This window comes from Pseudarthrobacter sp. MDT1-40-2, assembly GCF_059383595.1.
The window spans coordinates 287073-343893 of record NZ_JBWZCL010000001.1 but is presented as its reverse complement, the minus strand read 5'-3'; the positions used below and the strand labels follow the sequence as shown (position 1 = coordinate 343893).

Here is a 56821-nt window from a genome sequence, read left to right as displayed (position 1 = left end):
CACCGCTGGGCCCGTGGATCGAAACGGAACTGGACACCGAGGACCTGCAGATCCAGTCCCGGCTCAATGGGGAGTTGCGGCAGGATGGCAACACCAGCCAGATGATCCGCGGCGTCCGCGAACTGGTGTCCATCGTCTCGCACGCCTTTACCCTGCTGCCCGGCGATGTCATCATGACCGGCACTCCGGCGGGTGTGGGTGTCGTGGAGGCCGGCGACCGCATTGAGGTTGAAGTCGAAGGCATCGGCAGGCTGTCCAACCCCATCGTGCGCCGTTAGCATCCGGCAGAGGGGGAAATTTCAGGCGGTAAAGTTGGAGTCACTATGACTACTGCTTCCGTGCCTGCTCCTGCTTTGATTCCCGCCGTCACCGCCGACACCCCGGTGCGCGTCCGGTTTTGCCCTTCGCCTACCGGAACGCCGCACGTTGGCTTGATCCGCACTGCCCTGTTCAACTGGGCGTACGCCAAGCACACCAAGGGCACCTTTGTGTTCCGCATCGAGGACACCGACGCGGCCCGGGACTCGGAGGAGAGCTACCAGCAGCTTCTCGAAGCGCTGAAGTGGCTGGGCATTACGTGGGAAGAGGGCGTTGAGGCCGGCGGCCCGCACCAGCCGTACCGGCAGTCACAGCGGCTGGAGATCTACAAGGATGTTGTCGCCAGGCTGCTGGAGGCCGGCTACGCCTACGAGTGCTACTCGTCGCCGGAAGAAGTGGAAGCCAGGCACCGGGCTGCCGGCCGCGACCCCAAGCTGGGCTATGACAATTTCGACCGCGAGCTCAGCGCCGAGCAGCTGGCCGCCTTCAAGGCTGAAGGCCGCAAGCCGGTCCTGCGGGTGCGGATGCCGGATGAGGACGTCACCTTCACCGACGTGGTCCGCGGCGAAATCACCTTCAAGGCCGGAAGCATTCCGGACTACGTTATTGTCCGCGCCGATGGTTCGCCCTTGTACACGCTGGTCAATCCGGTGGACGACGCCCTGATGGGCATCACGCACGTGCTCCGCGGCGAGGACCTGCTCTCCTCCACACCACGTCAGGTTGTGTTGATCCGGGCACTCATGGAGCTTGGGGTGGCCGCCTATATGCCGGTTTTCGGCCATCTTCCGTATGTGATGGGTGAGGGAAACAAGAAGCTCTCCAAGCGCGACCCGCAGTCCAACCTCTTCCTGCTCCGCGACCGTGGCTTTATTCCGGAAGGACTGCTGAACTATCTCTCGCTGCTCGGCTGGAGCCTGTCCGCAGACGAGGACATCTTCACGGTGGACCAGCTGATTGAAAACTTCGATGTCCAGGACGTGCTGGCCAACCCGGCCCGCTTCGACATCAAAAAGGCCGAGGCCATCAACGGCACCCACATCCGGATGCTGGATCCTGAGGATTTCCGGGGCCGCCTTGTGCCGTACCTGCGCTCCGCAGAACTGGTGGGGGAGGAACTCACAGCCCGCCAGGAGGAGATCCTCGCCGAGGCTGCGCCGCTGATCCAGGAACGCATTTCGCTGCTCGGCGAAGCTCCTGAGATGCTGGCCTTCCTCTTCAAGGACGACGACGCCATCGACATCGCCGACGATGCACGCAAGGGCCTGCCGGAAAATCTGTCAGAGGTCCTGGATGCCGCGTTGGCCGCGCTGGAACCAATCGGGGAATGGACGCCGGAGAGCATCCAGCTGGCCCTGAAGCAGGCCCTGGTGGAGGACCTGGGCATCAAGCCGCGGCTGGCTTTCGGACCTGTCCGCACTGCCCTGTCCGGGCGCCGGATTTCGCCGCCGCTGTTCGAATCCATGGTCATCCTGGGCAAGGATTCCTCGCTGCGCCGGCTCCGCAATTTCCGAGGCTGATCCGTCCTGATGGAAGTACGCGCAGCGCGGAGTGTCCTGCATAGCCGTTTTGGCCTGATCAGCGGCGTCCTCTTCGATATCGACGACACCCTGGTGGACCTTGAATTTGCCATGACCACCGCGCTGCGTGAAGCCAGCGAGCACCTGCTCCCGGGTTTGGACCAGACCGGCTGGACCCGCTTCGGCAGAATCTTCACGCACGAGACCACCCACTTCTATGACCGCTACCTCGCCGGCGAGCTGACATTCAACGACCAGCGGCTCCTCCGCGGCAGGGCTGCGCTTGGCCACTTCGGTGTGGAGCTCGATGACGGCGTGCCGGAGCAGCAATGGCTGTCCACCTATGCCACCGCCCAGCAAGGCTACGTCCGGGCGTTCGAGGATGTTGGACCCGTCCTGGACGCACTCGATGCCGCGGCGATTCCGTACGGGGCCGTCAGCAACAACGTCCACGACTACCAGCGGGCAAAGCTGGACAGCGCAGGTCTGCAGCGCATCCGCCACCTTGTGGGCACCGATACCGTGGGCGCCGTCAAACCGGACCCTGCGGTGTTCCTTGAGGGGGTCCGATTGCTGGGCAGCCGGCCGGAACAAACGCTCTATGTGGGCGACAACAGGCTCGTTGACGCGGAAGGGGCGACGGCGGCGGGCCTGGTGGGCGTCTGGCTGAACCGGACTGCGGAGCAGGTGCCGGAGTACAACGGCCTGGAGGTTGCCGGCCTCGGTGAACTGCTGGAATAAAGCGCCGTGCTGACCGGTCGTGCGGTGCTGTGGCAGGGACGGCCGATTTGTGCCGGGCCAAAGTCTCAGGTAAAGTAATTTCTCGTGCTGAGGCGCTCAGAGCGCGGGTTTAGACCCGCGAACGGCGCCCGGAAATGCCATTGGGATATGGTGTAATTGGCAACACTACGGTTTCTGGTACCGTCATTCTAGGTTCGAGTCCTGGTATCCCAGCTCTGCATTTACCGCCTGTTTCAGGTGGAAGATGCAGCCGTTTCAAGCGGTTCACCGATTTGGAACAAGGGCCTTGATTGTGAAACAATCACTGAGCCTGATTGGCGGAAGCCAGTCAAAATGCAGTGCCAGCAACAAAAAGTGCAAGGCCCCATCGTATAGCGGCCTAGTACGCTGCCCTCTCACGGCGGTAACGCGGGTTCGAATCCCGCTGGGGTCACCATGGAAAAGGTCCCGGACATTTGTCCGGGGCCTTTTCTGCTTCTCCGCTGTACTGATAATCCCCGTGGCATGATGAAGATGTGACCCCGCAGACCTTCCCCGAAGCCCAATCACCGGCCGCCGCCGGCCAATCAGGGCGGGCCGTCCAGGTCCTGGAATCCGCACGGGCGGATCTGGCAGGGACCGTCCTTCCGCTCGAACTGCCCGGAGTGGAACAGGCCCGGACGGAGCTCCGGCAGGCCGTTGCACAGCTGGACGACTACATCCTGCCGCGCTACCGCAGCCTGGACGCACCGCTGCTGGCCGTCGTCGGTGGTTCCACGGGTGCCGGAAAGTCCACGCTGGTCAACGCGCTGGTGGGGCATCCGGTGACCCGCGCGGGCGCCATCAGGCCCACCACCCGGCAACCCATCCTGTTGCATTATCCAGCCGACCTGCCCTGGTTCGAGGGTGGCCGTGTACTGCCCGGACTCAGCCGGATTACCGGCGTCCTCACCAGCGGAACTGTCCCGGCCAACAAAGCAGGCAGCGCTCCGGACGCGGCCGCCATGTCCTCCCTGGTGCTTCTGGCCGATGGTGCGGTGCCCGAAGGCGTTGCCATCCTTGACGCACCCGACGTTGACTCGATTTCCGACGACAACAGGCAGCTGGCCGGCCAGCTCCTGGCTGCGGCCGATCTCTGGATTTTTGTCACCACCGCCAACCGCTATGCCGACGCCGTTCCATGGCGGCTGCTGCTCGACGCGGCGTCGCGGGACATCACCGTGGCCATCGTCCTGGACCGGGTGCCGCCTGCCGCTGAGGCAGAGGTGAGCGAAGACCTGCGGAGCCTCCTCCGCCAGGAAGGACTGTCGAGGGCTGAACTCTTTGTGGTCCATGAAGCAGAGCTCGACGAACTGGGCATGCTGCCGCACCAGGCGGGTGAACCGCTGAGGCTATGGCTCCGGCGGCTCGCTGCTGATGCCAGTGGACGAGCCGGCATTGCCCGGCGGACCCTCGACGGCGCCATCAGGGCCCTCAGCAGCAGGCTCCAGGTACTGTCCGCGCGCGCCGAAGAACAGGACTCGGCGGCCGCAGCGCTGCGCAGCCAGGCTGCGGAAGCGCACGACGCCGCGCTGTCGCGCATGCTCGAGGCCACCAGGGACGGTGCGCTGCTGCGCGGCGAGGTTTTGGCCAGGTGGCAGGACTTTGTGGGTACTGGTGAATTCTTCCGCAACCTCGAACAAAATATCGGACGCATGCGGGACCGGGTTGGAGCGTTTTTTCGCGGCGAGCCGACGCCTGCGGTGCGCGTTGAGACGGCCATCGAATCCGGTCTGCAGGCGGTCATCCTGGACGAGGCTCGCAACGCGGCCGAGGAAACCGACCGCCGCTGGCGCGCCGATCCCGCGGGCCGCAGGCTGCTCGGCACCGATGACCTGTCCGGGAACAGCGCCGGCTTCCCGGACAAGGTCTCCGCTGAAATCAGGGCGTGGCAGGGCGCGCTCATGGAGCTGATTCGCACCGAGGGCCAGGACAAGCGTGCGAAGGCCCGCTGGTTGTCTTTCGGGGTGAACGGCCTGGGTGTGGCACTGATGATTGTGGTGTTCTCGATGACGGCGGGGCTGACCGGACTGGAGATCGGGGTGGCGGGCGGCACCGCCGTCGTGGGGCAGAAGCTTTTGGAAGCGATCTTCGGCGAGGAAGCCGTACGCCGCCTGGCGCGCACCGCCCGGGAAGACCTCCACCGGCGTTGCCGGACGCTCCTGGACGTCGAACGCCAACGCTTCCTGGATCGGCTGCCCGCGGATACCGCCGGTGAAGCCGATGTGCTGGCAGGCCATGCCCGCGCACTGGCTTTCCTGGCGGCGAACGGATGAGCCGGCACAGCGTCGCCCGTGAGGCTTCCCTGCTCCAGCAGCGCCTCGAGGCGTTGAACGAGGCCAGGGAACTGGCTGAAGGCGTTCTCCCGGACGAGGCGCTCCAGGAAGTTCTGGAAATTCTTGAGCGGGCAAGCTCGCGCCGGTCGCTGTCTTCCGGGCATACAGTCGTCGGATTTTTCGGTGCCACCGGCAGCGGAAAGTCTTCCCTGTTCAACGCAGTGAACGGAGCAGAGATTGCCACGGCGGCCGCCCGCCGCCCCACCACTTCCGAACCCCTGGCCAGCGTCTGGGGAGTTGCAGGCAGTGAACCCCTTCTGGACTGGTTGGAAGTGCCGGCCCGTCATCACGCGTCCCCGGTTAACGGCTTGGCGGACGAAGACACTGGGCTGATCCTGCTGGACCTGCCCGACTTCGATTCCACCCGGCTCGCCAACCGCAAGATCGTCCAGCGGATGGTGGGCATGGTTGATGTGCTGGTCTGGGTGCTGGACCCGCAAAAGTACGCGGATGCTGCTGTGCACCACGACTTCCTCAAGCCGTTGTCCGCCCACGGTGCCGTAACCCTGGTAGTGCTGAACCAGGTGGACAGACTGGCCCAGTCGGACGTGGACCCGGTGCTTGAGTCGCTCAAGGCCATCCTCGCAGGAGAAGGCCTGGGCAGGGTCCGGGTGCTCGCCGCATCCGCGCTGACAGGGGACGGAATCGACGGGGTGCGCTCGGCCATCCGGCAGGTGGCCCTCCAGCGCCAGGCAGCATCGCAACGGTTGGCCGCAGACGTCGTGGGCGCCTCGCAGAAGCTCGCGGAGGCTTCCGGGACCGGCCGGCCCGCCGGAGTCAAGGGCGGCAGCGTCGCCAGGCTCTCAGAGGAACTCTCGGCAGCAGCGAACGTCCCGCTGGTGGTGGACGCTGTGGCAGGCTCGTACCGGTTGGAGGCCACCCGGCGCACCGGCTGGCCGGTGACCCGCTGGCTGTCCCGATTCCGGGCGGATCCGCTGCGCCGACTGAACCTGCGCCGGGAAGCGGGGACTGCCGATGTCCATCGGACCTCCCTGCCGCATGCCGGGGCGCCGGAGCGCGCCCGCACCGACGCTGCGGTACGAAATTTTGCCGATGCTGCCAGCGCCGGCGCGCCGGGGCCGTGGCGGTCAGCCATCCGGGGCGCGGCACGTGAAGGCCGCGAACAACTTCCCGATGCTTTGGACCAGGCAATTGCCGGCACTGAGCTGAAGGCCGGCCGGACGTCCTGGTGGTGGGGCGTTTTCAATGTGGTCCAGTGGTTCGCGCTGCTGACGACACTGGGCGGCCTGGGCTGGCTGGGTGTGCTGGCCGTGCTTGGCTACCTGCAGCTTCCCGTCCCGGAGGTGCCGCGGGTAGAGGGCTGGCCAGTACCAACGCTGATGATCGCCGGCGGCGCCCTGCTTGGCATCGTGCTGGCACTTGGGGGGCAGGTGTTCGCCATGCTGGCAGCCAGGGCGCGCGCTGCAGCTGCGCGACGGCGGCTGCAGGCTGCGGTCTCGGACGTTGCGGAGCGGCTGGTGGTTGAGCCTGTCCAGGTGGAGCTGACACGCTTCGCCTCCTTTGCGGATGCGTTGCGGCGTGCCTCCTAACGCTGTTTTGACCAGCTGTTAGTGGCCGGCAGCTGCCGCATCCCGGACCTTGATGAGCGTTCGGAGGTTCCGGGTCGTGGTGGTGGCCTTGTACCTGGGCTTGGCTGACAACTTGCCGAAGGCGCTGTCCAGCGTACCGCCTGCCGGTGCGAGCCAGGCCATGGCTTCGGGACCCAGTAATATCTGCTCTGTTCCGCCTAGTGCTGCGCTGGCCTGGAAGAGCTCTGCCAGTGACCCTGGGTCAGAAGCCAGTGTGATGTAGGAGTGTGTTGTGGAATCATCCGCCGGGTATGGGCAGGCTGCCACAAGTTCGGCCACCCTTGCCGCAGCCAGCACCACAACCCAGGCTTCATAGCCGAACGCGTTCCGCAGGCACTTCTCTGAAGCTTCCTTGACTCCGCTGGCATCGAGCTCACTGGACAGGACCACGTTTCCACTCGCCAGCAGGGTCTTGACCCCGGTGAATCCGCAGGCGGTAAGGGCAGCCTTGAGGTCGGCCATCCTGATATTGATCCCGCCGACGTTGATGCCACGGAGGAAAACAGCGTAAGTACCCATGGCGCCAGCCTAGCGCCGGGGCGGACGGTAACTGCGCTGCGGGGCGGAGGTCAGTCGTTGTTCTTGCGCAGGGCTTCGGTAAGGATCCGGGCGGCATTGCAGACAACTTCGGCATGCAGCCTGCCCGGCTGGCGGGTGAGCCGCTCAATTGGTCCGGAGATGGAGACGGCGGCAATAACACGACCCGAGGGCCCGCGGACGGGAGCAGAGACCGAGGCCACCCCGGGCTCACGTTCGCCGAGGCTTTGACCCCACCCCCGGCGTCGTACTCCTGCCAGGACGGTGGGCGTAAACCTCGCGGACTGCAGTCCTTCCAGGAGGCGGTCGTGGTCTTCCCACGCCAGCAGCACCTGCGCTGCGGAACCGGCCTTCATGGACAGCTGGGTGCCTACGGGGATCGTGTCCCGCAGGCCGATGGGGCGCTCGGCTGAGGCAACGCACACGCGCCAGTCTCCCTGACGCCTGAAAATCTGCGCACTCTCACCTGTGGCGTCGCGCAGTTGCATCAGGACGGGTCCGGCGGAGGCGATCAGGCGGTCCTCACCGGCTGCTGACGCCAGCTCAACGAGGCGGCTGCCCAGCACGAAGCGGCCCTGGATATCCCGGCTGACCAGGCGGTGGTGCACCAGGGCAAGGGCAAGCCGGTGGACGGTCGGACGCGCCAGTCCGGTGGCAGCCACTAGCTGCGCCAGGGTGGTGGGCCCGGCCTCCAGTGCGTCGAGCACCTGGGCCGCTTTATCGATGACGCCGACGCCGCTAGAATTGTCCATGTAATGATATTGCCGTCTCAATATCTGAGATGCAAATGTTTCGGCTGGCTTATGACGCCGGTCTGCTGGTTCAGTGGAGAGAGACCACCAATACGTAGTGAAGGGAGCTGGCCATGGCTAACACATTGGCCGAGAAAGTCTGGGACGCACATGTGGTGCGCAAAGGCGATGGCGAAGGAGCCAACGCCCAGCCCGACCTTCTCTACATCGATCTTCACCTCGTCCACGAAGTCACCTCCCCCCAGGCCTTCGAAGGCCTCAGGCTGGCCGGGCGGCAACTCCGCCGCCCCGATCTGACCATCGCCACCGAGGATCACAACACCCCCACCCTTGACATCGACAAGCCCATCGCGGACCTCACCAGCCGTACCCAGATCCAGACGCTCCGGAACAACTGCGCCGAATTCGGTGTGCGGCTGCATTCCCTCGGCGATGCCGAGCAGGGCATTGTGCACGTGGTGGGCCCGCAACTGGGGCTCACGCAGCCCGGCATGACCGTGGTGTGCGGTGACTCCCATACCTCCACCCACGGCGCCTTCGGGGCGCTCGCCATGGGAATCGGCACCTCCGAGGTGGAGCACGTGATGGCCACCCAGACGCTGTCCCTGAAGCCTTTTAAGACCATGGCCATCAACGTCGAAGGCACGTTGCGTCCCGGCGTCAGCGCCAAGGACATCATCCTCGCCGTCATCGCCAAGATCGGCACCGGCGGCGGCCAGGGATATGTGCTGGAATACCGGGGTTCGGCCATCCGGGCGCTGTCCATGGAAGCGCGGATGACCATCTGCAACATGTCCATTGAAGCCGGTGCCCGTGCCGGGCTGGTGGCTCCGGACCAGACCACCTACGACTACATGTATGGCCGCCCGCACGCTCCCCAGGGCGCGGACTGGGATGCCGCCGTCGAATACTGGAACACCCTGCGCAGCGACGACGACGCCGTATTCGACGCCGAAGTGAACCTCGACGCCAACACCCTGGAGCCTTTCGTCACCTGGGGTACCAACCCCGGGCAGGGCGTCTCGCTCTCCGCCAAGGTGCCGTCCCCGGAGGACTTCGGAGACGAAAACGCCAAGGCAGCCGCGGAGCGCGCCCTGCAGTACATGGGGCTGGAAGCAGGCACTCCCATGAAGGACATCCGGGTGGACACCGTCTTCCTCGGTTCGTGCACCAACTCCCGCATGGAGGACCTCCGGGCAGCAGCGGACATCATCCGCGGACGGCAAAAGGATCCCAACGTACGGATGCTCGTGGTACCCGGCTCGGCCCGCGTAAGGCTCGAAGCCGAAGCCGAGGGCCTGGACAGGGTGTTCAAGGACTTCGGCGCGGAATGGCGCTTTGCCGGCTGCTCCATGTGCCTCGGCATGAACCCCGACCAGCTCGAGGTGGGGGAGCGCTGCGCGTCCACCTCGAACCGCAACTTTGAGGGCCGCCAGGGCAAGGGCGGCAGGACCCACCTGGTGTCGCCGGTAGTGGCAGCCGCCACCGCTGTCCGCGGCACCCTCAGTTCGCCGTCGGACCTCGATCCTGCCCCTGCGTCCGCCGCCGTCCGCACCGCCGTAGCCTAGGAAGACCCCATGGAAAAGTTCACCAAGCACACCGGCATCGGTGTACCGCTGCGCCAAAGTAACGTCGACACTGACCAGATCATCCCCGCGGTGTACCTCAAGCGCATCACCCGCACCGGCTTTGAGGACGCACTGTTCTCCGCATGGCGCAAAGACCCCTCCTTCATCCTTAACCAGGAGCCGTTCAGTTCCGGTTCGGTCCTGGTGGCCGGACCGGACTTCGGAACGGGTTCATCGCGTGAGCACGCCGTGTGGGCACTGAAGGACTACGGCTTCAAGGCTGTCCTGTCCTCCCGGTTCGCCGACATTTTCCGGGGCAACTCCGGCAAGCAGGGCCTGCTGGCCGCTGAAGTCGCCCAGGATGACATTGAGCTCATCTGGAAAGCGCTGGAGAACGCGCCGGGCACCGAGGTGACGGTAGACCTGGAGTCCAAGACTGTGGTGTGCGGCAACGTCGTGGCCCCGCTGGCAATTGACGACTACACCCGCTGGCGCCTCCTCGAAGGTCTTGACGACATTGGACTGACCCTCAAGCACGAGGAAGACATCACCGTCTACGAGGCAACCCGTCCGTCGTTCAAGCCCGCTACACTGCCTGCCCGGCTGTCCTAGCCCGCTCCCCGAAGGACCTGAGAACCCCCTAGGCCGGACCGGCCCCGGGGTCCTCGGGCGCGTCCTGCTCCGGCGTGGTATTTCGGTTCGGTAACGCAACCTCCTATGCTTGGGTGGAGTCTTTGCAAGGCTTGGGGGCGAAGTAAGCGTAAGGAAACCGGTAAATGAGCAGTAGTGTCCTGACAATAAGTGGCGGAGTTCCCTTGGCCGGGCGCGTCAGCGTCCGTGGGGCCAAGAACCTCGTACCCAAGGCGATGGTGGCGGCGTTGCTTGGCAACGAGCCTTCCGTTTTGCGGAACGTTCCGGAGATCAAGGATGTTGAGGTCGTCACGTCGCTGTTGCAGCTTCACGGCGTCACGGTAGTCAAGGACCCGGTCACCGGCGACCTCACCCTGGACCCCAAGGCCGCGAAGACTGCGCCAAGCGCTGCCATTGACGCGCACGCCGGTGATTCGAGGATTCCGATACTGCTCTGCGGACCCCTGATCCATGCCATTGGCGAGGCCTTCATCCCGGACCTGGGTGGCTGCAAAATCGGTGACCGGCCCATCGATTACCACCTGAACGTGCTGCGGCAGTTCGGCGCCGTCGTGGAAAAGCGGCCGGGCGGCATTCATATTTCCGCACCCAAGGGACTGCACGGTGCCAAGATTTCACTGCCCTACCCGTCCGTTGGCGCCACCGAACAGGTCCTGCTCAGTGCCACCCGTGCTGAGGGAATCACGGAGCTCTCCGGAGCAGCCACTGAGCCGGAGATTATCGACCTCATCGCTGTCCTGCAGAAAATGGGCGCCATTATCAGTGTGCAGACGGACCGGACCATCAGGATCGAAGGCGTCAGGGCCCTGGGAGGCTATAACCACAAGGCGCTCTCGGACCGGAATGAATCGGCGTCGTGGGCTTCTGCCGCGCTGGTTACCCGGGGCGACATCTTCGTTGAGGGTGCCTCCCAGCGGGACATGATGACGTTCCTCAATACCTACCGGAAGGTGGGCGGCGGAATGGACATCGGCGACGACGGTATCCGGTTCTACCACAAGGGCGGCAAGCTCAACCCCCTGGTGCTGGAAACAGATGTTCACCCCGGTTTTATGACTGACTGGCAGCAGCCCCTGGTGGTTGCCCTGACCCAGGCCGATGGCGTGTCGATCGTCCACGAGACGGTGTACGAGAACCGCTTCGGGTTCACCGACGCACTGATCCGCATGGGGGCCAGCATCCAGGTGCACCGGGAATGCCTGGGCAGTGTCCCGTGCCGCTTCGGCCAGCGGAACTTCCTGCACTCAGCCGTCATTTCTGGGCCTACGCACCTCACCGGAACGGACATCAATATTCCAGACCTTCGCGGGGGCTTCAGCCATCTCATCGCCGCCCTCGCGGCAACGGGAACGTCCAGGGTCACCGGCATCGACATCATCAATCGTGGTTACGAACGCTTCACCGAGAAGCTGGCCGGCCTGGGCGCCGACTTCGACATCGCCACTGCAAAGCAGCGGTGACCCGGTGAAGGAATCGGCAAAGAGCGCCGCCACTTTTGTTGTCATCGCCGCTGTAGTGCGTACGGTCCTCAACGCCATGATGAACCGGAAATGGGAGGGCACCGAAAGGCTGCCCGCTGGAGGATTCATCGCGGCTCCCAACCACTGCACCGAGATAGATCCCCTGGTAGTGGGGCACATGCTCTACAACCAGAAGCGTGCGCCGCATTTCCTGGCCAAGGGGTCCCTGTTCAAAGTACCCGTGCTGCGCTGGGTCCTGAAGGCCACCAAACAGATTCCTGTGGAACGCTCGACGGCGGGAGCCAACCGTTCGCTCCAACTGGCGCTGGAGATTGTGGAAGAGGGCGGGGCCATCATCATCTACCCCGAAGGCACGCTTACGCGGGATCCGGCCATGTGGCCGATGAAGGGCCACACCGGCGCTGCGAGGCTTGCCCTTGAAGCAGGTATCCCCGTTGTGCCCATTGCGCACTGGGGTGCGCACGAACTTTTCCCGCGCTATGCAAAGAGCTTCAACCTGTTTCCCCGGAAGACTTCCAGAATCCTGGTCGGCGAGCCGGTGGACCTCAGTGCTTTTTCCGGCCGCCCGCTGGACAAAGCCACACTGAGCGCAGCTACTGACGTCATTATGGATGCCATCACCGCGCTGCTGGCCGAGCTGCGCCAGGAGGAACCGCCGGCTGAGCGATGGGATCCCGCCAAGAACAAGCAGGCAACACACGGCCGCTTCGTTGAACGCGGCGAAGACACACGCTTCCCTGAAGGTACTGCTGATGGAGCAGGCCAGCCGTGAGTGGTGAAGTTGTGAGTGCCGGAATGGCCGCGCGCCTGGCAGTTCCGGCCGCTTCAATCGCAGTCCTGGGGGCCGGGTCGTGGGGAACAACGTTCGCGAAGGTCCTGGCCGATGCGGCCACGGCTTCCGGCAACGATACCGCCATCCGCCTTTGGGGGAGGCGCCCGGAGGTCGTTGACGAAATCAACATCAAGAGGCGCAATACGCAGTACCTCAAGGACGTCGAACTGCCGCCGAGCATCACAGCTTCCATGGACGTGGCGCAGGTGCTGGACGGGGCCGGTCTCGTGGTCCTGGCAGTACCGGCCCAGTCGCTCCGGCTCCAGCTCCGGGAGTGGAAACCGCTGATCGCTGCCGATGCCGTGGTTGTATCCCTCATGAAGGGCCTGGAGCTGACAACGGATGCCCGGATGAGCGAGGTCATCAGCGAAGAACTGGGGATCGACTCCAGGCGGATTGCCGTCGTTTCCGGACCCAACCTGGCCATGGAGATCGCCCGCGAGGAACCCACCGCCTCAGTGGTTGCCAGTGCTGATGCCGGGATCGCCGCCTGGATGGCCAGGGCCTGCACGGCTCCCTATTTCCGCCCGTACACGAGCACCGACGTCGTGGGTGTTGAAATAGGCGGGATCGTGAAGAACGTGATCGCCCTGGCTGTGGGCATCTGCGAGGGCAAGCAGATGGGCGACAACACCAAGGCATCAGTGATTACCCGCGGACTGGCTGAGACCACCAGGCTTGCCCTGGCACTGGGCGGCACGGCCCACACCCTGTCGGGACTCGCCGGCCTGGGGGACCTGGTAGCCACCTGCTCGTCCGCCCTGTCCCGGAACCATACGGCCGGCCGGCTGTTGGGGAAGGGACTCACGCTGGACGAGGTTACGGCTGAAATGAACCAGACAGCCGAGGGCATCAAGTCCAGCCAGGCCGTGCATGAACTCGCGGGCAAGCTTGGAGTCGACATGCCTATTACCGCTGCTGTGGTGGCTGTGCTGGCCGGAAAAGTGTCCGTAGACCAACTCGGGCAACTGCTGCTGGCCCGGGAACTGAAATCCGAAGGCGATTACTGACAATGACCTCGAACCAGATACAGGACCCCAGCGGCGGAACGGCCGCCAAGCCGCGCGTGGCAATACTCTTTGGCGGCCGCTCCAGCGAGCACGCCGTCAGTTGTGTCACAGCTGCGGGAGTACTGGGTGCCATCAACCGGGACAAGTACGAGGTCATTCCCATCGGGATTGCCAAGTCGGGGCAGTGGGTCCTCGCATCCGGGGACCTCAGCGGGTGGTCATTGGCCGGTTCTACGCTGCCTGAGGTTCCGGCCTCGTCCCAGACGGTGACGCTGGCCGAAATCGGCGGTGCCCAGCAGTTGATCGTTGCTGCCCCCAATGAAATTCCCCAGGAACTCGGCACCGTTGACGTCGTCTTTCCGTTGCTGCATGGGCCGTTCGGCGAGGACGGAACGATCCAGGGACTGTTGGAGCTTTCGGATACGCGTTACGTCGGCGCAGGAGTCCTGGCATCCGCAGTGGGCATGGACAAGCACTACATGAAGGTGGTGTTCGAGGCGGCAGGCCTTCGGGTGGGACCCTACGAAGTGGTGACAGACCGGCAGTGGACAACCGGGCCAGAGGACGTCCGTAAGCGTGTTGACCGGCTGGGGTACCCTGTTTTCGTCAAGCCCGCCCGGGCCGGATCGTCCATGGGCATCTCCAAGGTCGACTCGCTGGACGGGCTGGACGCTGCCATCGAGGAGGCCCGCCGGCACGATCCCAAGCTGGTGATTGAAGCCGGAATCACCGGGCGTGAAATCGAATGTGCCGTGTTGGAGGGCCGTGGCAACAGCGGTCCGCGGACATCGCTGCCGGGCGAAATCGCAGTAGCCGGTGAAGGCCACGAATTTTACGACTTCAACGCCAAGTATGTGGACGACGCCGCTGCACTGAGTTGCCCGGCGGATATTCCGGAGGACGCCATTGCCCGGGTGCGGGAACTTGCTGCGACAGCTTTTGACGCCGTCGGCGCCGAGGGACTCAGCCGAGTCGATTTCTTCTACACGCCGGAGGGGGAACTGATCATCAACGAAATCAACACGATGCCCGGATTCACTCCCAAGAGCATGTACCCGCAGATGTGGGCCGCCTCCGGGCTGGAGTACGCCGATCTCATTGACGAACTGATCCACCTCGCGCTGTCCCGAAAGACCGGGCTGCGCTAGTCCGGTTGTTCCGGTGGCTGCCTGGATTGGTGGTTAAGTCTGTTGAAACTACTGACTGGCCGGCACGTCCTGGAGCTCCTCCTGGCCCACACAATTCCTCGTGGCGGGGATTTTCGCGGCCGCGCCGGAAAGGTCTGCAAGCACTGTAGCGGAGCTGATGGAGTTCGGATCGAACAGGATCTCGGTGGCAGGTTCCCGGCCGTAGGTGGTGAGGGTCCAGGCAGGATCGCCCTCCTTGATGACCCAATCGACGTCGTTCACGGTGACGCAGCGGTCCGTGGTGGGCCCGGGGACGTTCACCCCGCAGCGAAGGATCACCTGCGAGGGATCGCCCCACGCCGCCGTCGCCTGGCTGTTGGTCTTGCGTAGTCCGGCGTCGCCGATGGAGTCCGGGAGGGCAACCATCATGGGCGCGCAGGCGGGGTTGGCTGCATCCTGGGCGGCGGTGACGTCCACCACTGGGGAGCAGCCGCTGAGGGCCAGGAGGGCGATTGCGGCGGAGGCCACAAGTGCACAACGGGCAGAGATCAGCGAGGCACGGAAAGGCGTGGAGGGCATGGACCCAGCCTATCCCGGTCAGCGCATTGTCGGCCCCGCGCGGTAGCGTAGTTCCGTGCCCCACAACGCCCTTACCGTCGCCAGCCTTTCCGAATCACAGCTCCTGGCCCGGATCTTTCCACGCCTTGAACTGGACTCCGGCCACCAGTCGGCGACACTCCTCGGCCCTGGCGATGATGCCGCGATTGTCGCTGCGCCCGATGGCCGCTCCATCATCAGCATCGATACCCAGGTACAGGACCAGGATTTCCGTCTTCTCTGGCCCAATGGTTACGCCACCACAGGGGCAGATGTCGGCTGGAAGGCCGCGGCGCAGAACCTCAGCGATATCAACGCGATGGGCGGCACCGCCGTTTCCCTCGTGGTGAGCCTTACGCTGCCGCCGGATGTCGCCGTCTCCTGGGTGGAGGATTTCGCGGACGGCCTGGTCCACGCCATCCGTGAACTGGGCGCCTCGCGCTGCTCGGTGGCCGGTGGAGACCTGGGCCGCGGGCGGGAGATTTCCGTGACGGTCGCGGTTCTTGGAACGCTCGACGGCGGCACTCCGGTTCTCCGCCCGGGCGCCCGTCCAGGGGACGTTGTAGCCCTCGCGGGGGCGGTTGGGAAGGCGGCCGCAGGATTGGCACTCCTGGAGTCGAACGCGGCAATCAGCACCATGACGCGGGACCAGTTGGAGTTGATCAGGAGCCAGTGCCGACCCGTTCCACCCCTGGCTGCAGGCCCGGCGGCGAGGGATGCCGGGGCCACTGCAATGTTGGACATCTCAGACGGCCTGGTGCGGGACGGCAGCCGGCTGGCAGCCGCCGGCAACGTGGTCCTGGACCTCGATCCTGCGGCGCTCCGGCCCCACGCAGGCGCGTTACGCCCGGCCGCGGACCTCCTCCATGCCGATCCCATGGCCTGGGTACTGGGCGGGGGAGAGGACCACGGATTGCTGGCCACATTCCCGCCGGATATACAGCTACCTCCCGGATTCACTGCGATAGGCTCAGTACAGGCGCTTGCTGCCCAACTTCCAGAAGGACAAGACAGCACACGCGTCACCATTGCGGGGCAACCCGCTGACTCCGTGGGATGGGATCACTTTGCACACTAAGATTGCCGCCAACGCGCAAGCGATGAAGCGGTGGTTGAGCAAGGCCGAAACAGCCCTGGGAAACCACAGTGACCGCCTCAATGCCATCAATATCTTCCCGGTGGCTGATGGCGATACCGGCACCAACCTCTACCTCACGGTAAGGGCGGCATCTGAATCGCTGGTTGACCTTGATCCGGCAACAACTGATGTCGGCGCCGTCCTCGCCGTTGCGGGGCAAGCGGCCATGGAGCAGGCCCGCGGCAACTCCGGGACCCTGTTCGCAGTCTTCCTCTGTGCAGCAGCCGAGCCGCTGTCCGGGCGCGGCCGGCTCAGCTCCGGACTGCTGGCCGCTGCGCTGCACCGGGCCCAGATCCGGGCCTGGTCCGCCCTCAGCGATCCCGTCCCCGGCACCATGTTGTCCGTGATGGAGGCGGCCGCCGGAGCTGCGGCAGCAGTGGACGATGAACATCCTGGCGATGACAGCAACCACGCACTGGGACTCGCCCTCGATGCCGCAGTTGAAGGCGCGCTTACGGCCGTGATCAGGACCGAGCAGCAGCTCGACACCCTGCACGCCGCGCAGGTGGTTGACTCCGGCGGCGTCGGAATGCTGTTGATCCTTGACTGCCTGCGCTCGGCAGTACTGGGCGAGGAACTGCAGAGCGAACTGTTGGATGGCCTCCACGGCTACGACGTTCAGGATCCACACATCCACGAGGACATGCCGGCGGACGACGGTGTAGAGGTGATGTGCACTATTACCCTCTCACCCCTGGACGCCGCAACACTTCGACAGCGGCTGGATGAGATCGGTGATTCGGTGATCATGAGCCGGGTGGGGGGAACGTCAGAGGATGAATCCGCCTACCGTTGGCGCGTTCACGTCCACGTTCCCCGGGCCGACGCCGCCGTAGCCATCATCAGGTCCCTTGGAGTGCCCAGCCACATCTCCATCAGTGACCTTGCAGCGCCCAGGCTCCAGGAAACAGCGGACTCCGGCGGGCATGAACGCTGAGCTCGATCTGGCCCTGGAACGCAAAATAGGGAAGCGTTCAGCCGGCGTCATAGAGAAGCACCTGGGCATCAGCACGGTGGGCGGATTGTTGAATTACTTTCCGCGGCGCTACCTGGACCGTGGCGAACTGACCCTGATCAGCGAGATTCCGCACGATGAGGAGGTGACGCTGATCGCCCGCGTCGTCTCCAACAGCACCCGGTCAATGCGTGAACGTCGCGGCAGCATTACGGACGTCGTTATTTCCGATGACACGGGACAAAGCCTGCGGACGGTGGGCGGCACGGATTTTCGCGGCACCGTACCCGGCACGCTCAAGGTCAGCTTCTTCAACGGATTCCGGGCAAAATCTGAGCTGCAGCCAGGCCGCCGGGCCTTGTTTTCCGGCAAGGTCAGCAGCTTTAAGGGGAGCCTTGGCCTTACCAATCCGGACTTTCAGCTGTTGGACGAGGACCCTGATGTTCCCGGGGTCGATCCCGAAACACTGGCCGCCAGGCCCATCCCCATTTACCCGGCTACCGCCAAGCTGACCAGCTGGTCCATCCAAAAGGTCGTTGAAACCCTGCTGGAAACCATGGATCTGGACGCCGTGCCGGACCCCTTGCCGGCTGCCATTACCAAACGGGAGAAGTTCCTTCCGGTGGCTGAGGCCTACCGCCAGATCCACGTTCCGGCCACGGCCGCTGACTGGCAACGGGCACGCGAGCGCTTCCGGTACCAGGAGGCTTTGGTGCTGCAGGCTGCGCTGGCCCGGCGTCGGGCGCAGCTTGCTGCCGAAGAGGCCACGGCCAGGCGTCCGGAGCCTCATGGCCTGCTGACCGCCTTCGACCAGCAGTTGCCCTTCACGCTCACGGCAGGGCAGACCGCCGTCGGAAAGACACTCACGGAAGAACTGTCCCGTGATTCCCCCATGAACCGGTTGCTCCAGGGCGAGGTGGGTTCGGGCAAGACCATCGTCGCCCTTCGGGCCATGCTGCAGGTGGTGGACGCCGGCGGCCAGGCCGCGCTGCTGGCTCCCACCGAGGTCCTGGCGGCCCAGCACTTCGAATCGATCCGGCGCACCTTGGGCCCGCTGGCCAGGGACGGGCTGCTGGGAGGGCTGGGCGCTGAAAGCGTACAAGTGAGCCTGTTAACCGGCTCCATGAGCACTGCAGCGCGCAAGCAGGCACTGCTGGATGCTGCGTCGGGGACTGCCGGCATCCTGATCGGCACGCATGCCCTGCTCAGCGAGAATGTGCGATTTTATGATCTGGGCCTGATTGTAGTGGACGAGCAGCACCGTTTCGGTGTGGAGCAGCGCGATGCCCTGCGCGCAAAGGCGAACAAGCCTCCGCATCTGCTGGTCATGACGGCCACCCCCATTCCCCGGACAGTGGCCATGACCGTTTTCGGCGACCTCGAAACGTCGGTGCTGGATGAACTGCCGGCCGGCCGCGCCCCCATCACCACCCATCTGGTGGGGCTCGCGGAACATCCGGCCTGGGCAGACCGGATCTGGAGCCGCGCCCGGGAAGAAATCGATCGCGGCCACCAGGTCTATGTGGTCTGCCCCAAAATCGGAACGGACGACGACGGCGACTTCAGCCCGGGCGAAGCGGAACCAACAGCTGCGGACACCGAAGCCGCAGGCAGGGAGCTTGCGTCCGTCACCGGAGTAGTTGAATACCTGGAGCAGGAGCCCGCGCTGGCCGGCACCAGCATCGCCGCGCTCCACGGAAAGCAGGATCCTGCGCTCAAATCCGCCACCATGGCAGGCTTCGCCGCCAATACCACCCACCTGCTGGTTTCCACCACTGTCATCGAGGTGGGTGTGGATGTCCACAACGCCACCATGATGGTCATCCTGGATGCCGACCGCTTTGGCATCTCCCAGCTGCACCAGCTTCGCGGCCGGGTGGGCCGCGGGGGCCTGCCCGGGACTTGCCTGCTGGTCACGAACCTGGAACCCGGCCATCCCAGCCGGCGCCGGCTGGATGCCGTTGCCGCCACCACCGATGGTTTTGCGCTGTCGCAGGAGGACCTGAAGCTGCGGCGCGAAGGCGATATCCTCGGCGCTTCCCAGTCCGGCGGCCGGTCCACCCTGAAGCTGCTTCGTGTGCTGGAACACGAGGACTTGATCGCCCAGGCAAGGCAGGACGCCCAGCAACTGGTCGGTAAGGATCCGGCGCTCGCCGGGCAGCCGGCACTGGCGGATGCCATTGACGAATACCTGAACCCGGAGAAAGAGGCCTTCCTTGAACGCGGTTAGCAGGCGGCCATGAGCCGTATCATTGCCGGTGCCGCCGGCGGAACACCGTTGAACAGCGTGCCGGGATCACTGACACGTCCCACCACAGACCGCGTCAAGGAAGCGCTCTTCTCGCGCCTGGACGCCTTTGATGTGGTTGCCGATGCCCGGGTCCTGGATCTATATGCGGGCTCCGGTTCGCTGGGTGTGGAGAGCGGCAGCCGGGGCGCCAAGTTTGTGGATCTGGTGGAATTCAATGAGAAAGCCAGCGCCGTTTGCCAGCGCAACGCGGACCTGGTGAACGGCGTTCTGGGCCGAAAAGTTGTTACAGTCCACCGCTCCCGGGTGGAGTCCTTCCTCGAGCGCGCCAGTGCGGAAACGCTCTGGAACCTCGTGTTCCTGGATCCGCCGTATTCCTTGGACGAGCCCGGCCTGGCTACGGTCCTGGCCCTGCTGCAGCCATTTTTGGCTGAAGGGGCCGTGGTGGTGGTGGAGCGTTCCAAACGCACCCCGGAGCCTACCTGGCCCGATGGCATGGAGCGGTTTGCCGAGCGGAAGTACGGCGAGACCCGGCTCTGGTTCGCAGAGCCTGTTCCGGCCGATGCTGCTGAGCTGCCCGAAGGACTTGAGTCGTCGGACGGTACACGGTCCCCGGAAGGCACAGGGCTCTAGTCAGCCGGCCAGCACGTCCAGTTCCACGCCGGTGAGTACCCTGGCGGGGTGCGGCCCGCGGGCAAGGAGTTCAGCGCTCCATTCCTTCGGCCAGGGAAACTGTGTTCCTGCCAGGATGATGTTGCCCGGGTAGCGTCCGGTGAACATGCCAGCTTCGGCAAAGGCCGCCACGTCGGTCAGGACGGAGCGCATCGCAGCCACCTGGCTGCGCACCAGGGTGAGGCCGGGTTCATCACCCACGTTGATGACCAGGACGCCCCGGGGTGCCAGCCGTCCTGCGGCCTCACGGTAGAAGTCCGCACTGGCAATGTGGGCCGGGGCCTCAGGCCCGGAGAAAATATCCAGGATCACGACGTCGAAGCGGAGTGCGGGATCAAGCTGCTCCAGTGCTTCCCGGGCATCGCCGATCCAGGTTTCCAGCTGCGTTCCCGCGGGCAACGGAAGATGCTGCAGCACAAAGTCCAACAGCTCGCGGGCATAGTCGACGGCGTGCTGCCGCGACCCCGGCCGAACGGCCTGGATGTAGCGGGCAAGGGTCAGCGCTCCTGCCCCGAGGTGCAAGGCGCGGATCGGCTCGCCGGCTGGAGCGCAGAGGTCAACCACATGGGCGATCCGGCGCAGGTATTCGTAAAACACCTCGTCGGGGTGCTCGAGGTTTACGTGCGATTGTTCCGCGCCGCCAATGCTCAGCACGTAGGCGCCTTCGGTGAACTGATCCGGCTCAATGGACGCGTGGGATCCGATGGAGCGAAGGTATCTGCCCGGTGCTGCGCCTGCTCCTGCCATCAGAGCCTGCTGCCCAGTGTGGCCAGCCGGGCGGAGGCTTCTTCCAGCAGTTCAACCTTCTTGCAGAACGCGAAGCGAAGCAGGCTGCGGACGCGTCGGGCACCCTCAGGATGGCAGAAGACCGGAACGGGAATCGCGGCGACGCCCACCAGTCCGGGAAGCCTGCGGGCCAGGTCCACCGAATCCGTGATCCCCAGAGGTGCCGTGTCCACGTTGACGAAGTAGGTGCCCTTCGGGGTGAAAACATCAAAGCCCGCGGCGCGCAGGCCCTCGCTGAGGATGTCACGCTTATGCTGCAGGGCACCTGCCGCTCCGGCATAAAACTCGTCGGGAAGTGCCAGCCCGGCGGCCACGGCGCCTTGGAAAGGGGTGCCTGAACTGTAGCTGAGGAACTGCTTGACGGTGCGTACTGCGGCCACGAGGTGTTCCGGCCCGCTCAACCAGCCGATTTTCCAGCCGGTAAAAGAGAAGGTCTTGCCCGCCGAGGAAATGGTGATGGTGCGCTCCGCGGCACCGGGCAGGGTTGCCACAGGAATGTGCCGGACGCCGAAGGTCAGGTGTTCATACACTTCGTCGCAGATGATCAGCACATCGTGTTTGACTGCCAGGTCCACGATGCCCTGCAGGAGTTCTGCCGGGAATACTGCCCCGGTGGGATTGTGCGGATTGTTCAGCAGGATGGCGCGTGTCCTGGTGCTGAACGCTGCCTCCAGCGATGTCAGGTCCGGAAGGAAATCCGGTGCCGACAGGGGAGCGGTGACATGCGTTGCACCAGCCAGTGAAATGATGGCCCCGTAGGCGTCGTAGAAGGGCTCGAAGGTCAGGACCTCATCGCCGGGCTGCACAAAGGCCAGCAGTGAGGCCGCCAATGCCTCCGTGGCGCCGGTGGTGATGACCACCTCGGTTTCCGGGTCCATTTGCAGCCCATAGAAGCGGTCCTGGTGCAGGGCCACCGCCTCGCGCAGGGCCGGGATGCCTTTGCCGGGCGCATACTGGTTGGCGCCTGCCGCAATGGCCTCCCGGGCGGCGTCTTTCATGCTTTGCGGGCCGTCCTCATCGGGAAAGCCCTGACCAAGGTTGATTGCCCCGGTGGTGGTAGCCAGGGTAGTCATCTCTTCGAAGATGGTGACGCCCAGGCCGCCGTCAGTGGAGAGGAGGTTGGCGCCGTAGGCCGTGCGCTGCCACGGCGCGGCAAGAGACGGGGGATTGGCGGGTGGCTGCATTCAGCCATGGTATCCCGTACCTATGGGCCCACGACTGTGGCATGCGGTAGGTTCAGACCATGCGACGCGCAGTGTGCCCCGGCTCTTTCGACCCCATCCACAATGGCCACCTTGAGGTCATCGCCCGGGCTTCGGGTTTGTTTGACGAAGTCATCGTGGCCGTGTCCACAAACTATGCAAAGAAGTACCGCTTCAGCCTTGATGAGCGGATCGGGATGGCCCGCGAGACGCTGGCTTCCTTGCGCGGCATCATCGTCGAACCCGTGGGTGAAGGGCTGCTGGCGGAGTACTGCAAACATCGCGGCGCCTCCGCCATCGTCAAGGGCCTGCGGTCATCATCGGACTTCGACTACGAGCTGCCCATGGCCACCATGAACCGGCAACTGACCGGTGTGGAGACCGTATTCCTGCCGGCGGAGTCCCACTACCTCCACTTGTCTTCCACACTCATCAAGGAAGTGGCGGATCTGGGCGGGGAGGTGTCGGGGTTTGTGCCACGATCTGTACTTAAGCGCCTGCTCGCCGGTGGGACGTCCGGCGGGCCATCGGGTGGAACTGCCACCCCGGTTTGAGTCCGCTCGGAAAATCAGGCTAAGATAATACGTCGGTCATATGTTCAACAGGAGTTCTCATTAAAAGAGATGCTAGTTCGCGCTTGGTGTTTGACGTCAAGGATCTTGGGCGCAGCCCGGGAAGTATGCGAACACTGAACGAGCATGTACCCGCACCGAGTGATCTTGGTGTGGCGCTGATCGGTGTTCAGGAAGGCTCGGATGTCGGGCTGGACCTGAGGCTGGAGGCCGTACACGAAGGAATTTTGGTATCAGGTACCGCGGACGTCGAAGTTTCCGGCGAATGCGGCCGATGCCTGGATCCCCTTGCGTATGAACTCCAGGTCAATGTGCAGGAACTTTTCTTCTACGAAGGCATGCTGCCGTCGGACGAAGAAGACGATGAAGAGCAACGTCGAGTTGAGCACGATCTGATCGATCTTGAACCGGTGTTGCGGGACGCTGTAGTAACTACGCTGCCGTTCCAGCCGGTGTGCCGGGAAGACTGCCAGGGCCTTTGCTCCGAATGTGGAGCACGCCTGGAAGACGAGCCGGGGCACCACCACGAGGTCCTGGATCCTCGCTGGGCTGCCCTAGCCGATATGGCTAAGCCTGACCGGCAAAATTGATGTGTAAGTGTTTGTCTAGAGAGAAATGAGTTAGCCGTGGCTGTTCCGAAGCGGAAAATGTCTCGCGCGAATACCCGCGCCCGCCGCTCCCAGTGGAAGGCAACTGCCCCCCACCTGGTGAAGACCGTCGAAAACGGTCAGGTAACCTACAGCCTGCCGCACCAGGCTAAGGTCGTTACTGACTCGGCCGGCACCGCGCTGTTCCTTGAATACAAGGGGCGCAAGGTCGCTGACGTCTAATCGGCCACACGGCTGATGATGTCTTCAACTGAAGAGCTTTTGAAGCGTCTCGGTGTCTCCATTGACGCCGGGACGCTTCGTCTTGCTCTGACACACAGGTCTTACGCCTACGAAAACGGCGGCATACCCACCAACGAACGCCTCGAGTTCCTGGGGGATTCCATTCTGGGCTTTTCCGTCACGGATGCCTTGTACCGGGACAACCCGACTCTTCCCGAGGGCGATCTGGCCAAGCGGCGCTCTGCCGTGGTCAGCACGCGCGCCCTTGCCGGCATTGGCAGGAGTCTTGGCGTAGGCGATTACATTTACCTCGGGCAGGGCGAAAAACTCACCGACGGCAAGAACAAGGCCTCGATCCTGGCTGACACCATGGAAGCGCTGATCGGCGCCACCTACGTCTCCAACGACATCGAGACTGCACGCCAGTTGGTGATGCGCCTGGTAGGTCCGCTCCTGAAAGATGCCGCGGCCCTGGGGGCCGGCACTGACTGGAAGACCAGCATCCAGGAACTCGCAGCCAGCCGGCAGCTCGGTTCGATCCAGTACGTGGTTGACGGTTCCGGACCGGACCATGCCCGCACCTTCAATGCAGTCCTGCATATCGGCGGCACTCCACGTGGCAAGGGCTCCGGGCATTCCAAGAAGGAAGCCGAACAGGAAGCCGCGGCGGACGCCTGGCGCGTACTGTCGGCTGCCATCGGTGGCAAGGTCGCTTCTGCTGAGCCTGCCATGCAGGAAATGACGCCGGGTAGCTAGGACGTGCCGGAGCTCCCCGAAGTCGAGGTGGTCCGTCGGGGCCTGGTCAACTGGGTGGCTGGGCGGACTATCACAGGGGTCGACGTCGTTGACCACCGTTCCATCCGCCGCCACGCGCTGGGCGCGGAGGACTTCGCCGGAAACCTTGAAGGGGCGGTAGTCGTGGATGCAGTTCGGCGCGGCAAGTTCCTGTGGTTGCCTCTCGCTGAAGCGGCGCGGCATCAGGAGGCACAGCAGGTGCAGCCTGAAGCCGCAAGCTCGCTGTCCGGGGCCGCCCCTGGAACCGCCGCTCCACGGATCGCCTTGATGGCACACCTGGGCATGAGCGGTCAGCTCCTGATGCAGGGCCCGGACGTCCCTGACGAAAAGCACCTGAAGGTCAGGCTGCGGCTCAGTCCCGCCCAGGGCAAGCCCGAGCAGCTGAGGTTTGTGGACCAGCGTATTTTTGGCGGACTCTTCGTCACCGGCCTGGTTCCCACTGACGACGGCGGTCCCGGTGGCCTTGGTGAAATCCCGGAACGGCTCATCCCTGTGGAGGCTTCGCACCTCGCCAGGGATCCCCTGGATCCGGCGTTTTCCTTCGAAGCGTTCTATGCCAGGCTCCGCAAGCGCCGGACCGGGCTAAAACGGGCACTGCTGGACCAGGGCATGATCTCCGGCATCGGCAACATCTATGCCGACGAAGCCTTATGGCGTGCCCGGCTCCATTACGCCCGTCCCACCGAAACCCTGCGCAGGGCCGAGGCCGCCAAGCTGATCGGCCATGTACAGGATGTTATGCGCGATGCGCTGGCGGCAGGCGGAACAAGCTTCGATTCCCTGTATGTCAACGTCAACGGGGCATCGGGGTACTTTGATCGCTCCCTCAATGCCTACGGACGCGAAGGCGGGCTGTGCAGCCGCTGTGCCGAGGCCGGACTGTCAACGCGGATCCGCCGGGAACAATTCATGAACCGCTCCTCATTCAGCTGTCCCGTGTGCCAGCCGCGGCCACGCAACGGCCGTTGGTAGCACCCGGCCTCGCCAGGCGCCGCCGTCCGGGGACATAGCCTTCGGACATCCGCCGCACTGACACCCAGACGCAGTAGATTTGACGCCATAACAAGCCGCACCCGGCCGCAACCAGGAGAACCTGTTCCCTTGCACCTCAAGAGCCTCACCGTCCGCGGTTTCAAGTCGTTCGCGTCGGCCACGACGTTCGACTTTGAGCCCGGCGTGACCGCAGTGGTAGGCCCTAACGGTTCCGGCAAGTCCAACGTGGTGGACGCGCTGTCCTGGGTCATGGGGGAACAAGGTGCCAAGACCCTGCGCGGCGGCAAGATGGAGGACGTCATCTTTGCCGGCACCTCCGGCCGCCCGCCCTTGGGCCGCGCCCACGTTTCGCTGACCATCGACAATTCCGACGGCGCCCTTCCGATCGAATACAGCGAAGTCACTATCTCCCGGACGCTGTTCCGGACCGGCGGCTCCGAGTATGCCATCAATGGGGCCGGTTGCCGGCTCCTGGATATCCAGGAACTGCTGTCCGATTCAGGCCTGGGCCGCGAAATGCACGTTATCGTGGGCCAGGGCCAGTTGGACAAGGTCCTGCACGCCACTCCTGAGGACCGTCGTGGCTTCATCGAGGAGGCGGCGGGCATCCTCAAGCACCGGCGGCGCAAGGAAAAAACCGTCCGCAAGCTGGAGGCCATGCAGGCCAACCTGCAGCGCCTCAGCGACCTCACGGGAGAAATCCGGCGGCAGTTGACTCCGCTGGGCAAGCAGGCCGAAGTGGCCCGCCGTGCGCAGACCGTGCAGTTCGATGTCCGTGATGCCCGCGCCCGGCTCCTGGCCCACGACCTGGTCACCCTCCAGGAATCCCTGCAGAAGGACGTGGCGGACGAATCGGCGCTTAAGGAGCGTCGTGCCGCCGTCGAAAACGGCCTGCAAACGGGACGGCAGCGGCAGGCAACGCTGGAACAGTTGGCCGCCGAGGCCACTCCCCGCCTCAATGCTGCCAGGGACACCTGGTACCAGCTGTCCGCCGTCCGCGAGCGGCTCCGGTCCTTGGGAAACCTGGCGCGGGAACGCAGCAGCCTGCTCGGCTCCAGCGACGCTGTTCCCGATTCCGGAAGGGATCCTGACCAGTTGGACCGGCAGGCCGCCCGGGTGCGCGGCGAGCAGGAACAGCTGGAACGCGAAATACTGGGCAAACAGAGTGCCCTGGACGAAGCCACCAGTACAAAGACCGCCGCGGAAGCCGCGCTGGCTGCCGAGGACAAGAGGCTCACCGCCTTGCTGCGGGCAGTGGCCGACCGCCGGGAAGGCCTGGCACGGCTGGCCGGACAAGTCGGGGCGGCCAGGTCACGGGTCGAATCCGCGCAATCGGAGCTGGGCCGGCTTCGGGAATCCGCGGCCGCCGGACTGGAGCGCCGCCGGAAGGCGCAGGAAGAGTTCACCGCCCTGGAAGCACAGGTGGCCGGTGTCGAGGAAGGCGAAGAAAGCCTTGACGCCGAATACGAGGCTGCCAGCGATGCCCTTGACGCACTCACCGCTGAGATCGACGCCCTGAAAGCGAAGGAAGCCACCGTGCTGCGGGAGCGCGACGCCGTAAGGGCCAGGCACGAGGCGCTGCTGCTGGGACTGGAACGCAAAGACGGTTCGGCCCACGTTGAGTCCTCCGGGCTTCCCGGCGTTGGCGCATCCCTGGCCTCCCGGCTTACGGTGGAACCTGGCTACGAAACCGCCATCGCAGCTGCCCTGGGTGATGCTGCGGGCGCCGTCATCGTTGCCGATGTGCAAGCCGCTGCGGCCGCCATCTCGCTCCTGAAGGAGGACGACGCCGGGCGGGCTTTCCTCCTGCTCGAATCGGCACCCGCCCCTGACCTTCAAGGCTCTGCCCTTGCGGCCTCGACCCGCCCGCTTCCGGCAGGAGCCCGGTGGGCAGCAGACCTGGCTACGGCGGACGGAACCCATCAGGGAGCTGTTGCCTCACTGCTTGCCGGGACTGCCGTAGTCGATGATCTTGGCGCTGCGGCAGATCTCCTTGCTGAGTATCCGCAGCTCACCGCAGTTACCCTCGATGGGGATGTTTGCAGCGCCGTGATGGCTGCTGGTGGTTCCGCAAACGCGCCCTCCATGCTGGAAGTGCAGGCTGCCGTGGACGATGCTGCCGCCCGGCTGGCAGCATTGAATGCTGACCTGGAACGGACCCGCTTTGCCCTCGCAGGCGCCAAGGCGCGACTGGACGAAGCGCAGGAGCGGGCGGACGCCGCACTTGACCGGCTGCATGACTCCGACGCCCGGCTCGCCGCTGTCGCGGAGCGGCTGGGCCACCTCAACTCCGTCCTGCGGAGCGCGGCAGGTGAAAGCGAAAGACTGACTGCTTCGCTGGCAGCTGCCGAGGCCAATATCGCCCGCGAGCAGCAGTCGTTGGCGGATATCAGCGCCCGTCTCGCCGCGGCCCAGGAGGCACCGGCGGAAGAAGAACCGGACAGCGACCACCGCGACGCCCTCGCACTGGCCGCTTCCCAGGCGCGGTCTGCGGAGATGGAAGCCCGGCTTGCCCTCCGCAGCGCCGAGGAGCAGCTGGCCGCAACACGCAACAGGGCAGCCTCCCTGGAAAGGGCCGCCGCCACTGAACGAAGGGCCCGGCAGGAAGCCGCGGAGCGGGCCCGCCGCCGCCAGATGCAGGCGCGCAGGGCAGCTGCGGTGTCTGCCGGCGTCGAACAGGTCCTGGCCTTCAATGATGTGTCCTTGGAACGGGCCAAAACCGAACTGGAACAGGTCGAGGAGGAACGGGAACAGCGTGAGCGGGAGCTGCTGGAACTGCGTGGCTCCAACGAACTCCTGGCCCGTGAGCTGGCCGAACTGACTGATACGGTGCACCGCGACGAACTGGCCCGCGCCCAACACCAGCTGCGCATCGAGGCGTTGGAGACCCGGTCCATCGATGAACTCGGCATGACTCCGGATGTCCTCGTTGCCGATTACGGCCCTGATGTTCCTGTGCCGGTGTCCGCAGTGGACGGCGTTGATAAGTGGGCAGCGTTGCGGGTAGCCGTTGACGACGACGGGCAGGAAGTACCCGAGGGCAGGCCGTTTGTCCGTGCCGAGCAGGAAAAACGGCTCCGCAAAGCCGAGCGCGACCTCGCCGCCCTGGGCAAAGTCAACCCGCTGGCGCTGGAGGAGTTTGCGGCGCTGGAGGAACGCCACCAGTTCCTCAGCAGCCAGCTGGAGGACCTGCGCTCCAGCCGGAAGGACCTCCTGGATATCATCAGGGAAGTCGATGAGCGGGTGCAGAAGGTGTTCGCGGAAGCGTTCGAGGATACGGCTGCCCAGTTTGTCCGGGTCTTCGAGCGGCTGTTCCCGGGCGGCGAAGGCCGCCTGGTGCTCACAGACCCCGATGACATGCTCACCACCGGTATCGAAGTCGAGGCGCGTCCCGCAGGCAAGAAGATCAAGCGGCTATCACTGCTCTCAGGCGGCGAGCGCTCACTGACAGCCGTGGCGCTGCTCGTGGCGATCTTCAAGGCCCGGCCGTCACCCTTCTACGTGATGGATGAAGTGGAAGCTGCCCTCGATGACACCAACCTGGGCAGGCTGATCACGATCTTCGAAGAACTGCGCGAGTCCAGCCAGTTGATTGTCATCACCCACCAGAAGCGGACTATGGAGGTGGCAGACGCTCTCTATGGGGTAACCATGCGCGGGGACGGGGTCTCCACGGTGATCAGCCAGCGGATCGGACATGACTCCCCTTAGCCGCTTGGCACCAAGGGCGATTCTTCGTTTGTGAGAAGCTAGGGGAGTGAATGAAATCCTCCCCATTATTGTGTCCATTGTTGCCGCCCTGGTGGTTATCGGCGGGCTGATACCGGTCCTGGTCAAGACCCGGAAGAACATCAACCAGTACCCCGGGACCCGGGATGAGAACGATCCCGCAGCTCCTGCCGCCCAGTCAACCGGCACCCTCGTCGAGGATCGTCCTGACGCTTCCAGCACCGTGGCGCCGCCGCTGGAACCGGGACCCGCCGTCGACGTCCCGGATGACGTTGCAGGGCTTGAGTACGTTCCAGTTGAGACCCCGCTGCCGGTTGCCGGCAGGCTGGTCCGGCTGCGTGAGCGGCTGGTGCGTTCCAACAATGTCCTGGGCAAAGGACTCCTCGCGCTGCTGTCCGCGGACCGCATCGATGAAAATGTCTGGGACGAGGTGGAGGAAACCCTCCTGATGGCCGACCTCGGCACAGAGCCCACCATGGAGCTGGTGGATGCCCTGCGGGAGCGGGTTAAAGTGCTGGGCACCCGCACACCCGATCAGGTCCGTGAACTGCTCCGCGAAGAACTCATCAAACTCGTGGATCCCACCATGGACCGCAGCCTCAGCACCACCCGCCACGCTGACAAGCCGGCAGTCATGATGGTTGTCGGCGTGAACGGAGTGGGTAAGACCACCACGGTGGGCAAACTGGCCCGCGTACTGGTGGCCGAAGACAAGGACGTCCTGCTTGGCGCCGCGGACACCTTCCGTGCGGCCGCCGCAGAGCAGCTCGCCACCTGGGGACAGCGCGTTGGCGTACCCACCGTGAAATCCGACGTTGACGGCGCCGATCCCGCCTCAGTTGCTTATGAAGCGGTGAAGGCCGGCATCGAGCAGGAAGTCGACGTCGTGATGATCGACACCGCCGGGCGACTGCAGAACAAAATTGGCCTCATGGACGAGCTCGGCAAGGTCAAGCGCGTTATCGAGAAGCTCGCCGAAGTGGACGAGGTCCTGCTGGTCCTTGACGCCACCACCGGGCAGAACGGCCTGAACCAGGCACGCGTGTTCTCCGAGGTCGTGAACATTACCGGAATCGTCCTGACCAAACTGGACGGGACCGCTAAGGGCGGCATTGTCGTTGCCATCCAGAAGTCGCTGGGCGTTCCGGTGAAGCTGATCGGACTGGGTGAAGGTGCCGACGACCTGGCCCCGTTCGAGGCCGAATCATTTGTGGACGCCCTGCTGAACTAGGAACCCTCTCCCGACTCCACCCGCAAGCGCTCCCTCAGTTCCTAGGAGGGAGCGCTTGCCGGTTCCCGGTCCAGAGGTTCACGGGCCACAGCCCAGGCGGCTCCCGCGAGGACAAGCACCAGGCCGGTAACACCGAAGGCCCATCCATATCCCCACTGGTCAGCAATCAGCCCCACCAGGATCGGACCTGCGATAGCGCCGACGTCGGACATCATCTGGTAAACGGCCAGCACCCGCCCGCCGGAGCGCTCGCGGCCGATGACGTCCGCTACGGCCGCCTGCTGCGCCGGGCCCAACATGCCTGCGCCTACGCCCGCGACGGCTGATGCGGTGAGGAACCACCACAGGTCCTGGGTCAGGCCGATCAGCCCGGTGGACACCCCCGTGACCAGCAGTCCGGCCAGCATCATGGGCTTGCGGCCCCAGGTGTCCGCGAGCCTCCCGGAGAAGGTCAGCGCGGCGGCATTCCCACCTGCGAAGACCGCCAGTGCTGTGCCGGCGGCTGCGGGCCCGGCACCGAGGGCTGCTGCCGCAAACAGCGGAACGGTCGCCATGCGGACGCCGAAAGTGGCCCAGCCGTTGGCAAAGCTGGACGCCAGAACCGCACGGTAGGTGCCGCTGGCCAGGCCTTCGGACAACAGCATCTCTGCGGGTGCGGCATCCTTGGCCCGATGTGCGGCGGGCACGTGGCTCAGCATGGTCTGGACAACGATGGCTGCCAGCACCAGCGCGGCGGCGTAGGCCAGGAACGGCACCCTAAGCCCGAAACCGGCGAGAAAGCCGCCCAGGACAGGACCGCACACGTTGCCGATCAGGAAGGCACCGGCGTAGGCGCCGGAGACCCGCCCGCGGCTTTGCGGCGGCGCCAGCCTGATGACCAGCGCCATGGAAGCCACCGTGAACATCACCGAACCGATGCCGCCGAGGCCGCGGAAGACCAGCAGTTGCCAGTAATTCTGCGCAAAGGCGCAGGCGGCCGTGGACACGGCAACGATGAGCAGGCCGCTGACGTAGACGGGCCGTTCCCCCAACTTCCCGATCAGCGCGCCGCCGGCAGGAGCGAACAGCAGGCGCATGAACGCAAAGATGCTCACGATCACGGCTGCAGCGGTGGCACCGACGTCGAAGGTTGTGGCGAATTGTGGCAATACAGGCGCAACAAGCCCGAATCCAAGGGCGATCAGGAAGGCCGCGACCAGCATCACCTTGATATCGGAGGACAGCGGTTCACCCTTGCCCTTAAACAGCTGCAGGAACCGCGGATTTGAGCCGTTGGGGCGGACGTTGGCCTTCATTCGTCAATGGTCCTAGGGGTGGATTGTAATGCCGGGACAAGGGAGGTGAAACACAACCGTAACAAGCCGGAGACCCACCATTTACTTCGAAGAGGTTCTTGTAACAAGCCGGCAATGCAAATCCTCCGCAGGCGAAACACGGGACATCCAGACTCGAACGTAGAAACGCACCACGGCGTTTGGCAGGGCGGGTAACTCCGCAGCATTCAAATTACAGGGAGGACGTGCACCATGGAACTTACTGCAGGTCACGTATGGGTTATGGTGTCGGCAGCACTCGTGTTGTTCATGACACCGGGCCTGGCATTTTTCTACGGCGGCATGACACGCGCCAAGGCAGCACTGAACATGATGATGATGAGCTTCATCTCCATCGGCATGGTGGGTGTTATCTGGGTCCTCTGGGGTTATTCGATGTCCTCAGGGGACGGCTTCCTCCAGATGGTGGGCAACCCGTTCGCCCATTTCGGTCTTGAAGGCATCGACAGCCCTGACGGACTCATCATGGTCGGCTTCGGAGCAACCTTTGCAATTATCACCGTCGCCCTGATCAGCGGCGCCATCGCTGACCGGGCGAAGTTTGGTGCCTGGTCCGTATTCGTCCCCGTCTGGGTCACCCTGGTCTACTGCCCGCTGGCTTACATGGTGTGGGGTGGCGGCCTGTTCAGCGAGGAGGGCGCAGTTGGCGCGGCGCTGGGTGAGGCCATTGACTTCGCCGGTGGCACCGTTGTCCACATCAACGCCGGTGTGGCAGCACTGATCCTCGTCTTTATCGTTGGCAACCGTCGCGGCTTCGGCAAGGATCCGAACCACCGCCCGCACAACATCCCGTTCGTCATGCTCGGAGCCGCCATCCTCTGGTTCGGCTGGTTCGGCTTCAACGGCGGCGCAGCATCCACCGCTGAACAGGGCGGCCTCATTTGGGTGAACACCCTTGCCGCTCCCGCCGCCGCCATGCTCGGCTGGCTGGTGACGGAGCGCATCCGTGACGGACACCCCACCTCGCTGGGCGCAGCCTCCGGTGTTGTGGCAGGCCTCGTAGCCATCACACCTGCCTGTGCCAACGTCAGCCCGGTCGGCGCCCTGGGCCTCGGTGTCGTAGCCGGTGTGGCTTCCGCCCTGGCCGTGGGACTCAAGTTCCGCTGGGGTTTCGATGATTCCCTCGACGTCGTCGGAGTCCACCTCGTGTCAGGCATCATCGGCACGGTTGCCCTCGGCTTCATCGCCCTCCCGGAGGAAGGCGCGGGCGGTGGCCTGTTCTACGGCGGCGGCGCTGCCCAGCTTTGGGCACAGCTCGCTGCAGCCGGAATCGCGATCGCCTACTCGGCCATCCTCACCACCATCATTGCCCTCGCCATCCACAAGACCATGGGCTTCCGGGTCTCGCAGGAACAGGAAACGGTGGGAGTGGACCTCAGCCTGCACGCCGAGACCGCCTACGAGTTCGGTGTCACCGGACACGGCGGAAGCTTCCAGCCGCTCCACGATCTGATCACCGGCAAGAAGAACACTGAGACGGGCAAGGAGAGCATCGACGCATGAAACTGATCACTGCAATCGTCAGGCCGGAGAAGCTTGACGCCATCCGTGAAGGCCTGGAGGCCTACGGGGTCCAGGGCCTGACGGTCAGCGCGGCCAGCGGCTATGGCCGGCAGCGCGGCTACACCGAGGTGTACCGCGGCGCCGAGTACAACGTGGACCTGCTGCCCAAGATCCGGGTCGAGGTCCTTGCCACCGATGAGCAGGCGGACGACATCCTGGACGTCATCATCGCCAGCTCCAATACCGGACGTGCCGGCGACGGCAAGGTCTGGACAGTGGAAGTCTTTGAGGCAGTGCGGGTGAGGACCGGCGAACGCGGCGTTGCCGCGATCTAGCCCGCCACGTATCACCTGACAAGGGCGGGCCGGTTACCTTTCAGAGGTAACCGGCCCGCCCTTTGTCATGTCCGCCCTTGTTACGCCCGTGCTGTGCCATTCGGCCGGGCGGCGAGCGATCCGGCAGGACCGGGCCCTCCGGCGTCGTATTCTTCCAGTGGAACATCGGCGCTGGACCAGGCGCGCAGCACAGGTTCGACAATCCGCCAGCAGTCCTCGGCAGTATCGCCGCGGACGGACAGCAGGGGATCACCGTGCAATACGCCTTCAAGGACTTCACCGTAGGGCAGCAACTCCGACGCGTTCAGTTCAGCGTTCAGGGTGATTCTGTCCAGGGTGAGGATGTTTCCGGGACCGTTGACGTCCATATCCAGCTGCAGGGTGTCGGGGCCAAAGCCAATCCGCAGCTGGTTGGGGGAGTCGACGCCGAAGAAGCCCACGGGCAGGTGCGGGACCGGCCTGAAGGTAATCACAGCTTCCTTCCGCTTCACCCCCAGGGCCTTGCCGGAGCGCAGGATGAATGGCACGCCCTTCCACCGCCAGTTATCGATCTCCACGCGGACTTCCGCCAGGGTCTCAGTATCCTTGGCAGGATCAACGCCCTCCTCCCGGACATAGTCCGGGATGGTCCTTCCGGCAATGCTGCCCGCCGTGTATCGCGCCCGGCGGGTGGACTCGGCGTACGGGGCCTTGATACTGCCGGCCCGGAGGAGGGTGCTGACGGCGTCCCGCAACTCGCGTTCATGAATGGTGGCCGGAGGTTCGATCGCGACCAGCGCCATGATCTGCAGCAGGTGGCTCTGGATCATGTCGCGCAACGCGCCGGCGCCGTCGTAATAGCGTGCACGGCCCTCCAGTGCGAGGTCTTCGTCGAAGATGATCTCCACGCGCTCGATGTGGTCGCGGTTCCAGACCGGCTCCAGGAAATTATTGGCAAACCGGAGCCCCAGGATATTGAGAACCGTCGCCTTGCCCAGGAAGTGGTCCACCCGGTGGATATGGTCCTCCGGAACAAGCCGCACCAGTGTCTCATTCAAAGACCTGGCCGATTCCGCACCGGAGCCGAACGGTTTTTCCATCACCAACCGCGTCCCGGACGGGATTTGATCCGGCTGCAGTACCTCGCAGGCCTTCTGGCTCACATGCGGCGGGAGAGCGAAATAGACAGCCACCGGTCCCGGAAGGCTGCCCAGCAGTCCGGCCAGGGAACCCTCAGCGGTGACGTCAAGCTGGTGGTAGACGGCGGACTCGGCCATGTGCTTCAGGGCTGCCTTGCCGTCTTCGTCGGCGGTTTCGTCCGCGGCAGCAAAGGCTGCAGTAACCCGGTTCCGCCACTGGTCTGCGGTCCAGGCATCGGAACCGGCACCTGCCAGCGTCAGCCCGGCCGCCCTGCCCCTGGCCACCAGGCGGGCAAGTCCCGGAAGCAACAGCCGGCCGGTGAGATCGCCCGAAGCGCCGAGGATGAGCAGGGTTTTTACCGTCGTTTCCATGGTCACCCTGTCAGCATGCCATCTTGGAGGCCGGTCTTGGTACCCTAGATAGTCGAGTCCGATGTCGCGGCGGTTGGTCCGGTTGGTTCCGGTCGGCAGCTACCGACACTGGCGAGCCGCACCGGCCGCCAATTGTAGATCCACTGAAAGAAGTGCACGGCGCGTGTTCAATTCACTCTCTGACCGGTTGACAGCAACATTCAAGAACCTCCGCGGCAAGGGCCGTCTCACAGAGGCGGACGTTGATGCCACAGTCCGGGAGATTCGCCGCGCCCTTCTGGACGCGGACGTCGCCGTCGCCGTCGTCCGCGATTTCACCGGCAGGGTGCGCGAGCGTGCCCTGGGCGCGGAAGTTTCCGGCGCATTGAACCCGAGCCAGCAAATCGTGAAGATTGTCAACGAGGAGCTCGTCGAAATCCTCGGTGGCGAGACGCGCCGGATCCGCCTCGCCAAGACGGGGCCCACCATCATCATGCTTGCCGGTCTGCAGGGTGCCGGTAAGACCACCCTCGCCGGAAAGCTCTCGAAGTGGCTGAAGGGGCAGGGCCACAGCCCGCTCCTGGTGGCCTGCGACCTCCAGCGCCCCAACGCGGTCACCCAGCTGCAGGTAGTGGGCAAGCGTTCCGGCGTTCCGGTTTTCGCTCCGCACCCCGGCGCCACGTCCGAGCTTGAGCACCCGGCAGGGGACCCCGTTGCCGTCGCCCGCGCGGGCGTTGAGGAAGCGCGCCAGAAGCTGTACGACGTCGTGATCGTCGACACCGCCGGCCGTCTTGGCGTCGATGCCGAGATGATGGAGCAGGCGCGGCAGATCCGTAAGGCAATCGTGCCCAACGAAGTGCTGTTCGTCATCGATGCGATGATCGGCCAGGACGCCGTCAACACCGCGATGGCCTTTGATGAAGGGGTTAATTTTACCGGTGTCGTGCTGTCGAAGCTCGACGGCGATGCCCGCGGTGGTGCCGCACTTTCGGTCGCATCTGTCACCGGTAAGCCAGTGATGTTTGCGTCTACAGGTGAAGGCGTGGACGACTTCGAGCTCTTCCATCCGGACCGTATGGCGTCCCGCATCCTGGACATGGGCGACGTCCTGACCCTTATTGAGCAGGCCGAAAAGTCCTGGGACAAGGACGAAGCGGCCAGAATGGCGAAGAAATTCGCCGACCAGGAAGACTTCACGCTGGATGACTTCCTGGCCCAGATGCAGCAGATCCGCAACATGGGTTCCATGAAGAAGATGCTGATGATGATGCCGGGTGCGCAGAACATCCGCCAGCAGCTGGAGCAGTTCGACGAGCGCGAGATCGACCGTGTCGAGGCGATTGTCCGGTCGATGACCCCGCACGAACGGGTTGCCCCGAAGATCATCAACGGCTCACGACGGGCCCGTATTGCCCGTGGTTCCGGTGTACACGTCTCCGAGGTTAACGGCCTGCTGGAGCGCTTTGCCCAGGCCCAGAAGATGATGAAGAAGATGGCACAGGGCGGCGGCATGCCGGGAATGCCCGGGATGCCCGGCATGGGTGGTGGCGGCGGAGGGGCCCGCAAGAACGCGAAGAACGCACCGAAGAAGAAGGCCCGATCCGGTAACCCTGCCAAGGCCGCCCAGGAACTGCGCGATGCCGAGGCCAGGCGCGCGGGCGCCGCGAAGGCCCTTCCCACCGGTGCCGCCTTCGGCCAGCAGGGCGGAGACTTCGACCCCTCGCAGCTGAACCTTCCCAAGGGCTTTGATAAGTTCCTCGGCGGCAAGTAGCCGGTCCTTCCTCCGGTTGCCAGTGGCCAGCGATGTCAGTGGCGTCGAATAGGGTGAGGTCATGTTCAAGCAGCGGGTAGTGTTCGTCCACGGTGCGGGGAGCTTTGGCTCCGCGGCCTGGCCCCGGCAGCACGGCATGGCCCTGGATTATGATGCCTTGTTCCTGCGGCGCCATGGCTTTGACCCCATTGCTGAGCCCGTGGAATCTTCGTTCGCCGAGGACGCCGCCATTGTGTTGCGTTCCCTGGCGGACTCCGGCCGGGGTGTGGCTGGAGGCCATGTAGTGGCTCATTCCCAGGGTGCCATCGCGGCGATCATGGCTGCCCTAGAGCGTCCGGACCTGGTCCGCTCCTTGACCCTGGTTGAGCCGGCCTGCCTGTCCCTGACTGCCGAACTGCCGGCTACGGCTGCCCACATCGAGTTGATGAAGCCCCTGTTTGATGTGCGCCACCAGCTCAGCGACCATGATTTCCAGCGGGAATTTGTGCGCCGGATGTTCGCTGCGGATGCAAGGGAATCCGCCACGCCGGAGGAGCAACGGCAGGCCCGGCGGCTGCGCCTGCAGGCGCCGCCCTGGGAAGCTCCGCTGCAGATCGTTCCCGGCGTCCCAACACTGGTGCTCACCGGGGGTTGGGAACCGTTGTACGAAGAGATCGCCGGTTACCTGCGTGAGACCGGTGCCGTGCATCGGATTGCAGCAGGCGGGCACCGGCCCCACGATTCTCCCGAGGGCGACCGATATATCCGGTCCTTTATTGCTGAGGCGAGCCGGAGCCGGCAGCCCCGGGCGTCCTGAGAAACCTAGCCGTCGGCAGGAACTTTGGGCTCGGGCAGGTATACCTTGGCGCCGGAAGCCAGGAATTCCTCGCTCTTTTCCTTCATTCCGCTGTACAACCCGGCAATGGCGGCCTGGGAATCTGCTGAACCGTATTCGTTCCGGATATCTTGGCTGATCTTCATGGAGCAGAACTTGGGCCCGCACATGGAACAGAAGTGTGCCGTCTTGGCCGGCTCGGCGGGCAATGTTTCGTCGTGGAAGGCCTCGGCCGTTACCGGGTCAAGGGACAGTGCGAACTGGTCGCGCCAACGGAACTCGAACCGGGCTTTGGACAATGCGTCATCCCGTTCATGGGCACCCGGGTGTCCCTTGGCCAGGTCGGCCGCGTGGGCGGCGATCTTGTAGGTGATCACGCCGGTCTTGACATCGTCCTTGTTGGGCAGTCCCAGGTGCTCCTTGGGGGTGACGTAGCAGAGCATGGCCGTGCCGTAGCGGGCGATTTCCGTGGCGCCAATAGCCGAGGTGATGTGGTCATAGCCCGGCGCAATGTCCGTCACCAACGGACCAAGCGTGTAAAACGGCGCTCCCTTGCACAGCTCCTGCTGCCGTTCCACGTTCTCCCGCACCAGGTGGAACGGCACGTGGCCCGGCCCCTCCACCATGACCTGCACGTCGTACTCCCAGGCGCGCTGCGTCAGTTCAGCCAAGGTATCCAGCTCGGCGAACTGCGCGGCATCGTTGGCGTCCGCCGTCGAACCCGGACGCAGGCCGTCGCCCAGCGAAAAGGCGACGTCGTACCGGGCGAAGATTTCGCACAGCTCGTCAAAGTGCGTGTAGAGGAAGTTCTCCTGGTGGTGCGCCAGGCACCAGCCAGCCATGATGGAACCGCCCCGGGACACGATTCCAGTAACCCGGTTGGCCGTGAGCGGTACGTAGCGCAGCAGGACGCCGGCGTGGATGGTCATGTAATCCACGCCCTGCTCGCACTGCTCGATCACGGTGTCCCTGAAAATCTCCCAGGTCAGGGCATTGGCCTCGCCGTTCACTTTTTCCAGTGCCTGGTAGATGGGCACGGTGCCGATCGGAACCGGCGAATTACGGATAAGCCACTCCCGGGTGGTGTGGATATCGTCGCCGGTGGAGAGGTCCATCACCGTGTCGGCACCCCATTGCGTGGCCCACTGCAGCTTGTCCACCTCTTCGGCGACGGAACTGGTGACAGCCGAGTTGCCGATGTTCGCATTGATCTTCACCAGGAAGGCCTTTCCGATGATCATCGGTTCGGACTCCGGGTGGTTGATGTTGTTGGGGATGATCGCCCGGCCGGCTGCCACCTCTGAGCGCACCAGCTCTACATCGCAGTTCTCCCTCAGCGCGACGAACTGCATTTCCTGGGTGATGGCGCCCTGCCGGGCGTAGTGCATCTGCGTCACTGTCTTGCCGTCGACGGCGCGGCGGGGCACGGGCCGCGCCCCCTTCCACTCAGCAGAGGCGGCGCCCCGGCGCACTGCGGACCGCCCGTCGTCGAGCAGGTTGCGTTCCCGGCCGGTATAGGGCTCAGTGTCACCACGCCCCTCAATCCATTCCGAGCGGAAGGGCGGCAGGCCCACCACTGGATCGCTTCCCGGCCCGGCGGTCCGGTACACCCGGAACGGCTCATTAGCCCGGCCGTTGGGTGAGGGTTCCAGCAAAATCTCTGTGACGGGGACTCTGATTCCGGCGGTTTCATCACTGATATATGCCAGCGAATGGGACTTCAACGACTGGGTTTCAGGGGTGGCAGCTTCATGGTGGACAGGGCTTTGCCGTGTTACGGGGGTACTCAATGAATACTCACTTCCTTCGCCGGCATTACCCGGACAGGTTCAACGGTCGCAGGCTGCGTCAGCCCGATCTCAGCCCCTGCAAGGGCACCCGTGTGGTCAAGAGGAAAGCTATCACAGCTGCTGCGGAGGGCACTGTCACATTGCATCCGGCCATAGGGTGGTGGCATGGCCGGCATCATCGAATTCAGCGGAACTGTGCTCACTGCACCTGCAACGGAACGGCGGGGCCTCTGGTCCGTTGACGGCAGGCTGACGTTCAACCGCCCGGAAGGCGTCCCGGAGCTGGTCCTCGATGGTTGGGTCCTTCCCGGGTTTGTTGATGCCCACTGCCACGTCGGGCTCGGTCCCGGCGGAGTGGTGGACGCTGCTGCTGCCGAAGAACAAGCCCGCACGGACCTGGCAGCCGGAACGCTGCTGATCCGGGATGCCGGGTCTCCCGCGGACACCCGTTGGCTGCAGGGACGCGCAGACATGCCGGTCATCATCCGGGCAGGACGCCACATCGCCAGGACCCGCAGGTACCTCCGTGGTTTCGCCCAGGAAACCGAGCCGGATGGCCTGGTTGAGGCTGTGCGCAAGCAGGCCCGGTCAGGTGACGGGTGGATCAAACTGGTGGGGGACTGGATCGACCGCGACGCCGGTGACCTGGCGCCGTCGTTTCCGGCCGCCGTCGTCAAGGACGCGGTCCGCGCTGCACATGATGAAGGCGCGCGGGTGACCGCCCACTGTTTCGGGGAGCAAAGCCTTGATGACATGCTCGACGCCGGAATGGACTGTGTTGAGCACGCCACCGGCCTGCTTCCGAGGCATCTCCCGCGCTTCGTTGAGCAGGGCGTGCCGATCGTGCCCACCCTGATCAATATCGCCACGTTCCCGGACATTGCCGCCCAGGCAGGGCCGAAGTTCCCCCGCTATGCCGCGCACATGCTCGCCCTGTGGGAACGGCGCAACGAACGCGTCCTGGAAGCGTTCGAAGCGGGCGTCCGGATCTTCGCCGGCACGGATGCGGGCAGTGTCATCGGGCACGGCAGGATCGCGGATGAGATCCTGGCCCTCCACCGTGCCGGTCTGCCCATGGCCGCCGCGCTGGACGCCGCCGGCTGGGCGGCGCGGGACTGGCTGGGCGCTCAGGGCCTTTCGGAGGGTGCGAGGGCGGACGTCGTCATCTGCCGTGAGGATCCCCGGGCAGTACCGGAAACCATCAGCCGGCTGGCTCAGGTGGTGCTGGGCGGGCAGGTGCATGCCGGAAGCGGGACTAGGGGGCCAAAAACCCTTGATTTAAATTGAAGCTTCAAGTAAATTGGGGGTAGCGGCCCTCCAACCCCGAAGGCCATGCGATCGGGAGAGTTAAATGAATGCAGAAGCCGCCAGCCAGGACCTCCTTCCTGCCGGGCTCACCATGGGCACCGTGATGCTCAAGGTGGGAAACATGAAGGCCATGACCGACTACTACCAGCGTGCCCTCGGCCTGGTAGTAGTGGCAGAGCAGGATGGCGGCGTCTACCTTGGCAGACTGGGCCGTCCGCTAATCCACCTGGCGCCGGCGTTGGGCCTGCAGTTGCCGTCCCGGGGGGAAGCCGGCCTCTTCCATACAGCCCTCCTGTTTGAAGACCAGGCCTCCCTGGCGGCCACCGTGGCAACTGCCGCGCAGTTCGAGCCGGCGCTCTACGTTGGCAGCGCCGACCACCTGGTGAGCGAGGCGTTCTACTTCACTGATCCGGAAGACAACGGCATCGAGCTGTACCGGGACCGTCCGCGCGAGGACTGGAGCTGGGAGGGCAGGAGCGTGGTGATGGACAGCCTGACGTTGCCCCCGCAACGTTTCCTCGAGGCGCACCTGACGGAACAGTCCCTCGCATCCCAGCAGGACACCGGCGCCGGCGTTGGCCACGTCCACTTGCAGGTGGGCGACGTGCAGACTGCCCAGGACTTCTATGTAGGCATCCTGGGCTTCGAAAAGACCGCCGGCTGGCACGGCCAGGCGTTGTTCGTTTCCGCCGGCGGCTACCACCACCACATGGCCATGAATATCTGGAACAGCAGGGGAGCCGGGCCGCGGCGCGACACGCTGGGCCTCGGCGAAGTGCTGATCCAGGTGCCGGGAACTGACGACGTCGGGGCGCTGGCTGATCGCTTGAAGGTCGCCGGAGTAACGTCCCACCACACCGGCGCCGAGTTGCGCTTCGAGGACCCGTGGCGCAACCGGATCCGCGTCGCCGCCGGCTGACTGCGAGGTCCGGGAACTGTGGGTTAGGCTGATTCCGAACGCCGGCGCGGCCACCTTTGGCAACTCCCACCGGCCGGTAACAGTAACGAAAATGAGGACCGTCCCATGGGCTTTACCGAGATCTTTGTTTCCACCCACAAGGGTGCCCTGGCGCGGGCGGCGGAACTCGACGACGGCGCCGGGCAGGCAGCCGAAGGCGTACGCATTCCCGGGATCAGCGACTTCGAAATCGAACAGCTCGGTGCCCTGGCCGGTGCTGCCGTGCATACCTCCGGAGCGGATACGGAGCTGTCCATGGTGGACATCGCCAGCGACTCACTGCTCGGTGTGCCGGAGCCGATGGTACGGGCGTTGGTTGAACTGCTGACCTACGAACGGGAAGATTCCGAGGGGGTTGGTGACGTCCTGGTGGACGTCGCGGCCAAGTGGGCGGCGCAGGAAGACATGCCGTTCGACGCAGGCCAGGCTGCCGGATATGTACGCCGGGTGGCAGAACTTGCCGCCCTGGTGGAGGAATCCGAACGCACCGGACTCTATGTCTGGTCAAGCTGAACCAAGTTAAACCACGGACTGTGAGGCCGGGACATGCCCCCGGCTCGAATTTGCGCCGCTCATCTGGCACAATAGACAGGTACTCGATCTGCGCGGCCCCTCTCTCCGTGTCCGGATCCTGTCCTTTGAATCCCCAAGTATGGCCCGCCCCACGGGTGCAGAACGTCGGATTCGCCCCCTTTCTGAAACAGGAGTGACCACAAAAGTGGCCGTAAAGATTCGCCTTAAGCGCTTTGGTAAGATGCGCGCCCCGTACTACCGCATCGTCGTCATGGATGCCCGCTCCAAGCGGGATGGCCGTGCCATCGAGGAGATCGGCAAGTACCACCCCACCGAAGAGCCTTCATACATCGAGGTCGACACCGACCGCGCCCAGTACTGGCTCGGAGTCGGCGCACAGCCGTCCGAGCAGGTTGCTGCGATCCTGAAGATCACCGGTGACTGGCAGAAGTTCAAGGGCCTGCCGGGCCAGGAGGGCACCCTCCGGACGAAGGCTCCCAAGGAAGCTTTCGTCACCCCGGAAAAGGGTTCCGTGATCATCCCGGAAGCCATCACCAAGAAAGCAAAGACCGAAGCTCCGGCCGACGCCGAAGCAGAGTCCACCGAGGCTGAGTAAGTTGCTGGCTGACGCGCTCGAGCACCTCGTCCGGGGAATCGTTGATTCTCCGGAGGACGTCAAGGTCAGTTCCAAGAACAACCGCCGCGGGGATACCCTCGAGGTCCGCGTTCACCAGGACGATCTTGGCCGCGTGATTGGCCGGCAGGGCCGCACGGCACGCGCTTTGCGTACCGTCGTCGCCGCCTTGGCCGACGGCGAACAGGTCAGGGTCGACGTCGTCGACACCGACCGCCGCCGCTAGCGTCCAGCACTTCAGCATTGAGTCCGGCCCCTCCACCAGCTAGGTGGAGGGGCCGGACTGTTTTGAACGACAATTGTCTTCCGGGCCGCATATCACGCGGCCTCCATGACCACAGGTATTGAACGGAAAAGGAATCAGATGCAGCTCCAGGTGGCACGAATCGGCAAACCGCACGGTATCCGCGGCGAAGTAACCGTTCAGGTACTCACGGACGCGCCTGAAGACCGTTTCGTGCCGGGAACGGAACTCACTGTTGAACCCGCCTCAGCCGGCCCGCTGACCATTCTGAATGCCCGCTGGAACAAGGACATCCTGCTGCTTGCCTTCGAAGAAGTGGAAACCCGGAATGAGGCAGAAGCGCTTCGTGGCGCCAAGCTGTACATCGAAACCGAGGAACTGGACGAGGACGACGACGAAGGCTGGTATGAGCACGAACTGGTGGGCCTCGAAGCCAGGGTTGGCTCCCAGGTGGTCGGCACAGTGGCGGCACTGAACACCATGCCCGTCCAGGACTTGCTGATGGTCAAGACGCCGGAGGGGGAAGAAATTCTCGTCCCCTTCGTTGAGCAGATTGTCCCCGAGGTGAACATCGAGGGAGGCTTTATCCTCCTCACACCGCCGCCTGGGCTTTTCGAAATCAACAATGAGAACAGCACCAGCTCCGAAAACGAGGAAAACGCCTAAGATGCGGATCGACGTCGTCAGTATCTTCCCGGAGTACCTCGCCCCGCTGGAGTTATCCCTTATTGGCAAGGCCCGGCAGGAGGGATTGCTGGAACTGAACGTTTACGACCTGCGGACGTTTACTACTGACAGGCACCGCACCGTTGACGACACGCCATACGGCGGTGGCGCCGGGATGGTGATGAAAGCCGAACCCTGGGCGCAGGCGCTGTCAGCCATCGCGCATGCCAATCCCACTCACACGGAAAGTGACCCCGGAGGTCATAAGCCCGTCCTGATCGTGCCCTCGCCGGCGGGGGAGCGCTTTACCCAGGCGCTGGCCCACGAACTGGCCGGGGAACCGCAGCTCGTATTCGCCTGCGGCCGCTACGAAGGTATTGACGAGCGCGTACTGGAATGGGCGGCGGACCACTTCACGGTGCGGCCGGTCAGCCTGGGTGACTACGTGCTCAACGGCGGCGAAGTTGCCGTCCTGGCCATGGTTGAGGCCATCGGACGATTGATACCGGGGGTAGTGGGGAACCCGGAATCCCTGGTGGAGGAATCCCACTCGGACGGCCTGCTCGAGTACCCGGTGTACACCAAGCCCTCAACATGGCGTGACCGGGAGGTGCCGCCCGTCCTGCTCAGTGGGAACCACGGCAAAATCGCCCAGTGGCGCCGCCACCAGCAGTTCCGGCGCACTGCGGAGCGGCGTCCGGACCTGATGGAGAATCTCGATCCCGGCATGCTAAGCCGGGCGGACCGGAACGCACTATGGGAACTCGGTTACACCATCGCTGACGGACGGCTGAAGGCCCGGGTTCCCGCCACCGACGGCAATTAGCCGTAACAGGTGCGGATGTGGCAAAATTAGTCCTTGTGTCTACTGGGCGCGCACCTGCCACAGGGGGAGCGTTGCCAACAGCCAAGACACCGCGGCCCGGTCAATCAGTGACTGGGCCGGACAAACACTTTCGACGGTAATTTCCAGCCGGTAATTCCGGCAGGGCTTCGCCGCCGTGACCCAAAGTGAATGACCTGTGGCGTTCACCAGGAGTGGAATTATGCATATTCTCGATTCCCTGGACGCAGCCTCGCTGCGCAACGATGTTCCCGAGTTCCGCGCGGGCGACACCCTCAAGGTGCACGTGAACATTATCGAAGGCAAGAACTCCCGTGTTCAGGTATTCCAGGGCTTCGTCCTGGGCCGCCAGGGCGACGGCATCCGCGAAACCTTCACCATCCGTAAGGTCTCCTTCGGCGTCGGCGTGGAGCGTACCTTCCCGGTGCACTCCCCGATCATCGACAAGATTGAGGTCGTTACCAAGGGTGACGTCCGCCGCGCCAAGCTGTACTACATGCGTGCACTGCGCGGCAAGGCAGCGAAGATCAAGGAAAAGCGCGACTTCAACACCGCCAAGTAGTCCTTCCCGGACTTCAACGGCCAAGTCCGCGGCCAAAACCGCCGCGCCGGAGCCATCAGCAACTGCGCGCAGGATTTGGACCATGGAAAACACAAAACGCCAGCCCCGGAAACCGGGCTGGCGTTTTGTGTTGCTGGCCCTCGCCCTGGCATTTCTGGTCAGTGGCCTGGTCCGCTCGTTATGGCTGGACGTCTACTTCATTCCTTCCGCCTCAATGGAGCCGCTCTTCCAAACAGGTGACAGGATCGTCGTCTCCAAGACGGACTTTGCTGACGAGCCCATCCGCCGTGGCGATATCGTGGTCTTTGATGGCCGGGGATCCTTCGCCTCGCTCAACAGCGGGAAGGGACTTCTCTCAGACACCTCAGCTGCCGCATCGGAGCTGGGACAGTGGCTGGGGCTGACGGGCAGTGAAACCACCTACGTGAAGCGGGTCATCGGCCTGCCTGGCGACGAAGTACAGTGCTGCGCCCCTGATGGGCGGCTTACCGTCAACGGCCAGCCTGTGAACGAACCCTACATTTTTCCAGGGGACGTGCCCAGCCTTCAGAAGTTCAGCGTAGTAGTTCCCGCCGGACGGTTGTGGCTGATGGGTGACCACCGCGCGGAATCCGCTGATTCGAGGAGCCTCCTCGGCGCACCCGGTGGCGGAATGGTCCCTGAAGACCGTGTCATCGGCCGCCCGGTCCAGATCATCTGGCCGCTTGATAGATTGGCAACGGTGCCGCGGCCCGCTTCGGAACCAACGACAGTAAAGGACGGACAGTAGATGCCCGAGAACCACCCAGGGACACCTGATCCGCAGCCCGCGAGTGCATCGGATGACGCCCCGGAAACACCGGCCCACCAGGGCGCACCCGGCGCACGGGTGAGACGCGCCCGCAAAAGCAGCACGGGAAACCCCCTTGTCAGCTGGTTGAAGGAGATTGCCACAGTGGTGGTGATCGCCGTCGTTCTGTCATTCCTCATCAAGACTTTCCTGTTCCGGGCCTTCTGGATTCCGTCCGAGTCCATGGTTAACACCCTGGAGAAAGACGATCGGATTTTCGTGAACCTGCTGGTTCCGGAACCCTTTGGCATGTCCCGCGGTGACGTTGTGGTCTTCCGCGACACCAAAGGGTGGTTGCCTGCAACACCTGAAACCGGTGCCGGGAACGGATCCTTCTCTGTTGTTCGGGAGGGGCTGACGTTCGTCGGGCTGTTACCCGACACCTCCGAGCAGCACCTGGTCAAACGGATCATCGGGATTCCTGGAGACCACGTGATTTGCTGCGACGCCGCCGGTAGACTCACCGTTAATGGGTCTGCCATCGACGAGAGCTACATCAACGGCGCCGAGGTTCCCCAGGTCCAAGAATTTGATGTTGTTGTCCCGGAAGGCAAAGTCTGGGTCATGGGTGACAACCGGAACCATTCTGCGGATTCACGAGCCCACATGGGCACCAATGGTGGCTTCGTGGACATAGCGGACATCGAGGGCAAGGCCTCAGTCATCGCCTGGCCGCTGAACCGGTGGTCAGTGCTGGATAACTACCCCGATGTTTACCGAAACGTCCCCCCGGCAGGCTGACCCATGTCCGTTGCACCAACCCTCAGGCATGAAAAGTCTTTCCGGGCGGGGGGAGCCCGTTACCTTGCCGGCGTCGACGAGGTAGGACGCGGAGCACTGGCGGGGCCTGTGAGCGTCGGCATCGCTGTCGTGGACCTGCAGCGGCAGAAACTGCTGAAAGAAGTCAGGGACAGCAAGCTTCTTAAGCCCGCGGACCGTGAACGGCTCGCGCCGGTCGTCCGGAAATGGAGCGTCGCGTCGGCGGTGGGCCATGCGTCCTCGGCGGAGATCGACAGCATCGGCATCATTGCTGCGCTGCGGCTCGCCGGCACCCGCGCGTGGCGGGAGATCATCGAAGCGGGTGTAGTCCCTGACGTGGTCCTCCTCGACGGCAGTCACAACTGGTTGTCGCCGGCGGCGCAGGCCTCCTTGTTTGAGGAGGCAGCCGGCCTGGTGGCAGAGGACGCCGGCTGTGAGGCTCCCGTGCATACCAAGGTCAAAGCGGACATGCAGTGCCTGAGCGTCGCGGCCGCCAGCGTCATCGCGAAGGTTGAGCGGGACGCCATGATGGTGGACCTGCACACCGAGTATCCGGACTACGGCTGGGACCTCAACAAGGGTTACGCCACGACCGGTCACCGGGACGTTCTGCGTACCGCCGGTCCTACCCCGCACCACCGCGTCAGCTGGCGCCTTCTGGGGGAGGACCCGCTGCTGGAGTCCGTCGTTTGATGCAGCGCCATCAAGGCAGATGGGGCAAGATGGAAGCATGAGTGCCGAGGATCTTGAGAACTACGAAACCGATATGGAGCTCCAGCTCTACCGCGAGTACCGCGACGTTGCTGGCCTGTTCAGCTATGTGGTTGAGACCGAGCGGCGCTTCTACCTGGCGAACCATGTTGACCTGCAGGCGCGCAGTGCGGACGGCGAAGTCTATTTTGATCTCACCCTGCAGGATGCCTGGGTCTGGGATGTGTACCGTTCCGCGAGGTTCGTGAAGAACGTGCGGGTCCTGACGTTCAAGGACGTCAATGTCGAGGAATTGCCCCGCAACGAGGAACTGACCATGCCAAAGGACTCCGACCTGGGCAACTGATGCTCCGGCAGGCCCACGTTCACCATTCCTCCACAAGCCCGCGTACGGGACTGTTTTCCACATAGCGTAAGTTGGCGCTGTTGCTCCTTCCTCCCGCCCATCAGGCTGATGGTGGAGGTGGTTATGAGAGCCAAAGACGTATTGGGCCGGCGGGGCGAGCAACTCGCTGCCGGCTACCTGGAAGCCCTTGGCATGTTGGTGGTGGAACGCAACTGGCGGTGCCGTGAGGGCGAAATAGACATCGTGGCCCTGGACGGGGATGCGCTGGTGATCGCCGAGGTTAAGACCCGGCGAAGCCTGGACTACGGCCATCCTTTTGAAGCGGTGGGCAGGGCCAAGCTTGCCAGGCTGCATCGGCTTGCGGCGGCATGGTGCCGGGACAAGGAACTCCGGATGCCGTTGCGCCGGATTGACGTTCTGGCTGTCCTGGATGACGGCATCAGCGAACCTCAGGTGGAACATCTCAAGGGGGTCGGCTGATGGCCCTGGGAAGAACCTATTCCGTCGCGTTGGTGGGGTTGAACGGTTACATCGTTGAGGTCGAGGCGGACATCGGCCAGACCTTGCCAAGTTTCCTGATCCTGGGGCTTCCTGACGCGAGTTTGAATGAGGCACGGGAGCGGATACGTTCGGCCGCCAAGAATTCCGGTATCCCGTTGAGCAGACGCAAGATCACCGCTAATCTCATCCCGGCGTCCCTCCCTAAAAGCGGCTCTGGATTCGACCTGGCCATCACCATGTCCGTGCTCCGCGCTGCCAATGACATCCGGTCTACCGAGCGGACAGTTTTCATCGCCGAACTTGGACTGGACGGCAGGTTACGCCCGGTCCGCGGGATCCTTCCGGCGGTCATGGCAGCTGTTCAGGCCGGGTATCCGGATATTGTGGTCGCCCATGCCAACGCGGCGGAGGCAGCGCTGGTTCCCGGAGCCAACGTCCGCGGTTACCGGACCCTGGCCCGGCTGGTGTTCGACTTCGGAGCGGATCCCCAGGAACTGGCCCTGGACTTCGATCCTGAGGATTCCGAAGAGCCGGACCAAGACGCGGGCCCCCATCTGCCGAAACCGGACATGCGGGACGTTTCGGGGCAGGGCGAGGCCCGGCGGGCCCTGGAAGTCGCGGCGGCCGGTGCCCACCACGTGCTCCTGACCGGCCCGCCGGGGGCCGGGAAAACCATGCTGGCTGAACGGCTTCCAGGGCTGCTTCCAGACTTGGACGACGCCGCGGCCATGGAAGTGACAGCGATCCACTCTCTGTGCGGCTTACCTTCCGCTTCCCGTCAGCTGCTGCGGCGTCCGCCCTTCGAAAGCCCGCACCACACGGCCACCTCGGCAGCCATCATCGGCGGCGGGTCCGGGCTGCCCAGGCCCGGTGCCGCGTCCCGGGCGCACCGCGGCGTCCTGTTCCTGGATGAGGCGCCGGAATATGAGCGCAGGGTACTGGACGCCCTGAGACAGCCCTTGGAAAGCGGTGAACTGGTGATCCACCGCTCCGCAGGCACCGCCGCTTACCCGGCGCGCTTCCAGTTGGTGTTGGCAGCCAATCCCTGCCCCTGCGGCAAGGCATCAGGGAAAGGGCTGGACTGCAGCTGCACACCCATGATGCGAAGACGCTATGCGGCCCGGATGTCAGGGCCCCTTCTGGACCGTGTGGACATTCAGCTGCAGGTGGAGCGGGTGTCGCTGGCAGATTTCGGCCAGGCAGGAAAGGAAGAGGACACGGCGGTAATCGCCGCGCGTGTCACGGAAGCCCGGCAGATACAACGGGAACGGCTGCTTCCGTTCGGGCTGGAAAGCAATTCGCAGGTTCCGGGCCGGGTGTTGCGGGGACAGCTGCGGCTGGAGCCGGCGGTAACCCGGATCCTCGATCAGTCCCTGGAACGCGGCGTCCTCACCGCCCGTGGATACGACCGCGTACTGCGGTTGGCGTGGACACTTGCGGACCTCACCGGACGGGCCCGACCAGACATCAATGACATCGGCCAGGCGCTGAACCTGCGCCAGGCCACGGCCGCGGCCGCTTGAGAGGAACCCATGAATGACGAACGCCGCTCCCGGGCCGCCCTGGCCCGGCTTATGGAACCGCAGGATGCCGCAGGCCTCGCCCTGATCCAACTGACTGGAGCTATTGATGCGCTCAGAATCGCCTGTGGGGACATCGCTCCTGGTCCCGGGCTTGAACGGGACATTTCTGTCCTCCTTGCCGAGGCCGGAGGCAGTGGTAGATGGCCAGGCCTGGCAGAGGCATTCCGGCGCTGGAGACCGCGCGTCCCGGACCTGGCACCGGACAGGGACCTTGCCACTATGGCCCGCATTGGCGGCCGGCTGATTATTCCCGGAGACGAACTGTGGCCTGCCCAGTTGGCAGACCTTGGCCTGCATCAACCTGTCTGTCTTTGGTGGCGGGGCATGGAGCAGCCTCTCCCGGTGGCTGGAAGGTCCATAGCTTTGGTGGGATCGAGGGACAGCACCAGCTACGGGGCCGCGGTGACCGGTGACCTGGCTTATTCACTGGCCCAGCGTGGTTTCACGGTGGTTTCGGGAGGTGCTTACGGGATCGATGCCCACGCCCATCGGGCGGCGCTTGCGGGAGGCTCGGAGGCGATGCCCACGATCGCTGTGATGGCCGGGGGAGTGGACCGCTTCTACCCGGCCGGTAATGAGGACCTGCTGCGTGCCGTGGCCAACCAGGGTGCCGTGTTGGCGGAAGTCCCTCCGGGCTCAGCACCGACGCGCTACAGGTTCCTTCAGCGCAACAGGTTAATCGCGGCGTTGTCCGCCGTAACGGTCGTGATCGAAGCGAGATGGCGTTCAGGTGCCCTGAATACCGCACATCATGCAGAAGCCCTGGGCCGTGCGGTGGGAGCCGTGCCCGGCTCCGTACACAGCGCCAACTCGGCGGGCTGCCACCGGCTCCTGCGTGAAGGCGGGGCGGTATGCGTCACGGACGCCGGCGAAATTGCAGAGCTCGCATCACCGGCCGGTGTCGCCCTCCCGGACGAGGAGAAGGGGCAGCCGGCCGAACATGACGGGCTTACCTTAGAGGACCTCATCCTGCTCGATGCCCTGCCACTGCGAACCACCAGTTCCGTGGAGAAGCTGTCCACTGTGGCCGGGCTTGGACCCGAAGCGGTTCGGGCAGGACTGGGAAGGCTGGGCTTGTTGGGACTGGCCGCATCAGAACGCGGCGGCTGGAAGAGGCTCAAGACGGCGGGATAGCGATGTTGTAACGCAGGTTTCTCCCGCGTCTGGCGCACCTTTATGACCATATTTGTTGCCAACCTCGACACCACACAGGCGAGCACCGCGATGTTCTTCGGGCATACTCTGTGGTGACCACGCTTGACCGTGCCGTTCCTTTGATCGAGGACAGGCTGAAGCTGGCAGGCCTGAATGCGCGCTGCGCGTCGGTGCGTGCAAGCGGCATGGCTGTAACGGAACTTGAAAAAGAGCCTGAGCGGGCCGTGGACGCCAACATTGAACAGGCACTGCTGTCTGTCAGTGAGGACAAGGCAGAGGTCATCGTGCTGGGCTGCGGCGGCATGGCCGGCCTCGACGAACAGATTCGGCAACGCGCCGGGGCTCCCGTGATAGACGGTGCCGCGGCCGCTGTCACGATCGCGGAGTCGCTCGTCCGGATGCGCCTGTCCACCTCCAAAGTCCGCTTACGCCACCCCGCGGCCCAAGACCGTCATCTGCTGGCCACCATTCACGCTGATGCAGCTGCCCCACGGCGGGGTAACGGTGCTGCACGAACTCACCGTGCTTGAATAGACGGGACATTGAGGGAGGGAACGTGGACTCACGCCGGGGGCCATCGGCTTTGCCGGCCGGGCTGCAGGAGGCGCTCGCGGGATTCTCCCGGTACCTCACTGCAGAGCGTGCCCGTTCGCAGCATACTGTCCGTGCCTACGAGTCGGATGTCCGCAGTCTCCTGGAATATGCGGCTGGTGACGGGATAGCCGCTGTTTCGGGGATAGGGCTTGCTACCTTGCGCCGCTGGCTTGGGGCCCAGAGCGAATCAGGGATGTCACGTGCCACCCTCGCCCGGAGGGCTGCCACAGTGCGTTCTTTTGCCGCCTGGGCCGTCCGGGAGGAACTGCTGGAAGAGAACCCGGCGCTCCGGCTCAAGGCACCCAAACGCGAGAAATCCCTGCCCGGAGTGCTCCAGCAGCAGCAACTCAAGAGAATGCTGGGCGCCCTTGACTACGATGCCCGGGAAGGCGAGCCAATCGCACTGCGGAACAAGGCCATGGTGGAGTTGCTGTATGCCACCGGTCTACGCGTGGGGGAACTGGTGGGGATCGACGTTGACGATCTGGACCCTGATCGCCGCACCGTCAGGGTACTGGGCAAGGGCAACAAGGAACGAACGGTTCCGTACGGCGTCCCCGCCGCGCTCGCCGTGGATGACTGGCTCCGGCGCGGACGGCCTCTGTTAGCTAAGCCTGCGAGCGGTCCTGCGGCTTTCCTCGGAATCCGGGGCGGCCGTGTGGACCAGCGACAGGTGCGTTCGGTGGTACAGGACGCACTTGAACAGCTGGGGGACACGTCAGCAACCGGACCTCACGCGCTGCGGCACACGGCCGCCACGCATCTGCTGGACGGCGGGGCGGATTTGCGGGCCGTGCAGGAGATCCTTGGCCACAGCAGTCTTGCCACGACGCAGATCTACACACACGTCTCCGTTGAACGGCTTCGCCAGAGCTATCAGCAGGCGCACCCCCGGGCCTGATCCGGGTTACGGCGGGAGTGCTTAACGGGCAGCCGGGTGTGCACCATCGAATGTACCGGTGGTCACGCTGGCGGAATCACGGGTCATGCGGCACAATGAAAGGCAAGTACGGGCAGCTTTCGGCTTGGGCTTGAATCTTGAAAGTCGGGCTTGGCCTGAAGGCCACCGTCAAAATCGAATAGTCCGGGAGGAAACTACCGGCAAATCGCTCGCAATCCATCCGAGCACAGGTCGTTGGGGAAGACGTACCTAGCTATGGAGGATGGAATGTCTGTTGTAATGACCCGCGGTTTGCTGTTCGTACACTCGGCACCAACTGCCTTGTGCCCTCACGTTGAGTGGGCCATCGGATCGGTCGTGGATAAGCGCACCGATCTTGAGTGGACCCCTCAACCCGCTGCGCCTGGAATGTTCAGGGCTGAACTGTCCTGGACCGGACCCCAGGGTACCGGGTCACAAATAGCGTCTGCCCTCCGGGGTTGGGCGCACCTTCGCTATGAGGTCACAGAGGATCCGAGCCAGGGAGTGGACGGCAGCCGCTGGTCGCACACCCCCGAGCTGGGGATCTTTCACGCCACGACCGACGTTCATGGCAACATCATGGTCTCTGAAGACCGCATACGCTACGCCTACGAATCAGGTGCCGGCGACCCTTCGGCCGTCTACCACGAACTTTCCCTTGCCCTGGGCGAAGCCTGGGACGAGGAATTGGAGCCGTTCCGGCACGCAGCCGAGGGCGCACCGGTGCGCTGGCTGCACCAGGTCGGCTAGGCCGCCCACACCATCCTTCAACAGCTGAGGGGCCCTGCAGAAATTGCAGGGCCCCTCAGCTGTTGACGGATAGAAAGCTGGAAGGCAGTAAGCAGCGGCCCTAGACGCTGCGCACAGCGATGACGGCGTTGTGTCCACCGAAGCCAAAGGAGTTGCTCAATGCCACGATGTTCCCGTCCGGGAGGTCTCGCACGGAGGTAACTACATCCAGCGGGATCTCCGGGTCCTGGTTTTCCAAGTTGATTGTGATCGGTGTCTTGCGTTCGTACACGGCAAGCGCGGTCAGGACCGCCTCCACGGCGCCGGACGCCCCGAGCAAGTGACCCATCTGCGACTTCGTGGCGGAAACGGCGACGTGGTCCAACTGCGAACCGAGTGCTGCTTTCAGCGCCGTGTATTCGGGCTTGTCACCCACGGGCGTGGAGGTGGCATGGGCATTGACGTGCACCACGTCGCCGGGCTGGATGCGGCCGTCGAACATGGCAGCTTTCAACGCGCGGGTGGCGCCCAGGCCCTCCGGGTCAGGGGCGGTGATGTGGTAAGCGTCAGCTGTTACGGATGTGCCGGCGAGCTCGCCATAGATCCGGGCGCCGCGGGCGAGGGCGTGTTCCTCGGCCTCCAGGACCAGGGCTCCGGCACCTTCGCCCATGACGAAGCCGTCACGGTCGATGTCGTAGGGGCGTGATGCCCGCTCGGGTTCATCGTTGCGGCGGGACAGCGCCTGCATCGAGGAGAACGCGGCCAGCGGCATCGGGTGGATCGCGGCTTCAGCGCCCCCGCACATCACGACGTCGGCCTTGCCTGAACGGATCATTTCCAGCCCGAGGTGCAGTGCTTCGGTTCCCGAGGCGCAGGCGGAGACGGGCGTGTGGGCGCCGGCGCGCGCTCCGAGGTCGAGGCTGACAGCCGCTGCAACGCCGTTGGGCATCAGCATCGGCACTGTCATGGGAAGGACGCGGCGCGGGCCCTTTTCCTTCAGGGTGTCCCAGGCGTCCAGCAGGGTCCAGACGCCGCCGATGCCGGTGGCGAACGCCACGGCCAGGCGGTCCGGGTCGATTTGGGTGATGCCTGAATCGGCCCAGGCCTCACGGGAGGCGATGACGCCAAACTGGGTGGAGGGGTCCATCCGCTTGGCCTCGACACGCCCCAGGACATCCAGGGCCGGGGTGCTGCAGCGGGCGGCGAAGTGAACAGGCAGCTCGAACTTGGCAACCCAGTCGTCTTCGAGGGTGCGTGCGCCGGAGACCCCCTTCAGTGAGTTGGCCCACATGGTGGGGACGTCGCCGCCGATGGGCGTTGTGGCACCCAGACCGGTTATGACTACTTTGCGTGTCATGGGATCACTCTCTGTCGGTGGGCAGTCCGGGCGTGGATCCTGCCTGTGCGGCGGTCCGGAAATCCGAATCTGCGGAAATATCCATGTGATGCAACGGCCGGCCAGGAAGCTTTGCTCCGCCGGCCGGCCGTGTGGCCCTGGGGCCGGGTGCTGCTAGGCCTGGGCGCCGGAGATGAAGCTGACGGCGTCGCCAACGGTCTTGAGGTTCTTGACCTCTTCGTCCGGGATGCGAACGCCGAACTTCTCTTCGGCGTTGACTACGATCGTCATCATCGAGATGGAGTCGATGTCCAGGTCCTCGGTGAAGGACTTGTCCAGCTCGACTGCCTCGGGGGAGAGGCCGGTCTCCTCGTTGACGATTTCAGCCAGTCCGGCCAGGATTTCTTCGTTGCTAGCCATGTAAGGCTCCTTTTCTTGTTATTGCCGGCAGTGCCGGAAATGGATCAACCCGCGGACGCGGTTTGGTGTGCGGTATTACGGAAGGACGACTACTTGAGCGCCAAAGACCAGACCGGCGCCAAAGCCGATCTGAAGCGCAAGCCCGCCGCTAAGCGAGGGGTTCTCCTGAAGGAGCCTGTGGGTGGCCAGCGGAATGGAAGCTGCTGACGTGTTTCCGGCGACGGCGATATCGCGTCCAACCGCAACGTGCTCAGGCAGTTGCAGCTTTTTGACCATCTCATCGATGATGCGCATGTTCGCCTGGTGCGGGATGAAGGCCACGAGGTCTTCAGCTTTGATACCTGCGGCGTCCAGGGCCTGCTGCGCTACCTTGGCCATCTCCCACACCGCCCAACGGAACACAGTCTGGCCGTCCTGCCGCAGCGTCGGGTACAGCTCCTGTGCCTCTTCCAACAGGGCGAAGTCACCGGTGGAATCGGACTGGCGGGCGGCCAGGCCGAGGTCCCGGACATCCAGCATGGATCGCGTCATGCCGATTGCATCCCATTTGCTGCCGTCCGAACCCCACACGGACGGCGCAATGCCGGGTGTTTCGGACGGACCGATCACCACGGCTCCGGCGCCGTCGCCCAGGAGGAAGGAGATGGTCCGTTCCCGGTTGTCGATGACGTCGGTGAGCTTTTCCGCGCCGACCACGAGTACATACTTGGCGGCACCGGAGCGCACCAGAGCGTCACCCTGGGCAATTCCGTAGCAGTAGCCGGCACACGCAGCGGAGATGTCGAAGGCCGGTGCCGGGGTGGCGCCGATGCGGTCGGCCAGCGCTGCGGCCGCAGAGGGAGTCGCGTAGGGGTGCGTGACAGTGGCGACGATGACGGCACCCAGATCCGCTCCGTCAATGCCGGCCTGCGCCATGGCGTCGCGGGCGGCGCCTTCGGCCATGTCGATGACGCTGACGTCCGCGGCCGCGCGGTGACGGGTAACGATGCCGGTGCGTTGCCGGATCCATTCATCCGAAGAATCAATCCACTGGCAGACGTCTTCGTTGGTGACGATGACATCGGGTCGGTACGCTCCCAGGCCGACGATGCGGGAGTGCTGGTTGACGGGGGACTGCTTCAATGTGGGAACGCTCATGCGTCTCCCTCCAATTCTGCAAAGAGTGCCAGGGCGGCAGAGAGATCGTCGGGAGTTTTGACGGCAACGGTCTTGACGCCGGGCATGCCGCGTTTAGCGAGGCCGGCGAGTGTCCCGGCCGGGGACAGCTCGATCAGGCCGGTCACACCGCGCCGGACCATGGTTTCCATGCAAAGATCCCAGCGGACCGGCCGCGATACCTGGGCAATCAGACTGTCGACGGCGGCACCACCGTCGGTTACTTCGGCACCATCGTAATTCGAGAGCAACGGGACGGCCGGAGCACGTGCTGCGAGCCTGGGCTTCAGTGCCTCCAGCGCGCTGACTGCGGGGGACATATGGCTGGTGTGGAAGGCGCCGGCAACCTTGAGGGGGATAACGCGGGCTTTGGCGGGCGGGTTCCCGGCCAGGGACTTCAGCTGTTCGAACGTTCCGGCGGCGACGGTCTGGCCTGCACCGTTGACGTTGGCGGGCGTGGCGCCGGATGCTTCAATCGCCGCGAGCACCTCGGCAGGGTCACCGCCCACAACCGCACTCATCCCGGTGGGCGTTACTGCTGCCGCGGCGGCCATGCTGTTGGCACGTTCACGGACGAACGTCATGGCCTCGTCTTCGGTGAGTACGCCGGCCAGGGCAGCTGCGGTGATCTCGCCGACTGAATGGCCTGCGAGGATGACCGGAAGGGTGCGAAGTTCAACGTCGAACAGCTGCTTGGCTGCAATCAGGCCCGCGGCAACAATAAGCGGCTGGGCGACCGCGGTGTCCTTGATGGTCTCCTCGTCAGAGGTGGTGCCATGGGCGGCCAGGTCGATGCCTGCGATCTCGC

The 56821-nt window shown here is 64.4% G+C and carries 55 protein-coding genes, 2 tRNA genes, 1 pseudogene and 1 riboswitch (2 of these 59 only partly in view); of the genes and pseudogenes, 46 read left to right on the top strand and 12 right to left on the bottom strand.

Annotation, left to right across the window (positions count from 1 at the left end; translation table 11 throughout):
- The 7 genes from AC50X5_RS01625 to AC50X5_RS01595 all read left to right on the top strand — a co-directional run.
- Positions 1–278, top strand: partial view of a fumarylacetoacetate hydrolase family protein gene (locus AC50X5_RS01625; protein ID WP_493984640.1) — the end only. It extends 499 nt beyond the left edge of the window; 278 of the gene's 777 nt are visible here — the last part of the coding sequence; its start codon lies off the left edge, out of view; it ends in the stop codon at positions 276–278.
- A 45-nt stretch (positions 279–323) separates the two neighbouring features.
- On the top strand, positions 324–1838 hold the full coding sequence (gene gltX / locus AC50X5_RS01620) for a glutamate--tRNA ligase (protein ID WP_494974432.1): 1515 nt from the start codon (positions 324–326) through the stop codon (positions 1836–1838).
- 9 nt (positions 1839–1847) lie between these two features.
- Positions 1848–2579, top strand: a complete 732-nt coding sequence (locus AC50X5_RS01615) for an HAD family hydrolase (protein ID WP_494974431.1) — start codon at positions 1848–1850, stop codon at positions 2577–2579.
- A gap of 141 nt (positions 2580–2720) precedes the next feature.
- Positions 2721–2792: transfer RNA gene (locus tag AC50X5_RS01610), tRNA-Gln, on the top strand.
- 147 nt (positions 2793–2939) lie between these two features.
- Positions 2940–3015 (top strand) — tRNA-Glu (locus AC50X5_RS01605).
- 79 nt (positions 3016–3094) lie between these two features.
- Positions 3095–4873 (top strand): dynamin family protein, encoded by a 1779-nt coding sequence (locus AC50X5_RS01600; protein WP_494974430.1) that lies wholly within the window; start codon positions 3095–3097, stop codon positions 4871–4873.
- Positions 4870–6483: a GTPase gene (locus AC50X5_RS01595; protein WP_494974429.1), complete on the top strand. Its 1614-nt coding sequence runs from the start codon at positions 4870–4872 to the stop codon at positions 6481–6483. Before AC50X5_RS01600 ends, AC50X5_RS01595 begins: the two co-directional genes overlap by 4 nt.
- Before the next feature lie 18 nt (positions 6484–6501).
- Here the strand turns inward: AC50X5_RS01595 and AC50X5_RS01590 are convergent, their stop codons facing one another.
- Together AC50X5_RS01590 and AC50X5_RS01585 are read right to left on the bottom strand one after the other, a co-directional pair.
- Entirely contained in the window at positions 6502–7041 is a 540-nt protein-coding gene (locus tag AC50X5_RS01590; protein WP_494974428.1) for a DUF1697 domain-containing protein, read from the bottom strand.
- A 50-nt stretch (positions 7042–7091) separates the two neighbouring features.
- Entirely contained in the window at positions 7092–7811 is a 720-nt protein-coding gene (locus AC50X5_RS01585) for an IclR family transcriptional regulator (protein ID WP_463934024.1), read from the bottom strand.
- A 113-nt stretch (positions 7812–7924) separates the two neighbouring features.
- On the opposite strand from AC50X5_RS01585, the gene leuC reads away from it, so the two are divergent.
- The 6 genes from leuC to AC50X5_RS01555 all read left to right on the top strand — a co-directional run bounded on the left by leuC (position 7925) and on the right by AC50X5_RS01555 (position 14501).
- On the top strand, positions 7925–9379 hold the full coding sequence (gene leuC / locus AC50X5_RS01580) for a 3-isopropylmalate dehydratase large subunit (RefSeq protein ID WP_494974427.1): 1455 nt from the start codon (positions 7925–7927) through the stop codon (positions 9377–9379).
- Positions 9380–9388: 9 nt separating this feature from the next.
- Positions 9389–9991 carry a 3-isopropylmalate dehydratase small subunit gene (gene leuD, locus AC50X5_RS01575; RefSeq protein ID WP_494974426.1) on the top strand — a complete coding sequence of 201 codons (603 nt, stop codon included), beginning with the start codon at positions 9389–9391 and terminating at the stop codon, positions 9989–9991.
- A gap of 164 nt (positions 9992–10155) precedes the next feature.
- The gene (gene murA, locus AC50X5_RS01570) at positions 10156–11490 is read left to right on the top strand and encodes a UDP-N-acetylglucosamine 1-carboxyvinyltransferase (protein WP_494974425.1); all 1335 of its coding nucleotides are present in this window, start codon (positions 10156–10158) and stop codon (positions 11488–11490) included.
- A 4-nt stretch (positions 11491–11494) separates the two neighbouring features.
- Entirely contained in the window at positions 11495–12283 is a 789-nt protein-coding gene (locus tag AC50X5_RS01565; RefSeq protein ID WP_494974424.1) for a lysophospholipid acyltransferase family protein, read from the top strand.
- A gap of 23 nt (positions 12284–12306) precedes the next feature.
- Positions 12307–13353, top strand: coding sequence for an NAD(P)H-dependent glycerol-3-phosphate dehydrogenase (locus AC50X5_RS01560; protein WP_494975199.1), 1047 nt, complete (start codon positions 12307–12309; stop codon positions 13351–13353).
- Between the two features lie 2 nt (positions 13354–13355).
- Positions 13356–14501, top strand: coding sequence for a D-alanine--D-alanine ligase family protein (locus tag AC50X5_RS01555; RefSeq protein ID WP_494974423.1), 1146 nt, complete (start codon positions 13356–13358; stop codon positions 14499–14501).
- A 48-nt stretch (positions 14502–14549) separates the two neighbouring features.
- Here AC50X5_RS01555 and AC50X5_RS01550 read toward each other — a convergent pair whose 3' ends face one another.
- On the bottom strand, positions 14550–15059 hold the full coding sequence (locus AC50X5_RS01550) for a DUF3515 domain-containing protein (RefSeq protein ID WP_494974422.1): 510 nt from the start codon (positions 15057–15059) through the stop codon (positions 14550–14552).
- A 55-nt stretch (positions 15060–15114) separates the two neighbouring features.
- Here AC50X5_RS01550 and thiL point away from each other — a divergent pair, with 55 nt between their 5' ends.
- Genes thiL through rsmD form a run of 4 tightly spaced genes read left to right on the top strand, consistent with a single transcriptional unit; the run spans position 15115 to position 20051 of the window.
- Positions 15115–16155: a thiamine-phosphate kinase gene (thiL, locus tag AC50X5_RS01545; protein ID WP_494974421.1), complete on the top strand. Its 1041-nt coding sequence runs from the start codon at positions 15115–15117 to the stop codon at positions 16153–16155.
- Positions 16156–16177: 22 nt separating this feature from the next.
- Entirely contained in the window at positions 16178–17152 is a 975-nt protein-coding gene (locus AC50X5_RS01540; RefSeq protein ID WP_494975198.1) for a DAK2 domain-containing protein, read from the top strand.
- Complete coding sequence (locus AC50X5_RS01535) at positions 17142–19400, top strand: ATP-dependent DNA helicase RecG (protein WP_494974420.1); 2259 nt, start codon at positions 17142–17144, stop codon at positions 19398–19400. Before AC50X5_RS01540 ends, AC50X5_RS01535 begins: the two co-directional genes overlap by 11 nt.
- 9 nt (positions 19401–19409) lie before the next feature.
- A complete protein-coding gene (gene rsmD / locus AC50X5_RS01530) occupies positions 19410–20051 on the top strand; it encodes a 16S rRNA (guanine(966)-N(2))-methyltransferase RsmD (protein ID WP_494974419.1) in 642 nt (213 codons plus the stop codon).
- On the opposite strand, the gene AC50X5_RS01525 is transcribed toward rsmD, so the two are convergent.
- Positions 20052–20837, bottom strand: a complete 786-nt coding sequence (locus AC50X5_RS01525) for a spermidine synthase (protein WP_494974418.1) — start codon at positions 20835–20837, stop codon at positions 20052–20054. It abuts the gene before it with no gap.
- Entirely contained in the window at positions 20837–22060 is a 1224-nt protein-coding gene (locus AC50X5_RS01520) for an aminotransferase class I/II-fold pyridoxal phosphate-dependent enzyme (protein WP_494974417.1), read from the bottom strand. Before AC50X5_RS01520 ends, AC50X5_RS01525 begins: the two co-directional genes overlap by 1 nt.
- Positions 22061–22119: 59 nt before the next feature.
- Between AC50X5_RS01520 and coaD the strand changes: the two genes are divergently transcribed.
- The 7 genes from coaD (at position 22120) to ftsY (ending at position 30228) form a co-directional block, all read left to right on the top strand.
- The gene (gene coaD, locus AC50X5_RS01515) at positions 22120–22632 is read left to right on the top strand and encodes a pantetheine-phosphate adenylyltransferase (RefSeq protein ID WP_494974416.1); all 513 of its coding nucleotides are present in this window, start codon (positions 22120–22122) and stop codon (positions 22630–22632) included.
- 83 nt (positions 22633–22715) lie between these two features.
- Positions 22716–23240, top strand: a complete 525-nt coding sequence (locus AC50X5_RS01510) for a YceD family protein (protein ID WP_494974415.1) — start codon at positions 22716–22718, stop codon at positions 23238–23240.
- Between the two features lie 36 nt (positions 23241–23276).
- Positions 23277–23480 (top strand): 50S ribosomal protein L32, encoded by a 204-nt coding sequence (rpmF, locus tag AC50X5_RS01505; RefSeq protein WP_330189532.1) that lies wholly within the window; start codon positions 23277–23279, stop codon positions 23478–23480.
- A gap of 18 nt (positions 23481–23498) precedes the next feature.
- Complete coding sequence (gene rnc, locus AC50X5_RS01500; protein WP_494975197.1) at positions 23499–24236, top strand: ribonuclease III; 738 nt, start codon at positions 23499–23501, stop codon at positions 24234–24236.
- Between the two features lie 3 nt (positions 24237–24239).
- On the top strand, positions 24240–25247 hold the full coding sequence (gene mutM / locus AC50X5_RS01495) for a bifunctional DNA-formamidopyrimidine glycosylase/DNA-(apurinic or apyrimidinic site) lyase (RefSeq protein WP_494974414.1): 1008 nt from the start codon (positions 24240–24242) through the stop codon (positions 25245–25247).
- Between the two features lie 129 nt (positions 25248–25376).
- Complete coding sequence (smc, locus tag AC50X5_RS01490) at positions 25377–28979, top strand: chromosome segregation protein SMC (RefSeq protein ID WP_494974413.1); 3603 nt, start codon at positions 25377–25379, stop codon at positions 28977–28979.
- Positions 28980–29025: 46 nt separating this feature from the next.
- Positions 29026–30228, top strand: a complete 1203-nt coding sequence (ftsY, locus tag AC50X5_RS01485; RefSeq protein ID WP_494974412.1) for a signal recognition particle-docking protein FtsY — start codon at positions 29026–29028, stop codon at positions 30226–30228.
- 41 nt (positions 30229–30269) lie between these two features.
- Here ftsY and AC50X5_RS01480 read toward each other — a convergent pair whose 3' ends face one another.
- A complete protein-coding gene (locus AC50X5_RS01480; RefSeq protein WP_494975196.1) occupies positions 30270–31430 on the bottom strand; it encodes an MFS transporter in 1161 nt (386 codons plus the stop codon).
- A gap of 324 nt (positions 31431–31754) precedes the next feature.
- Here AC50X5_RS01480 and AC50X5_RS01475 point away from each other — a divergent pair, with 324 nt between their 5' ends.
- Both AC50X5_RS01475 and AC50X5_RS01470 read left to right on the top strand, forming a co-directional pair.
- On the top strand, positions 31755–33065 hold the full coding sequence (locus tag AC50X5_RS01475; protein ID WP_494974411.1) for an ammonium transporter: 1311 nt from the start codon (positions 31755–31757) through the stop codon (positions 33063–33065).
- Positions 33062–33400, top strand: a complete 339-nt coding sequence (locus AC50X5_RS01470) for a P-II family nitrogen regulator (RefSeq protein WP_463933965.1) — start codon at positions 33062–33064, stop codon at positions 33398–33400. Before AC50X5_RS01475 ends, AC50X5_RS01470 begins: the two co-directional genes overlap by 4 nt.
- A gap of 80 nt (positions 33401–33480) precedes the next feature.
- Here AC50X5_RS01470 and AC50X5_RS01465 read toward each other — a convergent pair whose 3' ends face one another.
- Positions 33481–34896, bottom strand: coding sequence for a glucose-6-phosphate dehydrogenase (locus AC50X5_RS01465; protein WP_494974410.1), 1416 nt, complete (start codon positions 34894–34896; stop codon positions 33481–33483).
- A 157-nt stretch (positions 34897–35053) separates the two neighbouring features.
- Between AC50X5_RS01465 and ffh the strand changes: the two genes are divergently transcribed.
- Both ffh and AC50X5_RS01455 read left to right on the top strand, forming a co-directional pair.
- The gene (gene ffh, locus AC50X5_RS01460; protein ID WP_494974409.1) at positions 35054–36640 is read left to right on the top strand and encodes a signal recognition particle protein; all 1587 of its coding nucleotides are present in this window, start codon (positions 35054–35056) and stop codon (positions 36638–36640) included.
- A 61-nt stretch (positions 36641–36701) separates the two neighbouring features.
- Positions 36702–37436 carry an alpha/beta fold hydrolase gene (locus AC50X5_RS01455; protein ID WP_494974408.1) on the top strand — a complete coding sequence of 245 codons (735 nt, stop codon included), beginning with the start codon at positions 36702–36704 and terminating at the stop codon, positions 37434–37436.
- A gap of 5 nt (positions 37437–37441) precedes the next feature.
- Here the strand turns inward: AC50X5_RS01455 and thiC are convergent, their stop codons facing one another.
- Positions 37442–39244, bottom strand: a complete 1803-nt coding sequence (gene thiC / locus AC50X5_RS01450; protein ID WP_494974407.1) for a phosphomethylpyrimidine synthase ThiC — start codon at positions 39242–39244, stop codon at positions 37442–37444.
- Positions 39239–39346, bottom strand: a riboswitch (TPP riboswitch). Its footprint overlaps the gene before it by 6 nt.
- Positions 39347–39409: 63 nt before the next feature.
- On the opposite strand from thiC, the gene AC50X5_RS01445 reads away from it, so the two are divergent.
- From AC50X5_RS01445 to AC50X5_RS01360, 18 genes and pseudogenes are all read left to right on the top strand, one after another.
- Positions 39410–40531 carry an amidohydrolase family protein gene (locus AC50X5_RS01445; protein ID WP_494974406.1) on the top strand — a complete coding sequence of 374 codons (1122 nt, stop codon included), beginning with the start codon at positions 39410–39412 and terminating at the stop codon, positions 40529–40531.
- Between the two features lie 64 nt (positions 40532–40595).
- Positions 40596–41471 carry a VOC family protein gene (locus AC50X5_RS01440; protein ID WP_494974405.1) on the top strand — a complete coding sequence of 292 codons (876 nt, stop codon included), beginning with the start codon at positions 40596–40598 and terminating at the stop codon, positions 41469–41471.
- 105 nt (positions 41472–41576) lie between these two features.
- Positions 41577–42023, top strand: coding sequence for a hypothetical protein (locus AC50X5_RS01435; RefSeq protein ID WP_494974404.1), 447 nt, complete (start codon positions 41577–41579; stop codon positions 42021–42023).
- Between the two features lie 205 nt (positions 42024–42228).
- On the top strand, positions 42229–42639 hold the full coding sequence (gene rpsP / locus AC50X5_RS01430; RefSeq protein WP_493984670.1) for a 30S ribosomal protein S16: 411 nt from the start codon (positions 42229–42231) through the stop codon (positions 42637–42639).
- A gap of 1 nt (position 42640) precedes the next feature.
- Positions 42641–42883: an RNA-binding protein gene (locus tag AC50X5_RS01425; RefSeq protein ID WP_330189546.1), complete on the top strand. Its 243-nt coding sequence runs from the start codon at positions 42641–42643 to the stop codon at positions 42881–42883.
- A 138-nt stretch (positions 42884–43021) separates the two neighbouring features.
- The gene (gene rimM / locus AC50X5_RS01420) at positions 43022–43567 is read left to right on the top strand and encodes a ribosome maturation factor RimM (protein ID WP_494974403.1); all 546 of its coding nucleotides are present in this window, start codon (positions 43022–43024) and stop codon (positions 43565–43567) included.
- Between the two features lies 1 nt (position 43568).
- Entirely contained in the window at positions 43569–44393 is an 825-nt protein-coding gene (trmD, locus tag AC50X5_RS01415) for a tRNA (guanosine(37)-N1)-methyltransferase TrmD (protein WP_494974402.1), read from the top strand.
- 220 nt (positions 44394–44613) lie between these two features.
- Positions 44614–44973 carry a 50S ribosomal protein L19 gene (rplS, locus tag AC50X5_RS01410; protein WP_494974401.1) on the top strand — a complete coding sequence of 120 codons (360 nt, stop codon included), beginning with the start codon at positions 44614–44616 and terminating at the stop codon, positions 44971–44973.
- 82 nt (positions 44974–45055) lie between these two features.
- Positions 45056–45742, top strand: coding sequence for a signal peptidase I (gene lepB / locus AC50X5_RS01405; protein WP_494974400.1), 687 nt, complete (start codon positions 45056–45058; stop codon positions 45740–45742).
- Positions 45743–46543 carry a signal peptidase I gene (lepB, locus tag AC50X5_RS01400; RefSeq protein WP_494974399.1) on the top strand — a complete coding sequence of 267 codons (801 nt, stop codon included), beginning with the start codon at positions 45743–45745 and terminating at the stop codon, positions 46541–46543. It abuts the gene before it with no gap.
- A gap of 3 nt (positions 46544–46546) precedes the next feature.
- On the top strand, positions 46547–47254 hold the full coding sequence (rnhB, locus tag AC50X5_RS01395) for a ribonuclease HII (protein WP_494974398.1): 708 nt from the start codon (positions 46547–46549) through the stop codon (positions 47252–47254).
- Between the two features lie 37 nt (positions 47255–47291).
- Positions 47292–47618: a DUF2469 domain-containing protein gene (locus AC50X5_RS01390; RefSeq protein WP_463933937.1), complete on the top strand. Its 327-nt coding sequence runs from the start codon at positions 47292–47294 to the stop codon at positions 47616–47618.
- Between the two features lie 123 nt (positions 47619–47741).
- Positions 47742–48098, top strand: coding sequence for a YraN family protein (locus AC50X5_RS01385; RefSeq protein ID WP_493984677.1), 357 nt, complete (start codon positions 47742–47744; stop codon positions 48096–48098).
- Complete coding sequence (locus AC50X5_RS01380; protein WP_494974397.1) at positions 48098–49642, top strand: YifB family Mg chelatase-like AAA ATPase; 1545 nt, start codon at positions 48098–48100, stop codon at positions 49640–49642. Before AC50X5_RS01385 ends, AC50X5_RS01380 begins: the two co-directional genes overlap by 1 nt.
- A gap of 9 nt (positions 49643–49651) precedes the next feature.
- Positions 49652–50836 carry a DNA-processing protein DprA gene (dprA, locus tag AC50X5_RS01375; RefSeq protein ID WP_494974396.1) on the top strand — a complete coding sequence of 395 codons (1185 nt, stop codon included), beginning with the start codon at positions 49652–49654 and terminating at the stop codon, positions 50834–50836.
- Positions 50837–50911: 75 nt separating this feature from the next.
- Positions 50912–51391: pseudogene (locus tag AC50X5_RS01370) on the top strand (aspartate/glutamate racemase family protein); the annotation flags it as partial.
- Between the two features lie 22 nt (positions 51392–51413).
- The gene (locus AC50X5_RS01365) at positions 51414–52352 is read left to right on the top strand and encodes a tyrosine recombinase XerC (protein WP_494974395.1); all 939 of its coding nucleotides are present in this window, start codon (positions 51414–51416) and stop codon (positions 52350–52352) included.
- Between the two features lie 267 nt (positions 52353–52619).
- Positions 52620–53123, top strand: a complete 504-nt coding sequence (locus AC50X5_RS01360; RefSeq protein ID WP_494974394.1) for a DUF3145 domain-containing protein — start codon at positions 52620–52622, stop codon at positions 53121–53123.
- Between the two features lie 100 nt (positions 53124–53223).
- Here the strand turns inward: AC50X5_RS01360 and AC50X5_RS01355 are convergent, their stop codons facing one another.
- The 4 genes from AC50X5_RS01355 to AC50X5_RS01340 all read right to left on the bottom strand — a co-directional run.
- Positions 53224–54459 carry a beta-ketoacyl-[acyl-carrier-protein] synthase family protein gene (locus AC50X5_RS01355; protein WP_494974393.1) on the bottom strand — a complete coding sequence of 412 codons (1236 nt, stop codon included), beginning with the start codon at positions 54457–54459 and terminating at the stop codon, positions 53224–53226.
- A 153-nt stretch (positions 54460–54612) separates the two neighbouring features.
- A complete protein-coding gene (locus AC50X5_RS01350; protein WP_330189560.1) occupies positions 54613–54858 on the bottom strand; it encodes an acyl carrier protein in 246 nt (81 codons plus the stop codon).
- 75 nt (positions 54859–54933) lie between these two features.
- Positions 54934–55995, bottom strand: coding sequence for a beta-ketoacyl-ACP synthase III (locus AC50X5_RS01345; RefSeq protein ID WP_494974392.1), 1062 nt, complete (start codon positions 55993–55995; stop codon positions 54934–54936).
- Positions 55992–56821: the 3' portion of an ACP S-malonyltransferase gene (locus AC50X5_RS01340; protein WP_494974391.1), read on the bottom strand. Its footprint extends 100 nt past the window's final position; the window shows 830 of its 930 coding nt (coding positions 101–930); its start codon lies beyond the right edge, outside the window — the gene reads right to left on this strand; it ends in the stop codon at positions 55992–55994. The genes AC50X5_RS01345 and AC50X5_RS01340 overlap by 4 nt, the downstream gene beginning before the upstream one ends.

Bases quoted from the DNA above. Each gene is read 5' to 3' on its own strand.
- lepB (WP_494974400.1), top strand. From the start codon at position 45,056: ATGGAAAACACAAAACGCCAGCCCCGGAAACCGGGCTGGCGTTTTGTG.
- rnc (WP_494975197.1), top strand. From the start codon at position 23,499: ATGTCTTCAACTGAAGAGCTTTTGAAGCGTCTCGGTGTCTCCATTGAC.
- AC50X5_RS01470 (WP_463933965.1), top strand. From the start codon at position 33,062: ATGAAACTGATCACTGCAATCGTCAGGCCGGAGAAGCTTGACGCCATC.
- rsmD (WP_494974419.1), top strand. From the start codon at position 19,410: ATGAGCCGTATCATTGCCGGTGCCGCCGGCGGAACACCGTTGAACAGC.
- rnhB (WP_494974398.1), top strand. From the start codon at position 46,547: ATGTCCGTTGCACCAACCCTCAGGCATGAAAAGTCTTTCCGGGCGGGG.
- rplS (WP_494974401.1), top strand. From the start codon at position 44,614: ATGCATATTCTCGATTCCCTGGACGCAGCCTCGCTGCGCAACGATGTT.
- AC50X5_RS01555 (WP_494974423.1), top strand. From the start codon at position 13,356: ATGACCTCGAACCAGATACAGGACCCCAGCGGCGGAACGGCCGCCAAG.
- dprA (WP_494974396.1), top strand. From the start codon at position 49,652: ATGAATGACGAACGCCGCTCCCGGGCCGCCCTGGCCCGGCTTATGGAA.
- AC50X5_RS01475 (WP_494974411.1), top strand. From the start codon at position 31,755: ATGGAACTTACTGCAGGTCACGTATGGGTTATGGTGTCGGCAGCACTC.
- AC50X5_RS01590 (WP_494974428.1), bottom strand. From the start codon at position 7,041: ATGGGTACTTACGCTGTTTTCCTCCGTGGCATCAACGTCGGCGGGATC.
- coaD (WP_494974416.1), top strand. From the start codon at position 22,120: ATGCGACGCGCAGTGTGCCCCGGCTCTTTCGACCCCATCCACAATGGC.
- AC50X5_RS01360 (WP_494974394.1), top strand. From the start codon at position 52,620: ATGTCTGTTGTAATGACCCGCGGTTTGCTGTTCGTACACTCGGCACCA.
- trmD (WP_494974402.1), top strand. From the start codon at position 43,569: ATGCGGATCGACGTCGTCAGTATCTTCCCGGAGTACCTCGCCCCGCTG.
- leuD (WP_494974426.1), top strand. From the start codon at position 9,389: ATGGAAAAGTTCACCAAGCACACCGGCATCGGTGTACCGCTGCGCCAA.
- AC50X5_RS01535 (WP_494974420.1), top strand. From the start codon at position 17,142: ATGAACGCTGAGCTCGATCTGGCCCTGGAACGCAAAATAGGGAAGCGT.
- AC50X5_RS01385 (WP_493984677.1), top strand. From the start codon at position 47,742: ATGAGAGCCAAAGACGTATTGGGCCGGCGGGGCGAGCAACTCGCTGCC.
- AC50X5_RS01585 (WP_463934024.1), bottom strand. From the start codon at position 7,811: ATGGACAATTCTAGCGGCGTCGGCGTCATCGATAAAGCGGCCCAGGTG.
- gltX (WP_494974432.1), top strand. From the start codon at position 324: ATGACTACTGCTTCCGTGCCTGCTCCTGCTTTGATTCCCGCCGTCACC.
- AC50X5_RS01520 (WP_494974417.1), bottom strand. From the start codon at position 22,060: ATGCAGCCACCCGCCAATCCCCCGTCTCTTGCCGCGCCGTGGCAGCGC.
- AC50X5_RS01440 (WP_494974405.1), top strand. From the start codon at position 40,596: ATGAATGCAGAAGCCGCCAGCCAGGACCTCCTTCCTGCCGGGCTCACC.
- AC50X5_RS01390 (WP_463933937.1), top strand. From the start codon at position 47,292: ATGAGTGCCGAGGATCTTGAGAACTACGAAACCGATATGGAGCTCCAG.
- AC50X5_RS01455 (WP_494974408.1), top strand. From the start codon at position 36,702: ATGTTCAAGCAGCGGGTAGTGTTCGTCCACGGTGCGGGGAGCTTTGGC.
- AC50X5_RS01435 (WP_494974404.1), top strand. From the start codon at position 41,577: ATGGGCTTTACCGAGATCTTTGTTTCCACCCACAAGGGTGCCCTGGCG.
- AC50X5_RS01350 (WP_330189560.1), bottom strand. From the start codon at position 54,858: ATGGCTAGCAACGAAGAAATCCTGGCCGGACTGGCTGAAATCGTCAAC.
- AC50X5_RS01480 (WP_494975196.1), bottom strand. From the start codon at position 31,430: ATGCTGGTCGCGGCCTTCCTGATCGCCCTTGGATTCGGGCTTGTTGCG.
- rimM (WP_494974403.1), top strand. From the start codon at position 43,022: ATGCAGCTCCAGGTGGCACGAATCGGCAAACCGCACGGTATCCGCGGC.
- AC50X5_RS01550 (WP_494974422.1), bottom strand. From the start codon at position 15,059: ATGCCCTCCACGCCTTTCCGTGCCTCGCTGATCTCTGCCCGTTGTGCA.
- lepB (WP_494974399.1), top strand. From the start codon at position 45,743: ATGCCCGAGAACCACCCAGGGACACCTGATCCGCAGCCCGCGAGTGCA.
- AC50X5_RS01560 (WP_494975199.1), top strand. From the start codon at position 12,307: ATGGCCGCGCGCCTGGCAGTTCCGGCCGCTTCAATCGCAGTCCTGGGG.
- AC50X5_RS01345 (WP_494974392.1), bottom strand. From the start codon at position 55,995: ATGAGCGTTCCCACATTGAAGCAGTCCCCCGTCAACCAGCACTCCCGC.
- murA (WP_494974425.1), top strand. From the start codon at position 10,156: ATGAGCAGTAGTGTCCTGACAATAAGTGGCGGAGTTCCCTTGGCCGGG.
- AC50X5_RS01355 (WP_494974393.1), bottom strand. From the start codon at position 54,459: ATGACACGCAAAGTAGTCATAACCGGTCTGGGTGCCACAACGCCCATC.
- AC50X5_RS01380 (WP_494974397.1), top strand. From the start codon at position 48,098: ATGGCCCTGGGAAGAACCTATTCCGTCGCGTTGGTGGGGTTGAACGGT.
- AC50X5_RS01525 (WP_494974418.1), bottom strand. From the start codon at position 20,837: ATGGCAGGAGCAGGCGCAGCACCGGGCAGATACCTTCGCTCCATCGGA.
- AC50X5_RS01540 (WP_494975198.1), top strand. From the start codon at position 16,178: ATGAAGCGGTGGTTGAGCAAGGCCGAAACAGCCCTGGGAAACCACAGT.
- leuC (WP_494974427.1), top strand. From the start codon at position 7,925: ATGGCTAACACATTGGCCGAGAAAGTCTGGGACGCACATGTGGTGCGC.
- AC50X5_RS01615 (WP_494974431.1), top strand. From the start codon at position 1,848: ATGGAAGTACGCGCAGCGCGGAGTGTCCTGCATAGCCGTTTTGGCCTG.
- AC50X5_RS01595 (WP_494974429.1), top strand. From the start codon at position 4,870: ATGAGCCGGCACAGCGTCGCCCGTGAGGCTTCCCTGCTCCAGCAGCGC.
- AC50X5_RS01445 (WP_494974406.1), top strand. From the start codon at position 39,410: ATGGCCGGCATCATCGAATTCAGCGGAACTGTGCTCACTGCACCTGCA.